The organism is Burkholderia sp. F1, from assembly GCF_050813845.1.
Lineage (GTDB): Bacteria > Pseudomonadota > Gammaproteobacteria > Burkholderiales > Burkholderiaceae > Burkholderia > Burkholderia ubonensis.
Map to the genome: position 1 here is coordinate 3,344,297 of NZ_CP172422.1, position 56,773 is coordinate 3,401,069.

Consider the following 56,773-nt stretch of genomic DNA (forward strand, 5'->3'; position numbering starts at 1 on the left):
TCGCCAAGTACCTCGCGAAGATCGGCTCGCTGACGCTCGAAACGCACTATTCGTTCGGCGGGACGCCCGGCGCGTTCCAGTCGAACGCCGCGTACGGCGCCGGCTTCGACTATGCCGGCGGCGCACTCTCGTTCGCCGCCGCGTTCGACAACGTCAACACGCCGCAGCCGGGCGGCTTCGCGCATTTCCGCCGCTACGCCGCCGCCGCGATCGTGTCCATCGACCGCGCGCAGCTGCTGGCCGGCGTCACGCACGGCCAGAGCGGCGTCGCCGCGCCGTCGGTCGTGACGCGCTACACGTTCTGGTGGGCCGGCGTGCGCTACGCGATCACCCCTTACCTGCAGGCAGTCGGCGCGTTCTATTACGAGGACATCCGCGCGCAGAATCCGCCGAACGCGCAGACGCCCACGCCGCACCCGGCCAACCCGCAGCAGGTCACGCTGCAGCTGAACTACTTCCTGTCGAAAACCGTCACGCTGTACCTGGCGGGCGGCTACGCGCGCCGCGCCGCGCTCGATTTCGACAACTACAACTACAACTTTCTCCACTACACGCTGGCCGCCGACCGCGCCAGCAGCGCGGGCGCAGCACTCGGCCTGCGCAAGCTGTTCTGAGCTCGCCTATCCCCCAGTTTCAGGAACCTTCGGAGTCTTCGCACCATGAACCGCCGCCACTTCCTTGCCACCCTGACCGGCGCCGCGCTCGCGCTGCCGCTCGCCCGCGCCCGTGCGGGCTCGCTGCCGGCCGCCGACGCAACCGCCGGCCATCCCGATCTCGCGCAACAGCTCGCCGACTACGCGGCCGGGCTGCAGTATCGCGACCTCGACGCCGCGACGATCGAGACGATCAAGGCGCACCTGATCGACGCGCTCGGCTGCGCGATCGCCGCGCACGACGAACGGCCCGTGCGGATCGCGCGCGACGCGGCGCTCGCGTCGCCGGGCGGCGTGTCGACGATCGTCGGCACGAGCCAGCGCACGAGCCCCGATCTCGCCGCGTTCGCGACCGGCACCGCGCTGCGCTACTACGATTTCAACGACGCGTACGCCGGCAAGGAGACCGGCCATCCGAGCGACAACATGTCCGCGTGCCTCGCCGTCGCCGAAGCGCAGCATGCGAGCGGCCGCGACCTGATCCTGTCGATCGCGATCGCGTACGAGATCGCGTGCCGGCTGATGGACGCCGCCGCGATCAGCCCGCGCGGCTGGGACCACACGTGCTACAGCCTGCCCGCCGTCGCGCTCGCCGCCGGCAAGCTGATGCGCATGCCCGCGCCGCAACTGGTGCAGGCGGTGAACCTGTCGATCAACAGCCATCTCGCGCTGAACCAGACCCGTGTCCAGCAGCTGTCGAACTGGAAGGCGCTCGCCGATGCGGACGCGGCGCGCAACGCGGTGTTCTCGACGCAGCTCGCGCGCGCCGGGCTGACCGGCCCCGCGCCGATCTTCGAGGGGATGGCGGGATTCTTTCCGCAGGTGTCCGGGCCGTTCGCCGTCGACACGCGCGAATTCGGCGGGCGCGGCGGCGCGTTCCGGATCGGCAAGTGCTTCGTGAAGTTCTATCCCGCGCAAGGGCTCACGCAGACCGCGATTCCGGCCGCGCTCGACGTCGCCGCGCAGGTCGGCGACCTGCGCCGCATCCGGCGCATCGAAATCCACACGACCGAGGTCGGCTACGTGACGGCCGGCCGCGACCGTGAAAAATGGGCGCCGTCGACCCACGAGACCGCCGATCACAGCCTGCCGTACATCGTCGCGCGCGCGATGCTCGACGGCGACATCACGACCGAGAGCTACCGGCACGACGCGCTGCGCGATCCGGCGCTGCGCGCGCTGATCGAGCGGATCACGGTGCGCGAGGACCCGGCGCTGACCGCCCGCTATCCGGCGCAGGCGCCGAACCGGGTGACGGCCGTGTGCGAAGACGGCACGACCTGCGCGAAGCAGGTGGACGACCTGCCCGGCTCGCCGACGCGGCCGATGCGGCGCGACGACTACGAGGCGAAGTTCACGAAGAACTGCCGGCGGCACTGGACCCCGACACAGATCCGCGCGGCGCTCGATTACCTGTGGCGGCTCGACGAGCAGCCCGACGTCGCGACGCTGCCGCCGCTGCTCGTCGTCGGCTGACCCGCGAGCTCAGTCGACGCCCTAAGCCTCCGCCGCGACGCCGTGCCGCTCGAGCGCTTCCGCGACCTCGACGATGCGGCCGCGCAGCCACGCGTGCGCGTTGCTGCCGTCGTAGCGGCGGTGCCAGTACAGCGACCACGCGACGGGCTCCATCGCGAGCGGCAGCTCGCGGATCACGAGCCGCGCATCGTCGAGGCTCAGCGCATGCCGCTCCGACATGATCACCGCGTACGGCAGCGCATCCAGCATGTTCGGCACGACGAGCCAGTGCGGCACGTTGAGCACGATGCGCCGCGTGCAGTTCATGTTCGCGAGCAGGTTGTCGATCAGGCTGTGGTCGACCGGGTTGATCGTCACGTTGAGGAAGTCGAGCGCGAGGAACCGATCGAGCGTCAGCGGCTTGCCCGCGTCCGGATGGCTGCGGCTCATCACGCAGACCATCCGGTCATGAAACACCGTTTGCGACGACAGCGTGCCCGAATGTTCGAGGCCCGCGCTGATCGCCACGTCGAGCAGCCCCGATTCGAGCGCGTCGGCGGTCTTGGCGGCGCTCATGTGCACGACGTCCATGCCGATATTCGGGCTGGTCAGGCGCATGCAGCGCAGCAGGGCCGGCAGTAAAAGCAGCTCGGTGAGATCCGACATGCGCACCGTAAAATGGCGCTCGGACGTAAAAGGATTGAATTGATAATCCGATTCAAATAATTCCTCGATTTGTTGCATGATCTGTCGAACCGGCATGGCCAGCGCCTGCGCGCGCGGCGTCAATTCCATGCCGACCGCGGTGCGCGCCAGGATCTCGTCCTTGAACACGAACCGCAGCCGCGCCAGCGCGTTGCTGACGGCCGGCTGCGTGAGGCCGACCTTCTGGCCGGCCCGCGTGACCTGCTTCTCCGTCAGCAGCGCATCGAGTATGACCAGCAGGTTCAGATCGATCGAACGTAGATTCATGTTTGCGACCATCCACTAAACAGGTTAATCACAGCCTCCGATTACGACATTCCGCAATCGGAGAAATCCCCTGATATTTAGTGCAATGCACAAGAATAGTCCAATCTTGACGTGTCGATGTTTTTTAGATAACGAGCGATATTAGTTATGTTTTTAAATTAAATCGTCCGTTTCGTCCCGATTCTTCTGAATACCCTGCCAATCGGCAATTGAATGCCCGCGTTGCGCAAGCCGATCGCGCTGCAAAAAAGTGCGGGCGGCCGCCGCCACAGCCGCCGCCCGCAGGCTCAAACGGTCGCGACCGGATTCGCCGGCGCGCCGACCAGGCCGCGGATATGCAACGGCGGCGCGGTCAGCAGAAACCGGTTCCGGCGGTGCGCATGCAGCCAGTTCGCGAGCGGCGTCAGGTGCCACAGCTCGCCGAGGTGAATGCCGAGCTTGAACAGGCACAGTTCGTGCAGCGGCATCAGTGCGCCCGGTTGCGCGAGCGGCTGCGCATGCTGCGGACGCTCCTCGATCGCATGGTTGTCGGCCACGAGCGCGGCCAGTCCCGATTCGTCGATCCATTGCAGCAGCCGCGCATCGCTGCTGTCCAGCACGCACGCGCTCGCGACCGTCGCCGGCGATCCGCCGTCGTCGTTCAGCAGCAGATCCGCGAAGCCGGTGTGAATGCAGACGATGTCGCCGCGCTCGACCTGCACGCGGTCCGCCTCCATCACCTGCATCAGCTGCGCGAAGCCGACCTTCGTGCGCGCGTCGCCGACATGACGCCGCAGGTCGATCAGCACGCCGCGCCCCTGCACGCCCGTCTGCGCCATCACCTCGATGCCGAGCGCGCGCGCGCCGCCCGTCGCGTCGCCTTCCTGCGGCACCCGCAGATGCTCGCCCATCCGGAAACCGTTGTAGAACACGATTTCAGGCACGCCGTCGTCGTCCGCGTCGAACAGGCCGCCCACGTGCGACAGGCCGTCCCATTGCGTCGAGAACTGCGAGTGCATGCAGAACGCATCGTCGCAGACCACATCGGTTGCGTTCGCCACCTGTTCATCAGCGCGATAGCCGAAGTACGGCTTGCCGCCCAGGAGCGCGGGCATGACCGCCGGCGGCCGGCGCCGCGCGTTCAGCCCGCCGCCGCGCGGCACGTCGAGCGGCAGGCTCAGCGAGAACGACAGCCCTTCCCGGACCTCGGCTGCGCCCTGCCGCACCTTGTCCGGCGTCAGCCAGTTCAGCCGCCCCTTCTGATCGTCGGGACCGAAATCGCCCCAGTTCGAGCCGGGCGGCCGCTTTTTCCAGCGGGGTGCATTCAAGATCGGTGTCCTCCTTCAGTGCCCGACGTCAGCGCCGCGAGCGCGTCGAGCGGCGCGTCGTCGGCGAGCGCCTGCACCGCGTCGCGCAGCGCGAGCGCGCGCGCCATGCCGAGCGCCGAACTCGCCGCCAGCACGAATTTCGCGGTGAGCTCCTGTTCGGTCAGCGGCCGCGAATTCGTGCCCTTGCTCGACTCGATCCGCGCCTCGCGCACCTGCCCGTCGCGCAGCTCGACGCGCAGCACGGCCGGCAGGAAATTCGGAAAGCGCGCGTCGCACCACGGATCGGCCACGCAGCGCACCTTCGCGGCCAGCGCGCGCCGTGCGGGGTCCTGCGCAAGCGCATCGTCGAAATCGTCGAACCAGACGCCGAGCCCGCCGCCGCCGAGCAGCGCCGCCGCGACCGTGTACGGCCCCGAGAACGCAGCCGCATAGCCGTTCGGCGGATTCGCCTTCAGCTCCGCCGGCTCGCCGATCGTGCGCAGCGTCGACGTCGCGACCCGCAGCTCGGCCGACACCACGTCGTCCGCCGTCACGCCTTGCGCCTTCAGCTGCAGCGCCGCGTCGATGCCCGGATGCGTGAAGTGGTTGCACGGATACGGCTTGAAGATGATCCGGCTCGTCTCCCATTCGTCGCCCAGGTCGCGCAGCACCGCGTCGACGTCGGCGAGGTCGCCGCACCACGCGTGGAAGAAGCCGAAGCGGCCTTCGAGCGCGGTCGGCGGCGCGGTCACGCCCGCGCCCGCCAGTTCCGCCGCGCTCACGCCCGCGTGCGCCGCCCAGCCGCAGTGGATCCGCTTCACCGAGCCGCCGGTGCGGTTCGCTTCGAGCAGGCCCGCGCCCATGCTCGCGGCAATGCCGAGCGCCGCCGCGATCTGCGCGGCATCGAGCCCGAGCAGCATCGCCGCGGCCGCCGCCGCGCCGACCGTGCCGCAGATCGACGTCGCGTGCTGGCCGCGCTCGAAGAACACCGAATTGCCGAGCCGCTCGTTGTAAGCGGCGACGCCGAGGCGGATGCACACCTCGGTGCCGACCGTGATCGCATCGAGCAGCGCCGCGCCCGACGCGCCGCTCGCCTGCGCGGCGGCGAGCGCGGCCGGAATCACGGACGCGCTCGGATGCAGCACCGACAGCATGTGCGAATCGTCGAAGTCCATCGCATGCGCGAGCGTGCCGTTGACGAGCGCGGCGCTCGCGGCCGGCAGCCGGTCGGGCGCGCCGATCACGCTCGCCGGGCCGGCGCCGGCCCAGCGCCGCGCGACCTGCAGCACCGACTGCGCGACCGGTTCGTCGTGCGCGATCAGGCTGTTGCCGACCACGTCGAGCACGCGCGCGGCGGCCTCGACGCGCAGCCTGCGATCCAGCCCTTCGGCGCGCACCGCCGCCGCGAAGCGGCCGAGCGCGCCGACGATGCCGTCGGGCGGCGCGGGCCGGCTTGCCGCGGCCGCGGCCGCCGGGACAGAAAGCGTCTCGGATGTGCTCATGCCAGTGCTCCACTGAGTCGAAGATTGTTCGCGAGCGCGAGCGTCACGCGTGCGTTGGCGATCAGCGGCGGCGCGACCACGCGGCCGTCCGGCAGCACGAACACCGACGACGCCGAGGCCTTGCCCGCCGCCGCGTCGACCGCCTCGAGCACGCGCTCGGCCGCGCGAATTTCGTCCTCCGACGGCGTGAACACCTCGTTGATCACCGGGAGCTGCGACGGATGGATCGCGAAGCGGCCGAGGAACCCCATCGATTTCGCGCGCAGCGTCGATTCCTTCAGCCCGTCGAGATCGGGCAGCGTGTGATAGACGGTCTGGATCGGCCCGTTCAGCCCCGCCGCGCGCGACGCGACCACGCAGCGCGCACGGCACACCTCGAGCGTGAAATTGTCGACGCCGATCTGCAGGTCCGCGCGCAGGTCGCTCTCGCCGAGCCCGATCCGCTCGAGCCGCGGCGACGCGGTCGCGAGCTGGTACGCCGTCTCGACGCCGTACGCCGATTCGATCAGGATCTGGATGCCCGCGTCGCAGCCGAGCGCGTCGAGCCAGCCCGCGACCTCCTGGATCTGCTGCGGCAGGTCGCATTTCGGCAGGCGCAGCGCCTGCAGGGCCGGCTGCGCGATCGCCTCGACGTCGTCGCGGCACCACGGGCTGCCGATCGGGTTGATCCGCACGTACGTCGGCTTCGGCGGACCTTCCGCGAGCATCGCGGCGGCCGCCTGGCGTGCCTCGGCCTTGTGGCTGGCCGGCACGGCATCCTCGAGGTCGAGCACGATGGCATCGGCTTCGCTCGCATACGCCTTCTCCACCACCTGCGCCTTGTGCGCGGGCACGTAAAGGTAACTGCGGTAAGTTGCGCTGGTTTTCATAGCACCCCTCGTTCGGTCAAATCGGCGATCTCGCGCCGCTCCAGTCCCAATGCGCCGAATACTTCGTCGTTGTGCGTGCCGCGCGCAGGTCCCCCCCAGCGGATCGCGCCGGGCGTGTCGGACAGCCGGAACGGCACGTTGTGCGTGCGGAACGCGCCGAGCTCCGCGTCGGGCACCGACACGACCGAGCCGAGCGCCGCGTACTGCGGATCGCGCAGCACGTCGGCGACGTCGTAGATCGGCGCGACCGCCGCCTGCGCACGCTCGAACTCGGCGATCACCTCGTCGCGCGTGCGCTGCCCGATCCAGCCGCCGACCGCCGCATCCAGCTCGTCCGCATGCTTCGCGCGCTCGGCGCCGTTCGCGAACCACGGCTCGTCGATCAGGTCCGCGCGGCCGACGAGGCGCATCACGCGCTCGGCGATGCTGTGCGCCGACGTCGACAGCGCGACCCACTTGCCGTCCGACGTGCGGTAGACGCCGCGCGGCGAATTGTTCGGCGAACGGTTGCCGGTGCGCTCGGGCACCCGGCCCGTCTGGTCGTAGCTCGCGACCTGCGCGCCCATCGCGGCGAGCATCGTCTCGATGATCGCGAGATCGACGACCTGGCCGCGCCCGGTGCGCTCGCGCGCCTTCAGCGCGGTCATGATCGCGAACGCGGCAGTCAGCCCCGCGACCGTGTCGGCGAGCGGGAACGACGGCAACAGCGGCGGCCCGCCCGCCTCGCCGGTGATCGATGCGAGCCCGCTCATCGCCTCGGCCAGCGTGCCGAAGCCCGGGCGGCTCGCATACGGGCCGAACTGGCCGAAGCCCGTCACCCGCACGAGCACGAGCCGCGGGTTGATCGCGGACAGCGCGTCGTAGCCGAGCCCCCAGCGTTCGAGCGTGCCGGGCCGGAAATTCTCGACGACCACGTCCGCCTGCGCCGCCAGCTCGCGGAAGATCCGCTGGCCGTCGGCCGTGCCGAGATTCAGCGTGACCGCCCGCTTGTTGCGCGCAAGCACCTTCCACCACAACGGCACGTCGTCGCGGCGCGCGCCGTACTTGCGCGCCGGATCGCCGTCCGGATGCTCGACCTTGATCACGTCGGCGCCGTAGTCCGCGAGCATCGTCGCCGCGAGCGGGCCCGCGAACAGCGTCGCGGCGTCGATCACGCGAATGCCGTCGAGCGGCGCCGGTCTGGAGGCGTCCGACGCCGCACCGGCGTCGACGCCCTCGATTTCCAAAGAGGTCATGCCGTTCTCCAATCAGATGGATTGCACGGCGCGCCGCGCGCCGACATCATCTGCATGACTAATCATCGTGCAGCGATGCGGGCGCGGCGCGCGACCTGCCGCTCAGACGGCGTTGATCCGGTAGATCGGGAAATACGTCTGGATCTTCCCGTTCAGGTAGTCGGACGCGAGCTTCGGCACCTCGTCGAAATCGAAGATCTCGGTCGGCTCCTGGCCGATCCAGCCGCTCGTTTCCTGGAAGTCGCGGATCGTGATGCTGTCGTCGTAGCGCCACGCATGCGTGTGGATGTGCAGGCGACGGTTGATGCATTCCGTCGCGCGCAGGTTCCACAGGCGCATCCCGGTCTTCCAGCCGACCGTCGTGACGATGCCGGTGCGGCCGACCACACGCATCGTCGCGCGATACAGCGCGCCGCCGAGGTTGTCGAGGAAGATCGCGACGCCGCGGCCGCCGCTCAGTTCCGCGATCGTCTCCGCGAACACGCGCTCCGACTCGCGATAGCTCGCCTGGTACTCGGGATCGGTCTTGTAGCGCTCGTCGTCATACGCGAGATTCGGGAACTTGCGGCGATCGACCGGCGTGATGCCGAGCTTCGCGAGCTCCTCGAGGCGCCGGTCGTTGCTCGCCGTCATCGCGACGCGAAAGCCCTCGCGCTTCGCGAGCTGCAGCTCGGCGAGCGTCGTGCCGCCGCCCCAGCCGAATACCAGGTAGTCGGCCGGATCGACGTCCGGCAGCTGCGAGCGCCAGCACGCCGACGCCACCTTCCAGTTGTCCCACGCGGTGAAGTAGCGGCCGTACGTCGCCCATTGCAGCAACGAATGCCGGCTGTCCGTCGGCACCGCCACCAGGTTGTCGGCGCGCATCTTGGTCCGCTGCGCCATCACGCCGATCGTGCCCGGCGCGTCGTACGCATAGACGAGCTCGGCGAACCCGTATTCGTCGCGCTTGCCGAACGGCATCACCATGCAGATCTCGCCCTCCTTCAGCGTCTTCACGCCGCTGCCGCGCTCGACGATGCGCACCAGCGCACCGTTGCCGAGCACGATCTTGTCCTCGCGGCGCTGCCGGCAGATGTCGACCGGATTGCGCGACAGCGCGTGGTCGAGGTTCGCTTCCCACGATCCGTACAGCGGCTCGACCAGCACCTCGTCGGCTTCCAGATCGGAGAATTCGAAGGTTTCGCGACGCAGCTCGCCCGCGACGGGCGCCTGCTTCCTGCTCGGTTCCGGTCCTGCGTAGAGAACCCATGCATCGGTCTTGATCATCGTCATGCCTCGGTAAATGACTCTGAATGAATGGTGCACGCCGAACACGCCGCTTCGTTCAGCGCGAATACGCCTGCTCCAGTGCCGCCTCCACGTCGGCCGTCGCGGCGACCTGCCCGAGCTTCGGGAAGATCTGCGTCAGCGCGAAGGTCTGCGCGTCGGCGGACGACGTGCTGACCGCGTCGCTGACGACGACGACGTTGTAGTTGTTCTCGTATGCCTGGCGCGCCGTCGATTCGACGCCGATGTTGGTTGCGATCCCGGTCAGCACGATGTCGGTGATGCCGCGCCGGCGCAGCTGCACGTCAAGGTCGGTGCCGGTGAACGCGCCCCACTGGTGCTTCGTCACGACGATGTCGGACGGCCCCACGCCGAGCGCCGGCGCGAACGCGCTCCATTCGGGATCGAGATTCGGCGGCGCCGACGGCACATCCGTCTTGACCTTCAGCGCAACGCCGCCGTCCGGCTGGTAGCTCGTGTGCACGTAGATGACGGGGAGCTGCAGCGCGCGAAACGCGGTCGCGAGCTCGACCGTCTTCGCAACGACCTGCGCGCCGGTGCAGGGCACGACCGGCAGCGACACGATGCCGTTCTGCAGATCGATCGCGACCAGGGCGACCGTGCGATTGAGCGTCGGAATGGACATGTAAAAAACCTCACTTTTGTTGTGGAAGGGAAGAAGTTGCGGCATCCAGGTGCCGGCTCGACGCTGCGTTGAGCAGCAGCAGCACGCTGATGACCGCCAGGACGATGGCCAGCTCGCGCAGGCCGCGATCGCTCGCCGGATGGCCGAGCGCCAGCCCGACGAGCGCAAACGACAGGCTGCCGCCGACATACTGCGCGGTGCGGTACAGCCCCGAGGCCGTGCCGATCCGGTCGTGCGGCGCGCTCTGGTAGAGCGCCGCCTGGTTGCCGAGATTGTTGAAGCCGTTCGGCACGCCGAACACGATCGACAGCAGCACGATCGACCAGACCGGCATCGCGCTGGTGAGGAGGCTCATCACGACGCTGCCGACGCACAGCATCGCGGAGCCGATGATCAGCACCGGCCGCGAGCCGTGGCGGTGCGCGAGGCGGGTCGCGAGCATCGTCGCCACCGTGCCGACCCCGGCGACCGGCAGCATCACGAGGCCGGCGTCGGCGGCGGACAGGCGCTTGGCCTCCTGCAGCCACATCGGCAGCGCATAGAAGATCGCGTAGAACACCGCGTAGGTGCCGACGCAGCGCAGGTACGTGCTCGTGAGCGCACGGTTGTCGCTCAGCATGCGGATGTCGATCAGCGGCGTCGCGGCCAGCCGCTCGCGCCGGACCAGCACCGGGCACAGGACCAGCGTCGCGACGAGCAGCAGCCAGTCGGGCTCGCGCGACACCGATTGCAGGAACAGCAGCAGGCTCGTGAGCGTCAGGATGAACAGCGCGACGCCCGGCAGGTCCAGCTCCTTCAGCGTGCCGCGCAGCGTGCGGCGTTCCTGCGCGCCGCGCCGCACGACGTCGGCCGGAATCCACCGCCACGCCAGCACGAAGGCCAGCAGCACGATCGGCACGTTGATCCAGAAGATCGCGCGCCAGCCGGCGAACTGCACGAGCGCGCCGCCGAGCGGCGGCCCGAACGCGACGGCCACCTGCGCCGCGACCGAGATCGCGCCGAGGCCGCCCGTCGGCGTCGCGCCGTTCGCGTGCCGCTGCGACCACGTGCGGATCATCGCCATGCCGGCCGGATACGCGGCGGACGTGCCGATGCCGAGCGCGACGCGCGATGCGATCAGCCACCCGAGCGACGGCGCGAACGGCGCGAGCGCGGATGCGATCAATACGATCGCGAGGCCGATGCAGAAGATCCGCTTCGCGCCGAAGCGATCGGCGAGCCGCCCCATCGTCGGCTGGCCGACGGCTGTCGCGAGATAGAGGCCCGACACGAGCCACATCGTGTCGATGCGTTCATGCGCCGCGCCCCGCGCAGCGAACGCCTGCTGGATGCTGACGAGCGCGACCGCGATCATCGACGAGTTCAGTGCGTTGAGCAGCGTGCCAAGCACGATCGGGCCCACCAGCCTGGCCGGCAGACGCAGCCCCCCTGCGCGCGCATTGCCGCCGCCTGCCGGCGCGCCGCCGGGGGTCGAGGGTGTCGCTTGCGCAGGTCGATCGGAAGTCGTTTTCATGGCGTCGTCGAGTGGAGGATTCGCATCGCTCGATCAAATTCGAACGTGCGTTCACCTTACCGTTACGATCGCCGTGAATGAAATGGATTGTTGCGATGCACACATTCGTCGCTTGAATGCAGATCGCGAGCGACGCGGCGGGCCGGAAACGCTTTGGCGCACCGGGCAATATCGGGAAATGCCGCGCCGGCCTTGCCTGAAGGACGGAAGCGGCGAAACGCGGAGGGGCTCTCGCGCAACATTCGGCACGCCGCGCGCGCGCTCGCCGCAGGCGCCGGATGGCGGTTTTATGCGGCGGTGCGACGTGAAATCAGAGGGCGGGCTCTAGCCGGTCATGCGCCGGTCGCGTGACGGCCTGCCGGCGCGCCAGAAACGCCGCGCACTCGCGGCGAAAGCGCGCCCAGATCATGCCGTTCAGCGGGTTCTCCGGAACGTGCCATTCCGGATGCCACTGAACGCCGAAGACGGGCGCATCGACGTGCGAGATCGCCTCGATGGTTCCGTCGTCCGCATACGCATCCGCAGCCAGTCCGTCGGCCAGCGTCGCGATGCCCTGTCCGTGCAGCGAGTTCACCCGGAAGGGCTCGCGGCGCGGCGGAAGGTGCCGGGCCGCCTCGTCAAGCCAGCCGCCCCGAACCAGTTCCACCGCATGGGCGTCCCGATAACGGTCTTCGAAGGGCGCCATCCGGTTCGCACGATGGTCGAATCGGCCTGTCTCGGCGTGCAGTGCCGCATACAGCGTTCCGCCCAGCGCGACGTTGATCTCCTGCATCCCCCGGCAGATGCCCAGCACCGGGCGACCCGACGTCACCGCTTCCCTGACGATGCGCATCGCGATCCCGTCGCGGGTCCGGTCGAGGCTCCCTGCCTGCGGCTGCGTGCCGCCGTACAGCGCGACGTCGACGTTGCTGGCCGCACCCGGAAGAATGATGCCGTCGAGCCGCTCGAACAGGCGTTCGAGATGCGCATCCCGGATCAGGTCGTCCGTCGCGCCGATCAGCAACGGCAATGCGTCGCAGCACGTCGACGCGGCCAGCAGGTAGCGCTCGAAGACGGCCTGGTGAGACAGGCTCCCCCATCCGGGAATGTCGATGCGTTCCGTCGAGCACAGTACGCCGATGACCGGCTTCATTGCGGAAATGCCCCGATGTTGTCCTCCCAGTTCCTCCCGTCGAAAGGAACAATGGCGAAGGACTCGATGCCGGCGAGATCCAGGCAGCGAAGGTTGACGCTGTAGTCGTCGGGATGCGAACGCGGACGATAGAACGGCTTCACGCCGCAGACGCGGCAGAACGTGTGCTGCGCAATCCCTTTGTTGAAGCGATAGCTCGTGAGCTGCGCGGCGCCGTCGAGCAGCTCGAAATCGTCCCGCGCGACCGGGACGTGCAGGAAACCCGACGCGAAGCAGATCGAGCAGTTGCATTCGATCGCCTGCCTCGATGCCATCCGCCGGATCCTGAAGCGGACCGCACCGCAATGACATTGCCCGTGGACGTAGTTGGTCGATTCCGTCATGGATAGCCCTCTTGTATTCGAATGGTTGCAGGCGGCCGGGAACGTCAGCCGCATCCCTTCAACGCGGCGTCGAGGTCGCGCCGCAGCGATTCCGTGTCCTCCAGCCCGATGCTCAGCCGGATGCCGACGCGCTTCACGCCATCCTGCGACAGCGTCGCGGGACAGGCCACGGTCTCGTATCCGCCCCAGCCCCAGCCGCGCCCGATCAACCCGAGACCGTCGATCGCCGTTCGCACCGCGGCCTCGTCGCCCCCCTTGAGCAGGCAGGTGAACACGCCTCCGGCGCCGGAAAACTGCGCTTGCCACGCCGCGTGGCCGCGGTCGCCGGGCAGCGGCGGATAATGCACGCGCTCGATCGCCGGGTGCGCGTTCAACCACGACGCGATGTCGCAAGCCGACCGGAAATGCCGGTCCATGCGCACCGCGAGGGTTCTCAACCCTCGCAGCGCAAGGTTCGCGTCGTCCGCTCCGACCGCCTGCCCGACCAGGCGGCTGACGTCCCTGACACGTTCGTAGTCCGCCGCGCGCGCAAACACCGCGGCGCCGAGGATCGAGTCGGCATGGCCGCCGATGTACTTGGAGATGCTGTGCAGGACGACGCGGGCGCCGTGATCGATCGGATTGAAGAAGTACGGCGTCGCCCAGGTGTTGTCCACGATCACCGGAACGTCCCCCGCAACCGTGACGAGATCGCGCAGCATGCAGATATCGAAGTTCGTCGCCCCCGGCAGGTCCAGATAGACCGCACTGGTCCGGTCGGTCAGCCTGGCGGCGAATTCGTCCGGACGGTCGAGCGAAAATTCGTCGATCGCCACGCCCTGGCGGCGCAACATGCCGTCGCAGAACTTGCGCGCCGCCGCATACGAGGAACGGGAAATCAGCACGCGGTCGCCCGCGCCCGCAAACGCCTGCAGCACGGTCGTGATGGCGGCCAGCCCCGAGCACATCGCAAGCGCGGCCGCGCCGCGCTCGATTTCCGCCAATGCGTCGCACAGCGCGTCCGTCGTGGGCGTTCCCCAGCGTCCGTAGTGGTAGCGCGCGGCCCCCGGCGCCATCTCGTCGTAGGAACCGAACAGCACGGTCGATCCCCGGTAGACCGGCGGATTGACGAAGCCGGAACGGGAATCGTGCGCGCGACCGGCCGTCGTCAGAACCGTTCCGACCGCGCGTTTCGCGGCCGGCCGATGCTCACTTGTCATCTGCGAACCTCCGGAAGCCGGCGAGGCCCACGGCCCCGATCCCCATGAAAGTCAGCCAGCCCAGGCTGACCGGCGTCCATCCCGCCGCGAGACTGCCGATGAAATTGCCGAGCATCCCGCCGATCGCCCATGAAATCGCCGATGCGCCGAAGTAGCTGCCCGCATTGCCTTCCGTCGTCAGATCGGCAAGCGCGATGTTCGAAGCGGGGAGGATCAGGCTCTCGCCGAACGTGAATACGATCGAAATGACGATCAGGATCACGATCGATGCGCGCGGCCCCCATGGATGCACGAGCAGCAATGCGGCAATGGCGAAGCAGCAGCACATGGCGGCATGACCGGTCACCATCAGCGAGCGCCAGGCCGTGCGCTGGAACCATCCCATGCCGAGCGACGCCGTCGCGACGCCGACCAGCGCATTCGCGACATAGAACGGCCTGACGCCGTTGTAGCCGTTCGCGCCGTGCGTAAACGTCAGCGGGATGAAGACGTAAATCTGCGTGTACACCGTCCAGAACGGAACCAACGCCCAGCATAGCCGGCGAAACCGCCTGTCCCTGAAGGCGATCAGCAGGTCATGGACAGGACGCGCTTCGACCGCCGCGCCCCTTCTTCTGCCCGCCACGCACGGCGCAACGAGCGCGAGCACGGCGAAAATCGCGCTGCTGATCATGAACGGCAGCGCCCCGCCCGCATTCGGCATCACCATCAGCAGCGCCGGGCCGATCAGCGCCCCGAGGTTGAGCGCGAAATTGTTCAGCGCGAAAACCTTGGGACGCACTGCGGCATCGAGCGCGCCGAAAATCGCGTACGCGGTCGTTTCATACAGTGCCGCCCCAAGCCCCGACACGCATGCCCAGGCCAGCAGTCCGGGCAGCGACGACGCATGGGCCAGCCCCGCGAATCCGGCGGCCCGGCACATCAGGCCGAATGCGGTCAGCATCCGGCTGTTGAAGCGATCAGTCGACGCGCCGAGCACGAGCGGCAGCAATCGGCTCGACAGCAGATTCACCGTCAGCACGCTCGCCACCGCGCCCGCGTCCAGATGGCGCTCGCTGTCGAGAAACGCCGCCAGCAACGGCAGCGATCCGAACACCGACAGATTCACCAGAAACTGGAGGATCAGCAACACGAACGTGGCGAGCGACACCCCTTCGGCGACGCGAGCGAGCCAGGCTGCGGGCCGTGCGAACATGACTGTCTGCATCGTCTTACCCCGGTAGCGCCACCGCATCGTCGGCCGCGATCAGCTCGCGCTGGAACTCGCGTTCGAGCGCGAGCGCGTCGTCCGGATGCCTTGCGAACACCATGTACTCGATCGTCCCGGTCCCCGACAGATCCTCGGTCAGCACGACGACACCGGCGCCGTCGCGCAGGTTCGTCAACTGCCGCGACGACGCCATCGCCCGGTCGAGATCGCGAACGGGCACCCGGTTGCGCGTCACGACGGCGTGCGTGGCCAGGTAGTCGGGGCCGACGAGCGTGCGCAGGATGCCGTCGAGATGGCTGCAGCCGCCGATGCGTCCGTTGATTTCCGTGAAGACGACCTTTGCGTCGCGGGTCACGATCGCGTCGAAATTCGCGCGGCCGACGAAACCGAGACGCTGCGAGATCTCGGCGAGGACGCCGCTCTGCGTCACGAATTCGTCGACGACGTCCGGGCGCAGCCGGCTCGGAATCTGAAAGCCGGTCCACATGATCATGCCGTTGCCGCGCTTGTCCCCCGACGCGTCCATCCGCAGATCGCCGTAGCTCGTCAGGCGAACCGCGTCGGCGCCGATCTCGTATTCGGAATACAGCACGTCCGAGCTCTCGTGGAAGCACTCGACGATCACCTGGCAATTGCCGGCCGTGTCGGTCTGCAACGCCCACAGATCCCGGGAGAAAACCGCGTCGACGTCGGAGATGTTCGCCAGCGCATAGACCTTCCTGACGCCCGGATAGCTGGCCCGTCGCTCGAGCGTGACTGCGATGTTGCCGTCGCCACCCGCGTTGACGTCCTGCTTGACGATCACGCTCGCGTGCCTGGCCAGCAGGTCGCGCAGCGTCAGATGGAATTCCCCGAGCGAACGGCAGACCCTGCCGTCCGCGCATCCGACCCGGCCCGACGCCAGCGCGCGAAACACAGCCTTGCGGTTCAGCAGTTCGGCGCCCGCCTGCGCCATGAAATTCGAACCGTTCGACACGGGCTGGGCGATGCCGATCCGCTCGCACAGCAAGCCGACCGATGACGTGTAGTAGTACGGATAGACCATCCAGCTCCCCTGGCCGACGTGACGCGCTCGCAACGCCGCCAGCATCGACTCGTCCAGCAGCCGGTCGGAAGTCAGCACGAGCGGATCGGCGGCATCCAGAGACGGCGAAATCACCTGCCCGACGGACAGGCGGCGACCGGTCACCTCCGATACATACGCCATCATGTCGGGCGATACCGGCGACGGAAGAATCGCGACGTCGTCGGCTTCCATTTGCCAGACCAGCCGTCGCGCGGCGATGGCCGACACTTGTCGCAACGGCAGCGACGCACGGCGGGTATCGCCGATCATCGCTTCATTGTCCACGTTTCCCACAATGAGTTTAGCCATACCCTGTTCCTCGCTGTCAACGTCGCAGAAGTGCACGGCACACGTGCCAGTGCCATTTGAGATAGGACGATTCCCGGTGAATGCCCGCGGGCCAGCGTGACGCGATCCGCGCCAGCATCGCTGCCGGGGCGCCCGGATATCGGTGATGCTCGGTGTGGAAATTCGCATTCCACATGAAAAACCGGACGACGCGGTTGCTAGTCACCGATCTCGACACCTGATACCGCGGCTGCGCCGGCTCGCATCCGTAGTGTTCCGGCAACCCGAAGAACATCAGCCAGAAATACGCGCAGAGCAGCGGCCCGACATAGATCAGCAGCATGTCGACAGGCCACGCGCAGACCGCCGCCGCGACCGCGGCAAACCAGGCAGCGACGAACCCCGCCTCCTTGCGAGCCGCGACGCGGCGCTCGCCGGACACCAGATAGGAGGGCATGCGCCCGGCGATCAGATGCGCGTTCAGGCGAAGGTTCGCGACCAGAAACCCGATGCCGCTCATCGCCGCCAGGTAGGCGCGCAGGGAATCGAACCGCCCGGTGGATTCGGTGTCTTCGCTCGTCGCCAGACAGCGGTGATGCTTCAGGTGCTTGTCCGTATACGCCACGTAGTTGACGAACAGGAAATTGGCGGCGATGCGCCCGACGACCGCGTTGACGAATCGCGCCCGCACGAGGCTCCGGTGCAGGCATTCATGGGCAAGATTCAGGAAGCCGCTCATGACGAACCCGGCCGCGATCACCCACGCCCCCTTCGCCATCACGTTGCCGGACCTGCAGGCCAGCCATGCGGCCGCGCCGAAGACGCCTGCCGCGACGAGCACCTTCGCGATCGCGACGGCATCCCGAAGCGGCCGCCATGCGATGCGGTACGCGGCGATCGCCTGCAGCGCCGGATCGGCTCCACGTTCGATGGCGTCCATCATCAGGCCGCAAGCGCGACGAGCGCGGCGCACCACGCGAGGTTCTCGGACAAGGCGGCCGACACCTGGTCCATGAAGCGCGGCAGCTCGTCTTCCGCGACGAGCAACTGGATCATCCTTCTCGTCATGTCGACGTGATACGCCTCGGCAGGATCATCGCCGCCGACGTGGCACTGGAAGTAGACGAGCCCGCGACGGTCGACGCCGTAGCATCGGCTCGTCGAGTCCCACAGCGCCGCAATCATCGCGTTCGCATGCATTTCGAACGCCACCATGTGTGCGCAGCGCGTCATCGGCGATCGCGCGCCGAGTCCGTCGAACAGCTTCAGCAGATAGGATCGGGTCGGGTCGCCGAATTCGGGCATCGGCGCCGTGCCCGTCAGCGTCTCGATGTCGTTCTTCAGGAGATTCGCGTGGAACCATTTTTCGGTATCGAGAATCCCGCTCAGTCCCGGCTTGCCGTAGCGATCGATCACGTACGCGCCGCCGGTCTCGTCCCAGCACAGGAAATTCCCGACCACGCTCGTGATCTCGACGTCGCGCGCGACCTCGCGATTCGTCCTGATGGCGTTCAGCACCGCGTCCGCTTGCGCCCCGGCCTGCAGATACGGAAACGCCTGCGACATGGCCAGATAGTGCGGAAAGATCCCCTCCAGCGCCGTGCGGGACGCAACGCGCCGAAACGGATGATCATCAAGTTGAGCCTGCAGGGCGGCCAGCCCCGCGTCGATCGTGTCACCGACCATCTCGCCCGGTGTTGCTTCACAAACGTCTGTCATTCCCTCACCCCGTCTACAGTTTCACGATAGCGATCGGCCGGAAGCATGCGAATGCGCCAGCCACCGAACGCGACGAGCAGCGAGCCGATCCGTCGCCTTGGTGAATGTCACTTTGCCGATTCTTTTTTTTGCCCTCCACTACAAAGGCTTGTAGCGAACCGATAGGCCGCATGCAAAATGCTTACAGCATCCCCAACCGGGACGCCATCAAGACGGCCTGCCGCCGCGTCGGCACGTCGAACTTCTTCATGACGCTCCTGATGTGATGCAGAACGCCATGCTCCGACAGGGAGACGATGCGCGAGATGTCCCAACTGGACTTGCCTTCCGCCACCCAGGCCAGGATCTCGAGCTCTCTGGCGGTAAGACAGGGCGCTTCCTGCTGTGCGCCCTTCGGCCTGGACTTTCGCATCGCTTCGAGCGTCAGATTCGCGACCAGCGCACCCCGCGACAGCATGTCGTTGAGGATGCCGCCGTCGTCGCGCTCCGGCGAGCCGAACACGAAGCTGACACATGCGACATCCCCATGCCGGTTGTGCGCGGGGAACGACACCCCTGACCACAGGCCGTGAGCGAGATGGTCGGCGCGCAGTGCGCGCTGTTCACGCGTGACGAAAATCCTGTCGCACCATGTCAGCGGCGCCAGCGACGACAGCGCATGCCTGACGACCGGGTCGACGTCCAGGTAGCCGGCCTCGTGATAACAGGGCCACCATGACGCCGGGAAATTCGACAGGGTGCGGCCGGCCATGACCTTCCCGCCTTTCAGGCGGAAGTCCTGGTAGCACGCGTAGTCGAAGCCGACCATCCGCCCGACCGACATCAGCACGCGTTGCAGCTCGTCGACGCAGTCGCATCGCTCGATCTCGAGGATCGTTTCGAGGACCCGTTCATCACATCGACAACGGCTCGTGACGTACCGGAATGTACCGCTCCCCGTCGAGCGCTTGCTCTCTTCTCTCATGATTTGAATAGAAATGCTTATTGATTTTATTGTTCGACGGAACCGGTCCGCCTCGGAAATTTCTATTGCTTGCCGGTATCGAGATGCCGACCGGCCGGCGGCATCAGGCGTGCATGCGAAGCGCGTTCGAACGCGACGGCGCGCATACCTGCTTTTCCAGATACGCGAGCGCGTCACCGATCGACAACGCATGCTGTTCGCCGTTTCTCAACCTCAGCGACACCGCGCCGGATTGCGCTTCCTTCGGCCCGGCCACCGCGAAGATCGGCGTAGCCAGTTCGCGCGCGTCGAAGATCTTGCGCGGCAGGCGTTCCGGGCGAAAATCGCGCGATACGCGGCACCCGATCGTTTCGAACGCGAGCGCCGCGCTGTCCGCAAACGGACGTTCTTCGTCGCCGATGTTGGCCACGACGATCTGGTCGGGCGCAAGCCACGTCGGCAGCCATCCCTCATAGTGCTCGAGCAGGATGCCGATGAATCGCTCGAGGCTCCCGAGAACCGCATGATGCAGCATGACCGGCGTCGCCTTCGCGCCGCTCTCCGACACATACGTTGCGCCGAGCCGCTCCGGCAGCACGAAATCGAGCTGGATCGTGCCGCACTGCCACTTCCGTCCCTGGCGGTCGAGCAGATGAAATTCGAGTTTGGGCCCGTAAAACGCGCCTTCTCCGTGCTGAATCTCGAAGTGCAGTCCGGCCGATCGCGCGGCAAGCGCCAGCATCGATTCGGAGCGGTCCCAGAGCGCGTCGTCGCCGGCGCGAACCGACGGCCTCGTCGACAACGCGACATCGAAACGGTCGAACCCGAAATCCGCGTAGATCGTCTTCAGCAGATGGCAGAACCGTGCGACCTCGGCTTCGACCTGATCCTCCATGCAGAGCACGTGAGCATCATCCTGCGTGAACGCCCGGGCGCGCATCAGGCCGTGCAGCGAACCGGACGGCTCTGCCCGGTGCACCGCGCCGAATTCCGAATATCGGACGGGCAGGTCGCGATACGAGCGCGACCCTCGCTTGAATACCTGCACATGGCAGGGACAACTCATCGGCTTGAGGCAGAACGGCTGTCCGTCGCTGTCGAGCGAGAACATGTTCCCGCCGAACTTCTCCCAGTGGCCGCTTTGCTCCCAGAGCGCGCGCGACGCGATCTGCGGCGTGCGCACTTCCGCGAACCCGGCCTGCCTCATCCGTTCGCGAATATATTCCTCGACGACGCGATAAAGCACCATTCCGCGCGGATGCCAGAAAACGGCGCCAGGACTTTCGTCCTGCTGGTGAAACAAATCGAGCTTATTGCCGAGCACGCGGTGATCGAAAGCATCCATCATGTTCTCCATTCACGTTGATGCCGACGAAAACGGAGCATGAAAAAAGCCCCGTCGTCTCCGGCGGGGCTTTGGGGTGATCCGACGCATCGATCTACGACACGAGACCTCCTCCACGCCCGCCATATGCGGTCGCGGTGGTAGTGGTCGTAGTCGTGACGAAGAATGCGTTCATGCGAATAATCTAGCCACGCGATTATCCGTTGTCAACCGGAAACCTCTTCGAATTAGAAATGAATAATATTGAAAGGTTTTGCGAATGCGCTGCGCGTTGCGGCGATTGCGGATAATCCGATGCGTGGCGAAAACACCCGCCCGGCATTCGTCAGCGGTGAAACGAATGCGAGAAACCGATTCCACCGTCAAGGCTCGCGCCCGATCTCGTCGATGTCCGGCTTGAACCGAAGCACCGTGTATTCCAGCACCGATACGCTCGACCACCCGGCCGAGCCTTGGACGGCGATCGCACGGACCGCGCCTTTCCGGTCGAATTTCAACGTCGTGCCAGTTGCATCGTTGCGCAGCGCCTCGAGCTCTTCGATGCGCGCCACCGCGAGTTTGCGCACCGCGCCGCAGACATAGACCGGAAGAAACGCCAATGCGATGAACATCGAGAACGCGTCCTTGATCATCGTGTCGAGCAGGATGTGGCCATACAGCGCGAGCGACACCGACGTCGCATGGACGAAGATCGCCATCACGGTCGCGCCGGCGCCGAGCGACGAGAAGCGTTCGGCGGCCTGCTTCGTGCGCGCTCTCATCACGGCTCGCGTCGTGGGGGACGACACGAGAATTTCGCGCTTCGCGCCGTAATACCCCGCGATGCCAAGGAACAGCGTCACGGCGGCGCTCAGCAGGATCGCCCAGCCGATCTGCTCGAACATGATGAGCACGAAGAGCAGCACGAAAATGCCGGCCAGCGGATACAGCAGGAGCTTGAAATCGTAGCCGTCCTCGCCGTGCCCCCGGACCCACCGTTTCACCAGCGTGTTTTCCCAGAACCGGCTCTCTTCGTGCAGCGGGATCTCCTGACAATTCGACAATTCTTCACCTGTGGGGTCTGGCGCCGCCGAGTTCATTTTCCGGACGCGGGTCACGGCTCGATGCGCACCGGCACGATACGCGCGGCATCGTCAATTCGGATTGCAAACCAATATCCTTTATCGCCGCCGCCGTTCCGGCACCATCGACCCATCGCGCCCCGTTGGCGCGCCGGCCGGCGCCGATCATCACCCGCGGCGGTGTAGCGATCGTGCAGCCATTGTGAACATTCGATGGAGACGTTTGCATTTCCGCAGATTTTCGCATCGAATCCGCCGGCAGTATTGAGAGAAAATGGAGATTCTATGGCTGGCATTGTTTCGAGCCCGACGCCACGCCAACATTGCATCACACTCCTGTTACGCGAAACGCCAGCTGAACCGATGAATGCGCTGATACTGATTGCTGAAGACGAGCCGGAAATTGCGGAAATCCTCGACGCATACCTGACTCGCGAGGGATTTCGCACCTACCGGGTCGGCAACGGGCAAGCCGCACTCGACGTGCAGCCTCTGCTGAAGCCCGACCTGATCCTGCTCGACATCAAGATGCCGGAGAAGGACGGCTGGGAGGTGCTCATCGAGCTGCGCCGCCGCGGCAATACGCCGGTCGTCATCATTACGGCGCTCGATCAGGACATCGACCGGCTGCAGGGCTTGCGCATCGGCGCGGACGACTACATCGCGAAGCCGTTCAATCCCGTCGAGGTGGTCGCCCGCATCCGGGCGGTGTTGCGGCGCTCCGGCACGTCCCTGTCAGGGGGCGTGATGCGGGTCGGCAACCTCGAGATCGACACCGAAAGCTATCTGGCCAGGGTCCGGTCGGAGTCCGGCGAAACCCAGGTTTCGCTGACGCTGACCGAGTTCCGGCTGCTCGCCCACATGGCGAGATCGCCCAACCGCGTCTTCACGCGCAGCGAACTGGTCGATGCGTGCCTCGCCGGCAGCGGCGCGCTGGAGCGCACCGTCGACAGCCACATCAGCCGGCTGCGCAAGAAACTCGAATGCGCCGGCGCGCCCGGCATGCCAGAGGTGATGCGCGGCGTCGGCTACCGGCTGCAGAGAATCCAGTGAACACGCGCAGCAAGCTGAGCCGGCAGATCGTGCTGTCGATGGGACTGGTCTCGGTCACCACGACGCTGATCATCTTTGTCGGCCTGTTCGTCATCTACGGGTTGCTGTTCACCTTTTCGCCGCCCGCGCAGGAGCGCGTCATCGATGTGCTCATCCCGCATGCGGCCGATTACCTGATCTTCGCGATCCTGCTGCTGACGGGACTGATCGCCGCGGTCGTGATGGCGACCCGGTTGGCCCGGCGCATTCTCAAGCCGCTCAACTCGCTCGCGGAAAGCGCGCGCAGCATCGCCGCCGGCGACCTGGCCGCCCGCGCGCATCCCGGCGACCGCTCGCTCGGCGAGACGGCGCTGCTGGTCGACGACTTCAACGCGATGGCGATCCGGCTGCAGGGCATGACCTCCGAGATGACGGCGTGGAACGCGGCAATCGTCCATGAACTGCGCACCCCGCTCACGATCCTCAGGGGCCGGCTGCAGGGCCTGCGGGACAAGGTGTTCGAGCCCGACGAATCGCTGTTCCGCGGCCTGCTGAATCAGGTCGAAGGCTTGTCCCGGCTCGTCGACGACCTGCACATCGTCACGCTGCAGGACATCGGGCGCCTGGACATGAACATCCAGCCGACCGACATCGAGCTCGAAGTCCGGAGCGCCGTCGATTCCGTCAGCGACGCGCTGCATGACGCCGGTTTTGCCGTCGAAATGGCGACCACCGCGATCGTCGTGCAATGCGACGGCGCGCGCATCAGGCAAGCGCTGCTTGCGCTGCTCGACAACGCGCGCCGCTACGCGGTGCCCGGCAAGCTTCGCATCGAGATGGCGGTCCACGGTTCGAGCGTCGTCCTTAGCGTGGAAGACGAAGGCCCCGGCCTCAGCCCCGAATTCGCGCGACATGCGTTCGAGCCCTTTACGCGCGCCGATGTGTCGCGTTCCCGCAAATTCGGCGGCTCCGGTCTCGGCCTGTCCGTCGTCCGCGCGATTGCCCAGGCGCACCAAGGCCATGCGCGGTATGTCACGTCGCGCGCCGGCGGGTCCATCTTCGAGCTGGACATTCCGCGTCGCAAATCGTGACCTCGATGTTCGTATAAAGTGCTCCCCTCGACGAACCGCTCTTCAGAGGAAAGCGCTTGAAACTCCCGTATGAATGGCAGATCGGGTTGCGGTACACCCGCGCCGGCAAGCGCGCGATCGGCGCGACAGGCAACGGCTTCATTTCGTTCATCGCCGTCGCGTCGATGTCGGGCATCGCACTCGGCGTGGCCGCGCTGATCATCGTGCTGTCCGTGATGAACGGGTTCAGGAGCGAGGTGCGGGACCGGATGCTCGCCGTGCTCGCGCACATCGAGATCTTCTCGCCGACCGGCACGATGCCGGACTGGAAGCGCACCGCCGGCGAGTCGCTGCGCAATTCGTCGGTCAAAAGCGCGGCGCCGTATGTCGAGGCCCAGGCGCTGCTCACGCACGGCGGCAAGGTCACCGGCGTCGCGTTGCGCGGCATCGACCCGCGGCTCGAGCCGCGGGTGTCCGACATCGCGAAAGACATGAAGAGCGGACGCCTCGACGCGCTCGCGCCGGGCGAGCTCGGGATCGTGCTCGGCACCGCGCTCGCGTCCACCCTGCAGGTGCAGGCCGGCGACCGGCTGACGTTCTTCGCGCCCGGCGGCGCCGCGCGGACGCGCAATCTCCTTCCGCAATTCAGGCAATTCAAGGTGGTCGGCACGTTCGAGTCCGGCCATTACCAGTACGACAGCGCGCTCGCGTTCATCCACATCGTCGATGCGCAGACGCTGTTCCATGTCGCCGCGCCGACCGGCGTGCGGCTGCGCATCGACGACATGGAGCGCGCGCCGGAGATCGCGCTACAGCTTGCGCGATCGCTGTCCGGCGATCTCTACATTCGCGACTGGACCCGGCAGAACCGGACGTGGTTCGTCGCCGAGCAATTGCAGAAGCGCATGCTGTTCGTGATCCTGCTGCTGATCGTCGCGGTCGCGGCGTTCAATCTCGTCTCGTCGCTCGTGATGACGGTCACGCAGAAACAGGCCGACATCGCGATCCTGCGCACGCTCGGCGCCCAGCCCGGCTCGATCATGAAGATCTTCGCGATCCAGGGGATGACGATCGGCCTGGTCGGGACGATGGCGGGCGTGGTGATCGGTTGTGCAATCGCAGCGAGCATTCCCTGGTTGCTGCCCGCGATCGAGCACATGCTCGGCATCCACTTTCTGACGCCGTCCGTCTATTTCCTCGACAAGCTGCCGTCGAAGCTCGTCGTGACCGACGTGATCGAAGTCGGCGCCATTGCGTTCCTGTTGTCGGCGCTCGCGACGCTCTATCCGAGCTGGCGCAGCGCGCGGGTCCGGCCTGCCGAGGCGTTGCGCTACGAGTGAGCGCGGCCTCTACGCCGCCCGCGCCCTTTTCCGCTACAGTAAGCGCACGGGCCGCGAATGCGGCCGCACTTTCTTCAAGCACATGGAGTCGCGATGCATTCTCCACAAGCCTATAGCGCCGACGCGCCGACTCGCGAGGAAGTCGACGCGCTCGCCGGCGCGACCGTCATCGAGTTCGGCGCCAACTGGTGCGGGATCTGCCAGGGCGCGCAGCCTGCGATTCGCGACTCGTTTTCGGCGCACCCCGCGATCCGGCACCTGAAAATCGAAGACGGTCCCGGCCGTCCGCTCGGGCGCTCCTTCGGCATCAAGCTCTGGCCGACGCTGGTTTTCCTGCGCAACGGCGTCGAGGTCGCGCGCGTCGTTCGCCCCGTCGACGCGCGGCAGATCGAAGCCGACGGCTTTGCCGCGCTGGCCTGAGCACATCGGCATGCCACGATCATGAAACAGGCGATTCAACACATTATCGTCGACGCGCGCGGACGCGGTCTCATCGAGTTCACGTCGCAGGTGCGCGCGTTCGTCGACCAGCAGTCGATCCGCACCGGCGTGCTCACCGTGTTCTGCCGGCACACGTCCGCGTCGCTGCTGATCCAGGAGAACGCGGATCCGTCGGTGCAGCGCGATCTGGAACGCTACTTCGCGGCGCTCGCGCCCGAGGACAGTTCGCGCTACGAGCACGACACGGAAGGCCCCGACGACATGCCCGCGCATTTGCGCACGGCACTCACGCAGGTGCAGTTGTCGATTCCCGTCGAGCATGGGCGGATGGTGCTCGGGACATGGCAAGGGATTTACCTGTTCGAGCATCGGCGTGCCGCGCATCAGCGGGATATCGTGCTGCATTTGATCGGGGAGTGAAGGCGCATCGCTTGCGGTAGCCGAAGCGAAATGCCGTGAACGCGGGTACCGCAGGATCAGGACCATGTTGATGGTGCGATGTCTGCTTGCGCCCCGAAGCGGCCGGTCTCGCCTGGCGAAAACGGACACTCGACAATCGTTCGGACAGGCGTGAAATTCCTCCCGGTGCGTATGCACGAGGAGGGAGATTACCCATCGGGACCGTCCGGTGCGCATGCCATAATCTCGGCAACGCGCCGGCTGGCGTGTGATTCCGCCAAGGTCATGTCAGCTCTGCTTCGCAGGAAGATAGGCAGCATCCTGGGATTGCTTGCAATCCTGATGGCGACGCTCGCGCCGACAGTGTCGCAAAGCCTTTCGTCCGAGCGGGAGTTCGAGGCTGTATCCGGCGCATTCTGCACCGCGCAGACCGATTCGGACATGGCGGGCGCCGATCATGCGTCGTTGCCCGGGAAGGCCGCCCACCGGGAAGCGTGCGCGTATTGCGGGCTGCTTGCCGACATGCCTGCGCTACTGGGCGGGACCTCGGGATTTGTGCCGACGGACTGGGCCCCGCATCCCACGTCGACGCTCCTGTTTCAGGCACCCCACAGCGTTTTTCAATTCACTGCCGCACAGCCGCGCGCCCCTCCGTTTTCATCCTGAATGAGTCAGCCAGCGGCGATGCAGGCGTCATTGCATCGCCGTATCCTCGCTCGTCTTTTGACAGACCCGCGAGCATATCAACGCGACCTTCAAAAGGGGGGAATCATGTCCACCCAACCTGCACGCAACACTATGCCGACGCTTGCAGCAAGCGTCATTACAGCCGCATTGGCCGTTCCGCTTCTTTTCCCGTCACTTGCAATGGCACACGCGATCGCCGGTAACCGCGTGTTTCCGGCGACCATGGCGGTCGACGATCCCGGCGTCGGCGACGAACTGAACCTCGAATTCGGCCACCTCCAGTCCAGCACGGATGACGGCGACAAGCAGAACACCAATACGACGACGCTCGAATGGGACAAGCGGATCACGCCCGGTTTCCAGCTTTCCGTGACGGGCACCTACGTCAACCTGAATGCGCCGAACGGCGGCTCGGCGCGTGGTTTCGACAACTGGCAGGTCGGCGCCAAGTACCGCTTCTACGTCAATGAGAAGCACGAGTTCATGGCATCGGTCGGCGCGATCGCAGAGCTGGGCGGGACCGGGGCACGGTCGATCGCCAATCCGCACTCGGCGATCACGCCGACGCTCTACCTGGGCAAGGGCTTCGGCGACCTGCCCGACAGCCTGAAATACCTGAAGCCGCTGGCGATCACGGGCACCATCGGCCCGCGCCTGACATTGAACAGTGCCGATCCGAATTCGTTGAGCTGGGGCGTCACCATGCAATACAGCCTGCCTTATCTGCAGAACTTCGTACAGGACATGGGGCTCAAGGCGCCGTTCAACAACCTGATCCCGCTCGTCGAGTTCCCGATGAGCACCTGCACCGCCAACCCGTGTTCGGGCCATACGACCGGGACGATCAACCCCGGCGTGATGTGGCTGAATCGCTGGGGTCAGTTCGGCGTCGAAGCGCAGATTCCGGTCAATCACGCGAGTGGAACAGGTGTGGGCATCCTGCTGCAGGCGCATCTCTATCTCGATGACGTCCTGCCCAACTCCATCGGCAAGCCGCTTTTCGGCAAGGGTGAATAATGATGCGTACATTCAACCGGCTTCATCACTGCGCACGCGCAGCCGCCATTACAGCTGGCATCCTGATCGCATCGGCGACATTCGCCCATGTGTTCCCGCAGAAGCAATCGCCGTCTGCTGGCGCGGAAGTGGCAGCGCCGGCAGGCGTGACGATCATCTTCGATGGGCCGCTCGAACCCGCGTTCAGTTCGCTGAACGTCAGCAATTCGGCGGGCAAGCAGGTGAACACCGCAAAGGCGGAGGTCGACCCGAATGATACGAAGTCGATCCATGTGGCATTACCGCCGTCGCCGCCCGGCACGTATACGGTGCACTGGGTGGCAGTCGCGCCGGACGGACATCGCACGCACGGCGACTATTCGTTCAAGATCAAGTAGCGGATCTGGCGACGGCCGGCCAATTTCGGGCGCTTCAGGCGCCCGACCGTTCATGGCCGAACCCAGCCGGCCGCCATCTCAACGCCCCGTGACGGCCTCAAGATGCCCCGCTCCCCCTCACCCGCCACTCCCCCATCGCCGCGCTATACTCGCCTCCATGGATACGAAACCGACCACGCCGAACCTGCATCGTTGGTGGCACGCCTGAACCCGGCGGCCCGTTTCCCCACGCATATCGCAAACGTGATGCCGCCAGTCTTGGCGGCATTTTCGTTTCAGCGCGCTGATGGCTGGTGGCATCAAAACCATGAGGCTCCAGTCCATGACACACGCAAACCACCCCACTATCCTGACCGGCGACCGGACCACCGGCCCGCTTCACCTCGGCCACTACATCGGCTCCCTGCGCACCCGCGTCCAGCTTCAGCATGAAGCACGGCAGTTCCTGCTCCTCGCGGACACCCAGGCGTTGACCGACAACGTCGGCCGGCATCAGAAAGTGACCGGGAACGTCGTCGAAGTCGCGCTCGACTATCTTGCGGTGGGCATCGACCCGACGAAGTCGACCATCGTCATCCAGTCGCAGGTGCCGGAACTGGCGGAGCTGTCGCAGTACCTGCTCAACCTCGTGACGGTCGCTCGCCTCGAGCGCAACCCCACGATCAAGGAGGAAATCCGCCTGCGCGGGTTCGAGCGCGACATCCCGGCGGGCTTCCTGACCTATCCGGTCAGTCAGGCGGCCGATATCACGGCGTTCAAGGCAACGCACGTGCCGGTGGGCGACGACCAGCTGCCGATGATCGAGCAAACCAACGAGCTGGTGCGCCGCTTCAACAACACCGTCGACCAGCCGGTGCTGGTCGAATGCGAGGCGTTGCTGTCACCGGTCGCGCGCTTGCCCGGCATCGACGGCAAGGCCAAGATGAGCAAGTCCCTCGGGAACGCGATCGCGTTGGGCGCCACGCCGGACGAAATCACGAAGGCGGTCAACGGCATGTACACGGACCCGAACCACTTGCGCGTCAGCGACCCGGGCCAGGTGGAAGGCAACGTCGTGTTCGCGTTTCTCGACGCGTTCGAGCCGGACACGCAGAAAGTGGACGAGCTCAAATCCCGCTATCGCCGAGGCGGCCTGGGCGACAGCGCGGTCAAGCGCGTGCTGAACGAGCGGCTCCAGTCGCTGATCGAACCGATTCGCACACGCCGTCGCGAATTGGAGAAAGACCGGGCCGAGGTGCTGGCGATCCTGCGTCACGGCACGATGCGTGCGCGGGAAGTGGCCGGCGCGACGCTGTCCGAGGTCAAGGGCGCGCTGGGCTTGACCTACTTCCAGAGCTGATCCGATCGAGGGGAATGCGCGCGGCGCCGCCAGCATCGCCATGCTCAATTCCCCTGCATACGCGCCGGCAAGACCCATCGCGCGGCGGTCAGTGCGAAGCGATTCAATGCGTCGCGCCCGTGCAGCGCTACCCGCAACCACGCGATCATCGCCGGGACCACACGGGTTGAAGCTTCCGCGGCGCAATGCCCCAAACCTTGAAGCAGCCACGCCTGGGCGGACGGGTAAGCATCGAAGCATTGCACGTCTTCACGCGGAATGTACGGGTCATGGCTCCCGTTCACGGCCAGCAAAGGCGCGCATTCCGCACGGTCGAGCAGACCTTGGTGCTTTAGCGAGAACATCCTCAGAAGCTGCACTGCGCCAGCAATATCCGGAAGCGCAGACAGGCGCGCCGCATTCGCGACGATTCCGGTCATGCCGTTCGGCAAGCGCGATACGACGCTCGCATCCCGTTCGACTGCGCCAATCGGCCCACCCCAGTTGACGGCGGCGTCCACCTCGCCAAGGAGCGCCAGCTTGGCCGCCCAATGCCCTCCGAAGCTCACGCCGAGCATCGCCTTCCTTCGTTGTCCTCCGAACCCGGAAAGTACCGAGCGATATACCTGATGACTGTCCGGTTGCAAGGGAACGTTCGTCTCGCCGGTGCCGGGCATGTCCATCGCGACCACGGTGAATCGGCCGAACACGGCGAGCGCCAGCGCCAGGCGATGCAGCTCCATTTTTCCGGTATCGACACCGCCCGTGACGCAGACGACCGGACCATCGTCACGCCGTTTCGGACGATAGACATGCACCGGAAATCGCACCTGGCCATGGTCTCCATGGCTGACTTCGACGCGCTCGAACCCGACGGGAAAGCCGGCCGACGCACGCGTGAAGCATTCCACCTGATCGCGAAGCGCCGCTTGCCTGAGCGGTGTACACACCACCGGAAATCGCGCGGCGCCGTACAACATCGACGCCAGCAACCAACGCTTGCCGGCACGCGCCACCGCCGCTTCGCGAGACCATTCATAGGCCCAGCCGCCCGGGCCTTCCTGCCAGTTGTCGGTTACGCGCCGCTCGACGCGCCGGATCACGGAAGACGGAATACCCCACCCGGCGAACTGCAACCGCCGTTCATCGAACAAATCGCGGGGATCAAGCGGGAACACGAACATGGCGTGGCTCAAGGGTCCGGAGCAGCGATTGTCGGCGATCTCGCCGGCGTCGTCACCCTTCGATCTTGATCCCGACCGCCCCCTCGCGCGGCCCATGCCCGGTCCACCGCTTGAACGCGCGCCGGAAGTTGTGCGAGTCGCTGTAACCGACTTCGTGCGCGACGTCCTCGATCGACAGCCGCGGATTGTTGAGCAGCTTGAACGCGCGCTTCTTGCGAATCGTGTCGATCACGATCTGGTAGGAGACGCCCTGATCGGCCAGACGCCGCCGTAACGTGCGCTCGCTCATGCACAGCTGCGCGGCGATCGCGGGAAGCGCGGGCGCGCACCGCAAGTCGCGGCGCACGATCCGCTCGATCGATTCGAGGAAGTCGGTGCCTTCAGGCTCGGCCGGCAGCGCCGTCTGCAGGAATTCGAGCGCCTGGCGATGGGCCAGCGGATCGTGGGTTGCGATCGCCCGATCGCCCCAGGCGGCATCGAACGCGAACAGGTTGTGCTCCTGCTCGAACCGGACCGGGCACTGGAACACGCGCATATAGTGCATTGCGTAGTCGGGCCGCGGGTAGCTGAGATCGACGGCCTTGGGCTGGAACGCGCTGCCGGCAAGCGAGCGCCCGATCTTCAGGAAACTGCCGAACGCTTCCTCGACGAGGAACGCCTCGATGTCGGATTCGAGGAAGACATTGGTTGCGCAGATCGACAACGTCCGGGCGTCCACCGCCATGTCGAAATGCATCAGCGGGCCGGTGTGTCGCTGCAGCCGCATGCCCACTGCGATCGCATCCTTGACGGTAGGGCTCGTCAGCATCGCGTAGCCGACCAGCCCGATCGACGCGATCGTCTCGCTCATGCCGAGTTCGAGGCCGAGCGCGCGCGCCGGCGCCATCTCGAGCGCGCGCCGGATCATCGCGCCCGCCTGGCGCAACGAGATCCGGCATGACGGGTTCGAGAGGTCCGCGACATCGAAGCCGAGCCCGAGGCACAGCCGTGTGGGATCGATGCCCAGTTCCCTGCTCGTCTCCGCCAGGCACCGCAGCAAATGAACCGGCAGGTTCGCCGTCGTATAGCGGGCTGTCTCGTCCATGGATGCTCCATGTCTTTTTTCCACGGATTGTACATGTCCCGCCCGGCCGGGGCGCCTCCGCCGCCCTCGGCCACCACCCGTCGGTTCCGTTCAGAAGTAATGGCGCAGGCCGACCGTCGCGCCGAGCTGCGTGGTGCTGGTGCTCGGCGCCTGCCCGTTGACACCCACGAGCTGCGCGCCGATCAGGCCGCCGCGGTAGATCGCGTAATCGACTTCCGCGTAGAGCATGTCGCGCTTCGACAGGCTGTAGCCGGCGATCACCTGGAACTGCCGCGCGCGGCCGTCGAAGTCCGCCGTGTAGCCGGATTGCGTGGTCCACCACGCGTTGACGGCCGCCGTCAGCGCCGGCGTGATCCGGTAGGAGAACCCGGCGAGCACCATCTTGCGCCGGCGGAATCCGCCGGGCACGTTCGGATCGGCCACCTGCGCAGGCGAGATGATGCCGAGCCCCGCGAGATCGGTCGGGCTGAACGGGCCGTTCGCGAACGACGTGAAGTCGTTGTCGCGCGCATTCTCGATGTAGCCGGCGTTGAGCGTCGCGTCGCCGATCGTCAGCGACCCGCCGCCCGAGTAGATGTCGAATTTCCCGTGGGTAACGTCGTCCCAGCTGCGCATGAACGACGCGCCGAGCGTAAACGGCCCCTTGTCCGGCGCATACGCGACCGCCGCGCCGAGCTGGCTGCCGAGCACGCCGCTGCCCGCGCGCCCGCCCGGCGCGTATTGCGCGAGCACGTAGAAGCCGCCGAGCTGCGCACCGTACTGGATCATGTTGCTGGTGCGGGCAGCCGCCAGCATCGTCTGTTCCGGCTTGAACAGGTTGAAGTACGGGTCCTGCTGGCCCGCCCACAGGTTCGATCCGTAGGACAGCGATACGCTCTCGAACGCAACGTCGTACTGGCGGCCGAGCGTCAGCTGGCCGAGCGTCGACGACGTCAGCCCCACATACGCAACCTGGAAGAAATTGACCGAGCCCGCCGGCACGATGCTGCCGCTGTTCGGCCCGAAGTGGCTTTCCACGTTGAACTGCGCCGACAGACCGGCGCCGAGGTCTTCATTGCCCTTGATCCCCCAGTAGCTTTCGGTCAGGCCGCCGCCGTCCGCCATCGAGACCTTGCGGCCCGTCGACGCCGGCGCGCCGTCGGGCCCGTAGGACACGCCGTGCGTCTCGTAGCGGATGCCCGCGTCGAGCGCGCCGTAGAGCGTGATGCTGCTTTGCGCGTGCGCTGCGGCGCACGCCAGGACCATCATCGCGCTGCACGCTGCGCGAAGGCTTTCGTGACGATTCATGCTGCGCTCCGAACGGAAGACGAGGCCGGCGACATCGGGCCGTCGCGGACGAATGTAGGAAGCCAAATTTGCGCGGAACAAGGCCGCGGCGGCCATTTTCGTGGTGCGTCGCGGCCAGCGTGACGCGCGGTTCAGCGTGACGGATGACCGACGCCGCCATGCGCGCCCGCAGGCGACGCGCGGCGCAGCGCGAGCCGGACGAACGGCGCGGCGGCCAGCACGGCCGCGCCCAGCACGTGCGCGACGCGCGCGCCGCCGTAGCGGTCGAGCAGCGCGCCGGACAGCGCGGTGCCGATGCCCGCCGCGAAGAACGTGACCACCAGGGTGCGCGCGACGAGCGAGCCGTCCGGATCGACGTCGGACAGCATGCCGGTCAGGAACGGCACGATGACGAAGAACGCGCTGTTCAGCAGCAGCTGGCTCAGGAAGTACGCGCCGCCGCCCGTCGAGCCGAAGAACCATTCGATCGACGCGATCACCGCAAGCTGCGCGGCCCAGATGATCGCGACGCGATGCCGGCGGCTGGCCGGATGCGCGGGGATCGCCGCGCCGACGAAGCCGAGCAGCGACGACACCGACAGCAGCACGCCGATCGTCGGCGGCGACAGCCCGGCGCGCGCGCCGACGAACCCGGCGATCGCCCACTGCGACGCCTGCACGCCATAGACCAGCGCCGTCACGACCCAGATCGCGACGATCGGGCGCCAGGGCAGGCTGCCGTCGCGCGCCTGCGCCTGGGCCGGCGGCGCCGCAAACGCATCGATCCCGCGGATCGCGGGCGCGAGCACGGCCAGCACGCCCGCCAGCAGCGCGAAGATCCAGCGCCCGAGCCACGCGGCCGGCAGCGCCGACACGAGCACGAGGATGCCGCCGTTGATGCCGCCCGCGAGCAGGTTGATTTGCCCCCAGAGGCGCTCCGTCGACGCGCGCTGCGATACGCCGGACGCGACGACGACGAACAGCATGCCTTCGAACAGGCCCGTCAGCCCGCGCGCCGCGCCGGCCGACACGATGCCGGGCGCGACGACACTGAGCGCCTGGCCTGCGATCGCACCGAGCGCGCCCGCCAGCGTGAACGGGCGGGCCGCACGCGCGATCCAGCGCGGCAGCAGCGCGCAGCTGATCGCGATGCCGAGGATCTCGACGCTGACGAGCGCGGTCGCGGCGCCGTCGTCGAGCCGGAACCGCGTCATCACGGCCGCGACGAGAAACGGCGACAGGATCAGGCCGTTGGTCGCCGCCGCGAACGCGAGCGCGAGGCGGACGACGGCGCCGCCCGACGGATCGGGCCGCGACGGGCCGGCGGAATCGAAAGCGGCTGAGGTCATCTGCCCTCCTGATAAAAAAGGTTGATCCATCGCGAGCGGCGCAAACGTGCCGCCCGCTATACGCCGAACAGCCCGCGCAAGTACGGTGTCAGGAATCGCCCGTGCGGATCCATGCGCTCGCGCAGCGCGAGGAAGTCGTCCCAGCGCGGATAGCGCGCCGCGAGATCGGCCGCGCCCAGCGAATGCACCTTGCCCCAGTGCGGCCGCCCGCCGTGGTTCAGGCAGATCGCCTGCACGCCCGCGAAGTACGCGTCGAACGGCATGCCGCGATACTGATGCACCGAGATGCGCACGCTGTCGCGTCCGTAGTCGGGGCTCAGCCAGATGTCGTCGCCGCGCACCCAGCGGTATTCGAGCGGAAACATCAGCGGGAAGGTCTTGCGCGCGATGAACGCGCGGATTTCCCGCAGTGCGTCGGCGCCGCGCTCGGCGGGCACCGCCCATTCCATTTCGTTGAAACGGACCCGGCGCACCGTCGACAGCATCGCGTGACTCGCGTTCACCTGCCGGCCGGCCGAGACCGTCGACGCGCACAGCCGGCTCAGCGTCGGACACAGCGCCGGCACGCGCCGGCCGAGCCCGCACAGCGCGCCGAATACCGTGTTCTCGAGGAACGCTTCGGCGGCGCGGCCGGCCCAGTGCGCGGCGTCGATCGCCTCGTTGGTCGCGTCCCACGCCTTCGTCAGCACGGCGTCGGTATGCGGAAACCAGTAGAACTCGAACGAGCGGTGCCGGTCGATCAGCGCATCCGCCTGCGCCAGGCAATCGTCGAGGCTCATCGCGCCGCGTTCGAGGCGCAGCCGGAACGACGGCACGAGGCGCAGGCCGATCTCGGTCAGCACGCCGAGCACGCCGAGACCGATCCGGCCGCCTGCGAACAGGTCCGGATGCGTGTCGGCCGACGCGCGGATTTCCGAGCCGTCCGCGCACATGAACGTGAGGCTCTCGATCTGCGTCGACAGGTTGCCGAGCGTGATGCCGGTGCCGTGCGTGCCGGTGCTGGTCGCGCCGGCGATCGACTGCACGTTGATGTCGCCGAGATTCTCCATCGCGAGGCCGTGTGCGGCGAGCGCGGGGCCGAGCGTCCACAGCCGCGTGCCCGCGTGAACCCGCGCAACGCGCCGCGCCTGGTCGACGTCGATCACGCCCTGCATCCGGTCGAGCGACAGGATCACGTCGTCGGTCTGCACGAGCGGCGCGAACGAATGGCCGGCGCCCGCCGCCCGCACGGTCGCGCCGGAAGCCGCCGCGTCGCGCAACACGGCAGCCAGCGCGTCGTGCGACGCGGGTGTCGAGACGGCTGCCTTAGGACTGCGTACGTATCCGGACCAGTTGCGCCACATGAAGGTTTCCTTGCTGATTGCGTGTTGACGACATGCCGCACGCGCGTCATGCTGCGCGGCGGCAACTTGGCGTGCGCTAGAAAAAGCTCTTGCCTTCTCCCCGGTAGGTGAGCGCCTCGCCGGCCACGCGGCCGTCGCGGATCAGCAGCAGCGTGTTGAAGCGCTCGCACAGTTCGCCAGCCTTCGCATGCCGGAACAGGATCGGCTCGCCGATCGCAGGGGCGACGCCGGCTGGAACGCGCACGGGGGTCTGCACCTCGCCCGCGCCTTCGTTGCCGATCAGCGTGCAGCCGGCCGGCAGCCACGGTTGCGGCAAGCGGCTGCGGCCGGCCGGGCCGGACGCGACGTAGCCGCCCCCCGAACACGTGACGATGCCGGGCTGCGGAATGCGGGCGACCGGCAGTGCGAAGCCGGCGGCGGGCTGCGCGCGGAACGCGGCGTAGTGATCGAACAGCGCGGGCGCGTAGAGACCGGAGCCGGCCGCCAGCTCGGTGACCGACGGATCGCCGCGCGTGCTTTCGAAGCTGCCGGTGCCGCCGCCGTTGACGAAGCGCAGCGCATGGCCGGCCGCCGCGAGCGCCTCGACGACCGCCTGGCGCCGCGCGTTGACCTCCCGCGTCGAGCGCCGCTTCAGGTAGCGCAGCAGCGCGTTGCGCGCGGCGCTGCCCGGCACCGCGTCCGACACGCCGGCAATCTGCCCCTCGTAGCCCATCAGGCCGGCCAGCCGCACGCCCTGCCGCCGGGCGATGTCGTGCGCGAGCGCAACGGCGCCGGCGACGTCGCGCACCGGTGACCGATACATGCCGAAGTACAGCCCCGGAAAGGTCGACGACATGTCGAGATCGATCGCAAGCGGAAACACGACGCCCGCGTCGCGCGCAAACCGGTCGATGCGGTCGACCTGCGCGGCATCGTCGACCATCAGTGTGATCGCACGATGCTGCCGCAGTTGTGCGGCAACCGCGTGCAGATCCGCGGGCTCGACCGTCGGATACGCGACGACGATGTCATCGAATCCGTCGTCCGCGAGCCATGCCGCTTCGGCGGCCGAGTAGCACAGCAAGCCGCGCATGAACGGGCCGGCGGCCAGCACCGTGCGAATCAGCTCGCGCGAACGCACCGACTTGGTCGCGAGGCGGATCGGCAGGCCGCCGGCCCGGCGCTTCAGGTCCGCGAGATTGGCCTCGACGTGGTCGAGGTCGACGAACGCCGCCGGCAGTGCGCGGCCCGCGAGCGCATCGCGGTAGTACGGGTAATCGTGCGCGGCGGGTAACGTCCGGCGCGGCGTGTCTGCACGGCTCATCGACCTGGCTCGGGTAAGGGGAAGGCACTCTGCGCATCGACCGTCGATGCGCCCGGGAATTCAGCATAGGGCCAACCGCGACGTGGCCCAAGCGCGCAGCGGGTCGTTCGATGGGTCCGATCCGGCCAATCGCGTCGCGCGCACGCCCGCATGACCGGCCGTCCGAACGCGGCTGGACCGCCGCTTGCTTGGCACGGCGACGCGCGCGAACCGCCGCGCCGCGTCGCGCGCCGCACGGGCGTGGCGCACGTTGTCGCGCCGCAGCGCGAGCGGCGCGCGGCCCGTTCGCGCGGATCGAATCGGCGCGCCTGGCCGGCGTCCGTCTAGTGGATGGGTTCTAGCGCCGCTTTTGACGGCAGGCGGGTTTCGACCTAGAACCCAGTCGCGATGCCCCGACGGAGAGCGGCATGAAACCTCAGCGAAACGGCGTGAACACGAACCGGACATTCTGGCGACGCGCCGGCGTGGTTGCAGCAATCGCCGCCACCGTTGCAATCTGGCGATACGAGTCGCCGACTCGGGCGGCGGCCGCGTCGCCCCCAACCTCGGGCACGGCCACGAACGCAGCGCAGCCCGCATCGACCGACACGCCCGCCCCGACCACGGTCGCGCCCGGACCAGCGGAACGCCGGCTCGATCTCGACGCGCTGCGCCGCAGCCTCGCGGGCCGTCCGGATGCGGACGCGGAGCTGCAGCGCATCGTCGCGTTCGCCCGCTTTCGCGACGAAATCGCGGCGTACGGCAACGGCCGCGACCACTTGCCGCCGGCCGAACTCGCCGCCCTGGCCCGCCGGATTCTCGACGAACTGCCCGAGCACGTCGCACGCAACGAGATCGTGCCGGTGCAGGCGGAGGCGCTCAGCGTCGCGCTGCTGACCGACGCGAATGCCGACCCGGCGACGCGCGGCGCGGCCATCCAGTCGATGCGCCAGCAGTGGGATGCGTATGCGCGACAGACCGTCGGTCCGTCGCCGGCGCAGGATCCGCGTTACCAGGACTACGCGCGACAGAGCCGCGACATCGTCCTGCAAGTGCAGGCGAGCGTGCCCGATCCCGTCCAGCAGCAGGCCGTCATCGCACAGCGCCTGCAGGCGCTGCGCATTCAGCTGTTTGACGGCGCTTCATCGTCCGGCGCGCACTGAACGCCGGACGCACGACGCCGCGCCGGGACGCGGCGACCACGTCGCATTCATCGAAATGGAGGGGGCATGTACACAGCGATTCATCTGCGCAGGCTCGTGCTCGCGGGCCTGCTGGGCTGCGCGACGCTCGACGGCCAGGCGGCCGACACGACGATGCCGGACCCGTCGATTCCCTATTATTCGTGGTACGAAGTGACGTTGCCGGAAAGCAGCGGCGCATCGTGCGGCAACGGCACGCCGCTGCGCTTCTACATCAACCGCGCGCAGTCGGACAACCTGCTGTACATGATGCAGCCGGGCGGCGCGTGCTGGAACTACGGCACCTGCACGCAGACGGCGACCGGCCCGGAGGCCGGCCTCGGCAGCTTCAATCCGGACGGCATCCCGCACAACTACATGAACGGCACCGCGAACCAGACGCTGGTGTCGTCGTTCCTGTCGCCGCTGATGACGCGGATGGACCTCGCGCATATTCTCGTCGGCGAGCCGAAGGTGGAGACGCAAGAGTGGACGCAGGTGTTCGTGCCGTACTGCACCGGCGACATCCACATGGGCAGCGCGGTGCGCAACTACACGTCGCCGACGGGCGACTGGCGGCTCCAGCATTTCAGCGGCTTGAAGAACGTCCAGGCCGTCGCGCAATGGCTCGTCGCCCACGGCTTCGGCAAGCCTGGCCGGCTGCTGGTGTACGGCACGAGCGCGGGCGGCTACGGCACGCTGGGCAACTACGCGGCGCTTCGCAGCACGCTGCAGCCGCAGCGGAACAGCTCGCTGCTCAACGACGCAGGCACGGTGTTCAATACGCCGTTCAATGCCGACCCGGCGGCCTATCCGTCGGTGGGCCTGTACAGCAGGGTGCGTGACGAATGGGGGATGACGGGCCCGGACGGGCTGATCACGGTGAACAGCCAGCTGACCCGCAACTTCGATCCCGGCAATCTCGGCAGCGCGTACGCGGCATTGTCGGCGACCTTCCCGCACGACCGCTTCGGCTATTCGACGTATCAGCGCGACAAGATCGAAGCGGCCTACCATTACCGCGCGTTCGTGCCGGCGGTGATCGCGGCGCCCGACGATGCGACCAAGGACGCGCTGTCGCTCACGATGTTCGACCAGGAGCTCGCGCGGCTGAAGGGCACGCTGGATCCGTTGCCGAACTTCGGCTACTTCATGCCGTGGGCGCGCAACGACTTCATCCAGAATCACCAGGTCACGGTGGTCAGCTTTACGGGATCGGTGATTCACGAGAACGGCATCGACGCGGACGTCGGGACCTTCGTCGCCGACCTGCTCAACCAGAAGGATCCGGCCGACGCCCCGGTGATGAAGGCATTCCGCACCCAGCAATGGTCGGATTTCACGCTCTCGACGTTTCTTTCGTGGATCGACAGCCTGTTCAACCTGACCGGCGAGGCCGGGTCGATTTCGGGGCACCGGGCCTGACCGTGCGGAGCTGTCTGCATTGGCGCGCGTGCGGCAGCGTCCGGGCTGCCGCACGCGCAACCGCATGCCGATCCGGGCGCGACGCTCCCTATCCCTCGCCGGCCGGAACGCTGAAGCACGCGACGCCCGGCGTTACGCGTCGAACGCTCGTTGCTTCCGAAGGAAAGCATCGAGATGGTGCGTCACTTCGGCATGGCGCCCGTCCAGCGCAAGTCGCATCATTTCGACTTGCACCGCTTCCTGATCGACCACGTAATCGAGGAAGGCATGAGCCTCTGCCGGACCGATGCGCCGCAGATTGCGCAGCTCCTCCAGATACGGAACGGTCTGCGAGTACACGAATTTCAGCAAGGACGTGAGAAGAAGCTTGGGTACCGAGCCGACCGCCCATGCCTTGCCCCGGGTCCACCATCCCGGAGCAGCATCCAGCCCCCAGGTCCGGGCCGCTGCTCGGTAACGGGGAGCATTGAACTGCTCCAGCTTCAGGTAGGCCTCCCAGAACGGCAGACGCGCATCGCCGTCGAGGCGTCTCGCCACACGTGCTATCGCCCGCAGCGCGAAGGCCCGGTTGGCCAGCTCGTATCGAAAGCCCTTGATGAATGCGTCGGTCGGCATCCCGGTCGTTACTTCGCGGTTCAATGCGCTTCCCCTTTCGGATAAAGCCGCGCGTCGAAATCATCGAGCGACGGGAACGACAGGGTCCGGCGCGTGCGCCAGTTCGCCACCTCATGCCGGAACCGCGTCAGGATTGCTTTGCGCTCGTCGTCGGTGATGTACGGGATGTGATAGCCGAAGAACGGCTCCAGCACGTCGAAACCCACATAAGCAAGGCTGCCGCGCAGCAGGTGGGACAACATGGCCTCGATCTCCCCGTGCACCGCGTCCTTGCCGAACATATGCGGACGCCCGCCGAGCGTTGCCGTGACCCATACGCGCTTGCCCTTGAGCCCGCCACGATCGTAGAAGCGCATGCCGCCGTAGAACGTTCCCGACAGGAATACCCGGTCGATCCAGCCCTTCAGGATCGCCGGCACCGAGAACCAGAAGATCGGGAAGTTGAGGATGACGAGATCCGCCCACAGCACGTTGTCGACCTCTTCCTCGATGTCGGCCGACAACGTCCCGTTGCTGCGACCGGCTCGTTGCTCCTTCGCATAGACGAGATAGTCGGGGTCGTCGCGCGTCCCGAAATCGGACGGGCCGGCAACGGGATTGAATGATTTCGCATAAAGGTCAGAGGTGCGAACCTCATCGCCCGCGTGCGTCAGAACTTCCTGCGCCGCGCAGAACATCGACGACGTAAACGATCGAGGCTCCGGGTGAGCGTGAACCACAAGCACACGACGTCGTTCGCCATTTTCCGGTACTGACATGCTGCTCCCTCACGAATGTTATAGTGACGTTAACATTTGAAGGTAGCGTAGTGACTCGCGCTCCGCGAGTCAAGCCACTTTTCTCGACGGCTGCGGATCGCGATGTAGACTTCGTATCGCACACTCCGCCCCAGCCACAGGAACTCGCGTTGAAATCGACCAAATTCGTCACGGCGTGCTACATCATGTCGTTCGTCGGCGCGCATCACCCACGCCAGCTCGCTACCGCAACCATCGCAAAATGGGTCGACACCCACGCGGCGCGTGTGCGCCAGATCGTCTCGTTGCTGGTCAAGGCAGGCTTGCTTGAATCGTCGCGGGGCGGCGGCGGCGGCGTACGGCTCGCCCGGCGTGCCGACGCGATCACGCTGCTGGATATCTACGACGCGGTCGGGGAAAGCGAGATGTTCCAGTTTTCGATCGAGAACCCGTTCTCGGAATGGGCCGACCATTGCAACGTTCACGGTGTGCTGGAGGGCATGCGCGAATCGGTCGAGCGGCTTTCGCGGCTCGAGTTCGGCAAAGTGATGCTGAGCGACGTATTCGTGCCGTGGAGCGAAGAAGGCTCGACGGATATCAAGACCGGCCCCGCAAAGAAGCGCACCGCCGCGCGGACCTGATCCCGCACGCAGCATCCGGTCTCTTCACCCTCCGCACGTTCACACTGCGTCGTCGGCAAACCGGCTTCGACACCAGCCGCCATCGCCGTGATGGCGGACGCTGCTTCGTCCGCCCCGCAAGATTTCTATGTCATCCGACCTATAAAAATTTATACAGCGGGAAGGAAGCGTCTCGCAACTTGGGTTAACCCTCGTTTTTCAGCCGATTTCCTGCCACCGCAAAATCCTGGTGGAAGCAGCATCTTGCAAAATAAGGTCACTCGACCTATAACGTCATCTTTCATGAGTTGAACGCGGCATTCCGGTCGCAGGCGAAGCAGCGCTCGCACCTGCCGACGCATGGAGGGGATCTTGAATCTGGAAGGTGGTGACAACGGACGCGCCGTGACGGAGCGCGGACGCAATACGGTGAGCCGCATCATGGCGAGCGCGTTCGAGATTTTTCTCGCGGAGGGCTACGGCGGACTGAGCATGCGGAAGGTGGCATCGAAGGCCGGATTGGCGCTGTCGAACCTGCAGCACTACTTCCCGACGCGCGAAGCGCTCTTTGGCGCGATCATCACGACCACCATCGAAGCGTATTCGGAAACCTACGACGGTATCAGGACCGACGAGACCCTGTCGCCTGAAGCGCGACTGGGAAAAGTGGTCCGCTTGTTGATCGAGGACGGCAAGCAACCCAGGACCCAAGGTCTCTTCGTCAATTTCTGGGCGCTTGCCCAGACGCAGGAATTCGCGCGAAAGAGCCTGGAGGAGGGTTATCGATTTCAACGCGACGTGATCGCACGGTTTGTGGCCGACGTGAATCCCGGCCTGTCGCCGAGCGCGCTGGCGCGCCGAGCCGCGCTGATCACCGCGCAGATCGAGGGACTGCTGGTGCTGATCCCGCAGCGCAATCGATTTCCGTCGGATATCAGGGGAATCGAAGACGATGCGGTGAAAGCCATTCTGGCGGTTGCGGCCTTGCCCTGAATCACGCGCAGTCACGGCCCCTCTGTTGGCAGCGGGGCAACACTGCCGGACACGAGGAGACGGAAGACATGCAGAGCAACACGAGCCCGCGGGATCCGACAGCGGACGTGATCGTGGTCGGCGCGGGACTGGCGGGCCTGAAGGCGGCGCTTGAATTGAAGGACGCCGGAAAGCGCGTGCTGGTGCTCGAGGCGCGCGACCGGGTCGGCGGCCGCGCCATGCCCGGCGAGGTCGGCGGCCACACCGTCGATTTCGGCGGGCAGTGGGTGGGAGCGCAGCAGACGCTGTTGCGGGCTCAGGCGCAAGCGCTTGGAGTCGGCGTGCATGCGCAATACACCGAAGGCGCCAGCCTCGTGAGTTTCAAGGGCAAGGTCCATCCGTATACGTCCAGTATTCCGAAGCTTCCTTTACTGTCGACGCTGGCGCTCGGTCTCGTCGTCCATCGCTGGAAGCGCGACATGCAGATGCTGCCGGCGGGGTCGCCCTGGTCGGCCACGCGCGCCCGCGAGTGGGACGCGCTGTCGCTCGAAACATGGATCGACAAGCATGTGCGGACCGAGACCGCGCGTGACTTCACCCGCATCCTGGCCGGCGCGATCCTTTGCACCGACACCTTGCACGTCTCGTACCTGTTCTTCCTGGAGTGCCTTCGGCAAGGTCAAGGGCTGGAGGTCATGATCGGCACGCAGGGCGGTGCGCAGCAGGACAAGTTCCTCGGCGGCGCATGGCAGATACCGCAGCGCATGGCTGACAGGCTGGCTGGATGCATCCTGCTCGACTCGCCCGCACGAGCGATCGAACAGGATGCCGATGGTGTTCGCGTGATCTGCCCGCAGGGCGCCTATGCCGCCAGGCGCGTGATCGTGACCGCGCCGCCAGCGCTTGCGTCCCGCATTCACTACAGCCCTCCGCTGCCGGTCACGCGTGCCGCGTTGCTGCAGCGTATGCCGATGGGCTCCGTCATCAAGGTGCATGTGGCCTATCGGGCGCCGTTCTGGCGCCGCCGAGGGCTGAACGGCGCCGTCGTGAGTACCGACCGTCATTTTGGTCTCGTCTTCGATCAGTCGCCTGACGACGAAAGCCTCGGCGTGCTCGTCGGCCTGATAGAAGGAAACCACGCGATGGCGTTGAGCGCCGCCGGCAAGGAAGCGCGTCGCGAGCAGGTCATATCGGACCTGGTGCATTACTTCGGCGACGACGCCCGTCAGCCGCTGGACTATGTCGACCATGACTGGACGGCGGATGAATGGGCCCAGGGCGGCTACGCGGCGCATATGCCGCCGGGCGTGCTGACGTCGTTCGGCGACAGCATCCGCGAGCCGGTCGGACATATTCACTGGGCCGGCACCGAAACGGCAACCGAGTGGATGGGCTACTTCGAAGGCGCGCTGCAATCGGGCATTCGGGCGGCCGAAGAGGTGGTGCGAACCTTGCGATAAGGTGCGTCCCATCGAACCGCTGCCTTGCCGCGTCGCAAACATCGTCCTTGATGGCGGCGCAAAGACGCACGCGTCATGGAAAAAACGCAGTGACTTGAAGGACGACCTCCGCTAGGGAAACACTGATTTATCCGGCACGGCGGTCATCGCTGACGCAGCCGGGGACGTTGTAGAAGATAGTTCACGGAACGAACCCAAGACGATGAAACGGCAAGTGAGCTTTGCGGAAGCGGAAAGCATGGGCAAGAAGCGCGTGACCCGGCGTCAGCGTTTTCTGGACGAGATGGAGAAGCTCGTGCCATGGTCGCGGTTGCTGGCGGCAATCGAGCCGTACTACCCGAAGGGAGCTCGCGGCCGCCCGCCGATTGGTCTGGAGCGGATGCTGCGAATCTACTTCCTGCAGCAGTGGTACAGCCTGTCGGACGAAGGGCTGGAGGATGCGCTGTACGACAGCATCGCGATGCGAGCGTTTGCCGGGATTGATCTGGCCGTCGAGAACGTGCCGGATGCGACCACGCTGCTGAAGTTCCGGCGCCTGCTTTTCGAACATGACCTGACGCGCAAGCTGTTCGACGAGATTGGCATCTCGCTGTGCGAACGCGGGCTGATGATGAAGGAAGGCACGCTGGTCGATGCGACGATCATCGAAGCGCCGCCGTCGACCAAGAACGCCGAGAAGCGTCGCGATCCGGACATGCATCAAACGAAGAAGGGCAACGAGTGGCATTTCGGCATGAAGGCGCACATCGGCGTCGATGCCGATTCGGGGCTGGTTCACAGTGTGGTCAGCACGTCGGCCAACGTGTCGGACGTTTCGCAAGCGCACGCGCTGTTGCACGGTCACGAGCGAGAAGCGTTCGGCGACGCGGGCTATATCGGCGTGGATAAGCGCGACGAAATGAAGGGCAAGTCGGTGAAATGGCGGGTGGCGGCCAAGCGCGGAAGGATCAAGGCGATGCAGGACGGGGCGCTGAAGGATCTGATGATCGCATTCGAGCGAACCAAGGCGCAGATTCGTGCGCGAGTCGAGCACCCGTTTCATGTCGTCAAGAATCTGTTCCGCCATCGCAAAGTCCGCTACAAGGGACTGGCGAAGAACACCGCGCAACTGTTCAGCCTGTTCGCCTTGGCGAATCTGGTGATCGCGCGAAACCTGTTGCGATCCGTTCATGGGAGCAGTCCGTTATGTGCGTGAAGAATGCGAGAAACGAGGCGCACCCTCGGGCCAAACTCACCGGAATTGCCGACGCTTCACTTCGGCATCCGGAAATTCCGTACCAGCGCCGCCGACAACCTCGCAGGATGGCCTATTAATCAGCGATTCCCTAGCGTGTAACCACACCGATAGAGAACGGTTCGCGCGATGACGTCGTGCGACTGCGTCGCCTGGAGGGGACGATCTCATGAATTCCAAGCATCCCGCTGCCGCAGCGCCAGCCGCACTCGCCGGCTCCCCCTCCGCGCAAGCCCACGGCGTCGCGCCCGGCGCACCGGGCGCGACAGGCGTCTGGAAGCCGGCGAACAAGCACGGCTTCGGCACCTCGACGACGCTTGAAAGCAAGGTCTGGTTCACGCTCGGAAGCGCCGGCCTCGACGAGATCTACTACCCGCGTCTCGACACGCCGAGCGTTCGCGACCTGCAGTTCGTGGTCTCGGATGGCACGACCTTCGCGGAATGCGTCGCCGATCATGCGACGCACGAGACGACGCTGACTGAAGCGGACGGTCTCACCTACCGTCAGGTCGACGTCGACAACGCCGGCCGCTACCGGCTGACGAAGACGTACGCGACAGACCCGGCACGTCCGGTGGTGCTCGTCGACGTCACGTTCGAATCGCTCGACGGACAGCCCTATCAGGTCTACGCGCTGCTGAACCCCGCACCCGGCGATGCGCTGACGAACACGACCGGCGAGACGAACGGCACGACGCTGACCGCGCGCAACGGCAACGGCAACGTTGCGACCGCGTTCGCGTCGCATCCGCCCTTTACCCGCCTGTCGAACGGCTATGCCGGCGCCAGCGACGGCTGGCAGGACATCGGCCGGCACTTTCGGATGACCTGGACCTATGCGTCCGCACCGCAAGGCAATGTCGTGCAGACCGGCCAGACATCGCTCGACGGCGTGACGCGCACGCACGTCACGCTCGCGATCGGGTTCGGCGCCGACGCCGCGCAGGCGGCCAGCGACGCGCAGTGCGCGCTGGCCGAGGGATTCGCATCGACGGCCGGCCGGTATGCCGAAGGCTGGCATCGCTACCTGCAGTCGCTCAAGCCGGCGCCGGCGAGCGCGGCCGATCACCTCCGCCTGTACAACGCGGCCGTGATGAGCCTCGCCGCCCATGAGGACAAGACCTGGCGCGGCGCGTTCGTCGCCTCGCCGTCGATGCCCTGGGCGTTCGGCGCCGCGCTCGACCATCGGTCCGGGCCATACCATCTCGTCTGGGCGCGGGACCTCTACCAGATTGCGACCGCGCTGATCGCCGCGGGCGACCGCCGCGCCGCCGAGCGCGCGCTGGACTGGCTGTTCATCACGCAGCAGAAAGCCGACGGCGCGTTCCCGCAGAACTCGCAGGTCGACGGCACGCCGTACTGGGGCGGGCTGCAGATGGACGAAGTGTCGTTTCCGATCGTGCTGGCCTGGCAGCTGCAGCGCTTCGACGCGCCGACGTATCTGAATCACATCAGGAAGGCAGCCGATTTCATCGTCGCGACAGGGCCGTACACGCCGGCGGAGCGCTGGGAGAATCAGGGCGGCTATTCGCCCGCTGCCATCGCGGCCCAGATCGCCGGCCTCGTCGCCGCGGCGGATATCGCGCGCCGCAACGGCGATGCGGCGGCGGCCGCAACCTACGCGGCCACGGCGGACGCGTGGCAGCGCAACGTGGAATCATGGACGGCGACCCGGACGGGCCCGTACTCGCGCTCGCCGTACTACCTGCGACTGACCAGGGACCGGCATCCCGATGCCGCCACGGCGTACTCCATCGGCGACAGCGGTCCGGACGACATCGACCAGCGCACGGTGGTCGACCCGAGCTTTCTCGATCTCGTCAGGCTCGGCGTGAAGCCGGCCGACGATCCGGTGATCCTGAACAGCCTCGCGGTGATCGACGCGCAACTGGGCGTGACCACGCCGAACGGCATGTTCTGGCATCGCTATACCTTCGACGGCTATGGCGAGCAGCGCGACGGCAGCGCATGGCGCATGGGTCTTCCGGCCGGCAGTCAAATGACGATCGGGCGCGCGTGGCCGATCTTCGCGGGCGAGCGCGGCGAGTACGAGCTGGCCGCGAATCGGCTCGATCTCGCGCGGTCACGCCTCGACGCGATGGCGGCAAGCGCGAACGACGGGCTGATGCTGCCGGAGCAGGTCTGGGATCGACAGGCGCCGTCGGGGCAGCCTGGTTTCGCCGCGGGAACCGGCACGACGTCGGCGACGCCGCTCGCGTGGACCGCGGCCCAGTTCGTGCGCCTTGCGTGGTCGATCGACTGCGGCGCGCCCGTCGCGTTGCCGTCCATCGTCGCGGGCCGGTATGCCGGCCGGCGCAACGGGGACGACGAGGACTGACCGCTCGGCAACAGTCCGAATGCGCTGCGTCAACGCGCCGCTGCGCCGGTCCGGCCGACCAGGAACCACGTGCGCAACTCGCCCATTCCCTTCGCCGCGATCGTGCCGCGCGCCTCGCAGACGAACGGATCGCCCAGCCGCACGCGCGTGGCCTCCGTCAGCTGCACGCGCCCTGCCACGCCTTGCGACTCCATCCTGCTCGCGAGGTTGACGGCCATCCCCCACAAGTCGTAGATGAACTTGCGTTTCCCGATCACGCCGGCCACGACCTCTCCGCTGTTGATGCCGATGCGCAATTGCAGGTTGCAGCGCCTGAGCGCGTTGAAGCGGGCCAGCGCATCGATCATGTCGAGCGCCATATGCGCGGCCCGCGGCGCGTGGTCGGCCACCGGGACGGGCAGCCCCGCAGCCGCCATGTACGCGTCGCCGATGGTCTTGATCTTCTCGAGGCCGCGCGCGTCGGCGATGAGGTCGAACCCGGTGAAGATCTCGTTGAGCATCTCGACGAGTTGCTCGGGGCGCATGCCCGCCGAAAAGCCGGTGAAGTCGACGATATCCGCGAACAACACCGACACCTCGGGAAACCGATCCGCGATCACTTCCGGGAAACTGTCGGCGATGTCGTCGAGATGGGCCTTCAGGCGCTCGGCGATCGGAGAAGGCAGCATGTTGAGCAGCAGCCGTTCGGAGACCTTCTGCTCGGCAACGACCTTCGCATACAGGCCCTTCAGCTCGGCGCCCTGTTCGCGAATCAGCTCGCGGCTCGCCTCCACTTCGCGCACCTTCTGTTCGAGCGCCTTGCCGTAGTCGCGCAACGCCCGATGCAGCAGGCGAACTTCCAGCATGTTGTGAACCCGCATCAGCACTTCGGCCAGATCGAACGGCTTGCTGATGAAGTCCTTCGCGCCGGCCTGCAATGCGCGCAACTTGTGGGTCGGCTGGGCGGTAATCACGATGACCGGCAGATAGCTGTCCGCCTCGAGCGCCTTCAGGCGCTCCATCACCTGAAAGCCGTCGACGCCGGGCATCTGGAGATCGAGCAGGATCAGGTCGTAGCCGTTCCGGCGGTGCAGCTCGCACACCGCGGAGGCATCCATCGTCGACGCGACGTGCGTATAGCCCGCCCGATGCAGGATCTCCTCGAGCAACAGGATATTGGCCTCCAGATCGTCGACGACCAGGATCCTGGCGTCGAGGATTGCTGAGGAATCGATCATGGTTCGCACCCGGGCCTAGCGCTGCTTTGCTTCCGCAAACGCAATCGCCTCGGCAAGCGCATGCATGAACGGCTCGATCCGGATCGGCTTCGTCAGATAGCGGAAAAAGCCCGCCTTCAAGCCCTTCTCGATGTCGCGCGGCATGGCATTCGAACTGAGCGCCACGACCGGAATCTCCGCCGTTTCGGGATGGCTGCGCAACAAGCCCAGCGCGTCGATGCCGTTGATGTCGGGCAGGTTGATGTCCATCAGGATCACCTGCGGCAACGCGCTGCGCGCCAGCGCCACGCCGAGTTGCCCGGTAGCCGCGCTGAGCATGCGCATGTCCGCGTGCCGCGCGAGCAGTTGCTCGACAAGCGTTCGGTTGGCCGCGTTGTCCTCGATATAGAGCACGGTATGAGCGGGCGCCTCGGCGGCCGTCTCCGCGCTCGCGCGGTCGCCAGACGTGGCAGGCCGGGCGTCGCCCCTCGCGGCGGCTTCCGCGGCGGACGCCGCATCGAGCTCGATCCAGAACACGCTTCCCTTCCCGACGGTGCTTTCGGCGCCGATGGCGCCCCCCATCAGTTCCGTCAGCCGCTTCGCCACGACCAGGCCGATGCCCGTGCCCTCCTCGGCGCCTGCGTCCTGTCCCAGGCGATTGAACGGCTGGAAGAGCTGGCCCAGCTGCTCCTGCGACAAGCCCGGGCCCGTATCGCGCACGCTGACGCGAATCCGGCCCGGCTCGCGCATGTGGCAATCGACATCGACCGCGCCTGACGCCCGGTTGTATTTGATTGCATTCGTCAGCAGGTTGAGCAGGATCTGCCGGAAGCGCGTCCGGTCCGCGCGGACATGGCAATGCGGCTCGACATCGGGAAAACTCACACGAATGCCTCGTTGCCGCGCCTGCGGCTCGATCATCGATTCGCATTCGCGCAAGGCGTCACTCAACGCAACGGGTTCCGGCGAGATCGCGACTTGCCCGGATTCGATTTTCGCCAGGTCGAGCACGTCGTTGATCAGCTCGAGCAGATGCCATCCCGCCCGCAGGATCTGGTCGATGCTCGCCTGTTGCGACGGCGTCGGCGGGGGCAAATCGGACGCCATGAGTTGAGCGAAGCCCAGGATCGCGTTGAGCGGGCTGCGCAGCTCGTGGCTCATGCTGGACAGGAAATCGGACTTCGCGCGGTTCGCGCGCTCCGCGGCGGCCCTCGCCTGCTTCAGGTCTTCGATATCGGTCTCGGTGCCGAACCACTTGACGATCTTTCCGTCGCGGTCCCGGAACGGCAACGCGCGACAGAGAAACCATCGATAGGCCCCGTCGGAAGCCCGTCTCAGCCGATATTCGATCTCGAACTCGAAGCCATCCCGGATCGCGCGCGTCCAGATATCGATCGCGGGCTGCAGGTCGTCCGGGTGAAGGAAGGATTCCCAGCCCTGATCCCGGGCTTGCTCGAGCGTAACGCCGCCATAGCTGAGCCCCCGGCGGTTCATATAGTCGACCCAGCCGTCCGGATCGGCCGTCCACATGATGTGGGGGATCGCATCCGCGAGTGACCTGAAGCTCCGTTCCCCCTCGATGGCTTCGACCTCTCGCGAGGGAATTTGAGCAGATGAATGAGCACGGCGCATTCGCATGATCTTTTCCCGGACGAGCATGGACGCCCTTTCAGTTTAGGCATCAACGAACCGAAAGGGGGACGCCGGCACCGAAACCGGCGCCCGGCGCCGACGACGAGCCAGTCGTTTAAGATCACGAATCAATTTCGCGCTTTGATCAATTTCGGCGTGATGCGGGCATTACCGCAATTTCATGCTTAAAAAAATCGCCTACCCAATAGAACTGTCAGGAGACGGCGAGCCGCCTAATTCCTAGAATTTGATTCGGGCGAGCCAGCCATTGAATCGCCAGCACCACAAAAGCAACGCTCGGCCACGGCATCCTTTTCCATTCATCTCTTGATCAAGGGAATATCGCCATGTCTACCGATAAATTCGACGAAATCCGTGCCCGCGCGAAAGCCGCGGGGAGGCTGGTGCAAGTCAAGTCCATTCAGGTCGCGTATACAGCGTCCGGGGACGGGTCGCTGTTCTACGAATTCATGCTCAATAGCGACGACGGCAACCACTTTTTCAGAGTCAAGCCTTCCGATACCGCGTTGCTGACTCAAATTGGCAACGCGATTGCCGTGCTCGCGCAGAAGCAGACGGTCGAAGCACTGGTGGAGGATCAGCAGCTCACCTACCTTGTCACCTTTCCGTCGTAGCAGCTAGCCGGGCCGCTTCCCGGCAGGCAGCCTACCGACCTTCCCCGCGCCCGGCGCGGGCTCTCGTGTGTCTCAGCGGATACTGCCTCGGTATTCGCCTCTGGCGACCATCGCGTCATGCGGTGGTCGCCTTTTTTACGCGCCATCGCGCGCCGCACCGTTTCATCCTTCCAAACAATGCGGCTCTTCGCATACCGGCCTGTACGCCGGACTTCCGCCGCTCATCCGAAAGCGCAGGCAGCCCGAATCGACGCGCGTGCCTCATGGACCGGCTGAATATTCATATTGACGCCGTCAATAATCCAATTGAATAGCCAATGAAATAAAACGCGGCGACCGTCGAGCTTGCCGCGGATCTCGCTCGGGCCGAGCCACACAGGATCATTTCATATTCATCACCAATTCCTGACTCGATGCATGCGGACATAATCAAAAGTTAATTTATTTGCAATTATCTTGTAAATATTAATTTGACCTCCTAGCATGGCTTTGCAGTTCACAGTACCTCTCTTGCTTAGTGGTTGCATTCAATAAACTTTCAATAATTACGCATTCATTATCTGGAGGATTACATGAAGAAACTGTCTTGCTTGCTGTCGGTCGCCGCGATTTCCCTTGCCAGCTTCAGCGCTTTTGCGCAAGCCGGCGACCAGCAGGCCACAGTCGACCGGGCGCTGCAATTGATCCAGCAGAACCCGTCCAGCTTCAACCTGGCCGCCGGCAGTGCCGCGCGCACGCTCAAGTTCGCGAAGGCGAACGTGCCGACGGAAGGCGATCAGTTCCAGGTGCGCGACGTGATCGTCGACCCCGACGGCACCGAGCACGTGCGCTTCGACCGCTTCTACTCGGGCCTGCGCGTGATTGGCGGCGACGTCGTCGTTCACTCGAGCCAGGGGCAACTGAAGCAGGCGAGCGTGACCCAGTCCGTGCCGATCAGTCTTGCCGGCAAGATCGGCAAGGTCGGCGACCGCTTCGTGGTGCGCAACGCGCCCGACGTCGGTGCGGCCGTGGCCCGGCGCGCCGCGGCCACGCGTTTTGGCGCACAGGTGCGCCGCGTCGAAGGGCCGGAGCTCGTCGTGTTCGCGCGCGACACCGCGCCGACGCTGGCCTATGCGGTGCGGGTGTACGGCAAGGCGACCGACGCGCATACCGAAGCCGTGCTTTACTACGTCGACGCGCGCACGGGCAACGTCCTGGATGCGCAGGACCTGATCATGACCGCCGCTTCCGCCGCCACCGGCACCGGCCGTTCGCTGTACTACGGCAACCTGCCGCTGACGACCGACCAGCTCGGTACGAACTCGTACCAGATGGTCGATTCGACCCGCGGCGGCGGCTCGGTCTACGACGGCCGCGGCCTGTCCTCGGACGACGTCGCGCAGTCCACTGACCTGCCGATCTTCACCAGCAGCACGAACGTGTGGGGCAACAACACGACCACCGACCGGCAGACCGTCGCGGCCGACATCGATTATGGTCTCGCACTCACTTGGGACTACTACAGGGCCGCGCACAACCGCAACGGCATCTTCAACGACGGCCAGGGCGTGAAGAGCTTCGCCCACGTGGTGTTCAACACCGGCAGCGGCACGACCGGCGCGAACGCGGCCTGGCTGGGAGACACGCGCATGATGGTGTACGGCGACGGCGAACCTGGCACCCGCCTGCCGAACCCTGTCGTGTCGATCGACGTGGCCGGGCACGAGATGAGCCACGGCGTGACCCAGGCCACCGCGGGCCTGAACTATTCGGGCGACGCGGGCGGCCTCAACGAATCGACGTCCGACATCTTCGGCACGCTCGTCAAGTACTACGCGAACAACCCGAACGATCCGGGCAACTACGTGATCGGCGCACGCGTGATCAACGGTGGCCTGCGCAAGATGTACAAGCAGGATCTCGACGGCCGGTCGTATAGCTGCTATCCGTCCGGCGGCTTCTCGTGGTGGAATCCGCGCCACGATCCGCACTACTCGTCGGGCGTCGGCAATCGCTTCTTCTACCTGCTGTCGGAAGGCCCGGTGGTGCCGGCGACCGACACCGCACTGTCGAGGAGCCAGCTGGTCTGCAACGGCGACACCAGCTTCAGCGGGCTCGGTCGCGACAAGGCCGGCAAGATCTGGTACCGGACGCTGACGGTGTACCTGACCGCCGGCTCCAGCTACCCGAACGCGCGGCGCGCGTCGATCCAGGCGGCGAACGACCTGTACGGCGTGAATTCGGTTGAGAGCGCAACGGTCGCGCGCGCATGGAGCGCTGCCGGCGTGAACTGACGGCAGCGCGCGCGTGCGTCAGGGGCCTGACGCACGCGCGGCCGGATTTCGAGGTGTCGCTCAGCCGCCTGCGATGCCAGGCGGCCGAGCGATGGAGATTTCATCCACGCGTGCTCACCGGCTCCGGTCGCCGGTCCCTTGAAGTTTCAACGCGATTTCCAGCTTCGCGATCCACGCCGCGTGATCGAGCTTGGCGCCCAGGATGTTTTCGATCCGCTCGAGACGGTGATCCAGCGTGTTCGGATGAACGCCGAGCGCCGCGGCGGTCACTTTCCGGCGCTGCATATTGGCAAAGAAGGTCTCGAGCGTCAGTATCAGGTCCTGTTCGCCGGACAATTCCTGCGTCAGCGACAGCAGGTAATTGAGCGCACTGTCATGGCTGCGAACGCACTCGCCGACGACGATGTCCGAGAACCGGTGCAACGGGCCGTCGCCGCCACGGTGCTTGCCGGCATCCAGCGCCCGGATCGCCTCGTCGGCCGACGTCGCCCATCCTTTCGCACCGGAGCCCGACAGCCCCATGCCGATCGCGCCGATTCCGCCCGCGCCGCCGAGCAGTGCCGTCATGCATGCGTCGACGCGCCGGTCGCTCGCGCTCGCCGATTCGCCCGGGTTGCACGGCGCCCATATGACGAGGCAATCGCGATGCCATACGTCGACCAGGTCATCCTTCCGGCACGCCAGGTGTCTCGCCACCGACAGCACGATGCGGTCGAGTTCGCGGTCCGATCGCATCGCACCGCGCTCGAGTCGCTCGCATTCGATCGCCAGCGCGATTCTCGGCGACGCATGGTCCAGGCCCAGCGCCTGGATCGTCTTGCGGAACCCCTCTTCATCCGTGGCGTGACTGAAGACGATCTCGTGTAGCTGATAACGCAGCGACTCGCGCCATCGCGCCTGCTGATATTGCTCATCGAGGTAAGCCTGCGATATCAGCTGCACCATGTAATCGAAATATTCCATCAGATAGGGCGACAGCACGAACAGCAGTTCATCGCGCAACGCGTCGTGCTGACTGCCGAGCTCCGCGCAGACGCGCCATAGCTCGCGCGGACCGACCCAAAAGCCCCGCAACAGCGAAGACAACGGGATGCCCTGGTGAACGCGGCGGCGCCCGAATTCCTGAAGGCCCTCCAGGTCGCTGGACGACGGAAACATCCCCGTGGACACGGATTCGAACCACAAGCGCTGCGAGACCTCGATCGAGTCCATGATGTCTTTCCGCATGGCGGGCGTCAGCCCGTCGTAGCCGCCGATGCGGGTCAGTGCCGCATACGTGCGCGCAACGACGTCCGACGGATCCGCCGCCAGCGCCCTCACCTTGTCGCGCATCAGCGCCGACGTAACGGGAACATCGACGGGCGTCATGGTTGATTCAGCCCTTCTGTTTTTCGCAGCCATCAGCCATTCTCATCAATTTGATCCCGCGCTTCGACGGGAGCGATCGCCTGGGGATTGTGAAAAGCCACATCGCCGGCCACACCAATTCCCATTTCGCGCGTCCCGACGCTCGGATAACGTTGTCGACATCGGCACGCTGGCGGCCCGCGTCCTTGCCCGCTGCAGCGGCGGTCGCGCGCACCGGTGCGGACGCCCGCTCGTTCGCGCCGGCAAACATCAGTTTTGCCCGATACGGCGCGCTTGCGCGGCGCCGGTCATTTTTTCAGATTTTGGTGCCGTGGTCACGGCCGGGAACGGCGTCACGGGCGGCATGCAACGAATCGGAGCAGCGGCGTCATGGACAACGCAGCCTCATTGAACCAGCACAACGCAGGAACACGGCAAGCCGGCGACGGGCTGGGTTACCTGCTGAAACGAACCCAGACCGTGATGTGCCGCGCAATCTCGCGGCGCACGGAAGCCGAACTGGGCGTGACGGAAACCCAGGCGCGCATTCTGTTCCTGCTCGCGAACCATTCCGCCCGCACGGCGGCCGATCTTGCCCGGCAATGCGAGGTGGACGCCAGTTCCATCACACGATTGATCGACCGCATGGAGCGACGCGACCTGCTGCAGCGCATGCGTTGCGACGAAGACCGACGCATCGTCAGGCTCCACATCACGCCTTTGGGGCAGGCGGTCGCCGCCCGGATTCCGGCGATCGTCTCGGACGTTTCCGACGCGCTGCTGTCGACATTCGACATGGACGAAATCCATTCGCTCAAGTGTCTGCTCGATCGCATCGTCGAAAACGGAACGCATCACGCTTAGCCCGCCGATGGCAAACCCGTTCACGCGACCGCAAACTCCGGCTGTCGAACGATTTGCTCATCGGCAAGCAGCAATGCGGGAAACGCGTCCTCGATGAAGTCGATCCAGGTTCGAATCTTGTCGTCGCGATGGCGTTGCGGCGGATAGAGCACGTAGACGTTCGTGACCGATGCGCGGTAATCCGGCATGACCCGGACAAACTCGCCATTGCGAAGCCCCGTGGCCGCCAAGCCGATCGGCAGAACCCCGATACCCATGCCTTCGCGAATGCCGATTGCCAGGGTTTCGGCGACGTTGACCTGAAATTCCGGGCGCACCGGCACCGCCGTCTCCGTACCGTCGGGTCCGGCGAGCACCCACTCGTCCGGCCGTAGCCCCGGCCCCGTGACGCCCAGGCAAACGTGGCGGCCCAGGTCGCGAGGCAGCTGGGGCGCGCCATGCCTTTCGATGTATCCGCGCGACGCGCAAACCACGCCGAAGATCTGCCCGAGACGTCGCGACGCCAATCCCGGTTCGGGCCCGTTCCGGCGAAGCGCCAGCGCGGTGCCGGCGCCTTCGCTGGACAGATCCGGCATCCCGTGCGTCAAGGTGAGCTCGACCCGCACGTCGGGATAGCGCTGCCGATAGCGGGCGATCAGGGACATGACGTAACGCGGCCCCAGCACCGGCGACGCATGCACCCTCAGTTTTCCGGCGGGATGAACGCCACCGCCCGCGGCTTCGGCTTCCGCCTCGTCCACGCAATCGAGAATCTGTTTGCAGCGCGTCAAATAGCGCTCACCGACAGGCGTGAGCAGCACGCGGCGCGTCGAGCGCTCCAGCAGACGTGCACGCAACGACGTCTCCAGCGCGGAAACGGCGCGAGAGGCCGACGTGACCGAGAATTTCCAGCGTCGAGCCGCCTCGGTAAATCCGCCCGCCTCGGCAACCCGAACGAAAATCCGCATGACCCGCAGCGTGTCGATGCTTTTTTTCCGGGTCCTGCTACGGCCGGCTTCCTCGATGAACGCGTCGCCATCGATATCGCAGAGGGCGGACTCGGGTTCGACGACGAACCCGCGATACAAGTCGGACGGATGCATCGTCATTGATTTCGGCAAGGCCAGACCGGCGCCGGCGATTTGCCGGACGATATGCCGGTTCCCGCCGCCCGGCTCCGCGAAGCCGTTGCCGCACTGAGCGCATGCATTTCTTCCATCGCCCGCACGCCGGCTGCGATCCGCCCGGCCACCGCACCGATTGCCTGTCGGTGGCCCATCACGAGCGCATCGTAGCCGTCGCCGACCGGCTCGGCGACGCTCGTGCGGCAGGT

Annotated in this window: 54 protein-coding genes (2 of these 54 cut by a window edge); 21 read left to right on the top strand and 33 right to left on the bottom strand. The window is 66.2% G+C overall.

Annotated elements, in window-relative coordinates:
* A protein-coding gene (locus ACFIMZ_RS33605) for a porin (protein ID WP_431823725.1) crosses the window boundary here: on the top strand, positions 1-614 show its 3' portion. Its footprint begins 469 nt before the window's first position; 614 of the gene's 1,083 nt are visible here — the last part of the coding sequence; the start codon falls outside the window, past its left edge; it ends in the stop codon at positions 612-614.
* Between the two features lie 45 nt (positions 615-659).
* Positions 660-2,129, top strand: coding sequence for an MmgE/PrpD family protein (locus ACFIMZ_RS33610; protein WP_431823726.1), 1,470 nt, complete (start codon positions 660-662; stop codon positions 2,127-2,129).
* Between the two features lie 21 nt (positions 2,130-2,150).
* On the opposite strand, the gene ACFIMZ_RS33615 is transcribed toward ACFIMZ_RS33610, so the two are convergent.
* The 19 genes from ACFIMZ_RS33615 to ACFIMZ_RS33705 form a co-directional block, all read right to left on the bottom strand.
* A complete protein-coding gene (locus ACFIMZ_RS33615; RefSeq protein ID WP_431823727.1) occupies positions 2,151-3,080 on the bottom strand; it encodes a LysR family transcriptional regulator in 930 nt (309 codons plus the stop codon).
* A 287-nt stretch (positions 3,081-3,367) separates the two neighbouring features.
* Positions 3,368-4,387 (bottom strand): cyclase family protein, encoded by a 1,020-nt coding sequence (locus ACFIMZ_RS33620; RefSeq protein WP_431823728.1) that lies wholly within the window; start codon positions 4,385-4,387, stop codon positions 3,368-3,370.
* On the bottom strand, positions 4,384-5,868 hold the full coding sequence (locus ACFIMZ_RS33625) for an MmgE/PrpD family protein (RefSeq protein WP_431823729.1): 1,485 nt from the start codon (positions 5,866-5,868) through the stop codon (positions 4,384-4,386). The genes ACFIMZ_RS33620 and ACFIMZ_RS33625 overlap by 4 nt, the downstream gene beginning before the upstream one ends.
* On the bottom strand, positions 5,865-6,737 hold the full coding sequence (locus ACFIMZ_RS33630) for an HpcH/HpaI aldolase/citrate lyase family protein (protein WP_431823730.1): 873 nt from the start codon (positions 6,735-6,737) through the stop codon (positions 5,865-5,867). Before ACFIMZ_RS33630 ends, ACFIMZ_RS33625 begins: the two co-directional genes overlap by 4 nt.
* The gene (locus ACFIMZ_RS33635) at positions 6,734-7,972 is read right to left on the bottom strand and encodes a CaiB/BaiF CoA transferase family protein (protein WP_431823731.1); all 1,239 of its coding nucleotides are present in this window, start codon (positions 7,970-7,972) and stop codon (positions 6,734-6,736) included. Before ACFIMZ_RS33635 ends, ACFIMZ_RS33630 begins: the two co-directional genes overlap by 4 nt.
* A gap of 102 nt (positions 7,973-8,074) precedes the next feature.
* Positions 8,075-9,238, bottom strand: a complete 1,164-nt coding sequence (locus ACFIMZ_RS33640) for a quinone oxidoreductase family protein (RefSeq protein ID WP_072445218.1) — start codon at positions 9,236-9,238, stop codon at positions 8,075-8,077.
* 58 nt (positions 9,239-9,296) lie between these two features.
* Positions 9,297-9,884, bottom strand: coding sequence for an isochorismatase family protein (locus ACFIMZ_RS33645; RefSeq protein ID WP_431823732.1), 588 nt, complete (start codon positions 9,882-9,884; stop codon positions 9,297-9,299).
* Positions 9,885-9,894: 10 nt separating this feature from the next.
* Entirely contained in the window at positions 9,895-11,397 is a 1,503-nt protein-coding gene (locus ACFIMZ_RS33650; protein WP_431823733.1) for an MFS transporter, read from the bottom strand.
* A gap of 310 nt (positions 11,398-11,707) precedes the next feature.
* Complete coding sequence (locus ACFIMZ_RS33655) at positions 11,708-12,529, bottom strand: gamma-glutamyl-gamma-aminobutyrate hydrolase family protein (protein ID WP_431823734.1); 822 nt, start codon at positions 12,527-12,529, stop codon at positions 11,708-11,710.
* Complete coding sequence (locus ACFIMZ_RS33660) at positions 12,526-12,843, bottom strand: GFA family protein (protein WP_431823735.1); 318 nt, start codon at positions 12,841-12,843, stop codon at positions 12,526-12,528. Before ACFIMZ_RS33660 ends, ACFIMZ_RS33655 begins: the two co-directional genes overlap by 4 nt.
* 113 nt (positions 12,844-12,956) lie before the next feature.
* A complete protein-coding gene (locus ACFIMZ_RS33665) occupies positions 12,957-14,111 on the bottom strand; it encodes a trans-sulfuration enzyme family protein (protein ID WP_431823736.1) in 1,155 nt (384 codons plus the stop codon).
* A complete protein-coding gene (locus tag ACFIMZ_RS33670; protein ID WP_431823737.1) occupies positions 14,101-15,306 on the bottom strand; it encodes an MFS transporter in 1,206 nt (401 codons plus the stop codon). The genes ACFIMZ_RS33665 and ACFIMZ_RS33670 overlap by 11 nt, the downstream gene beginning before the upstream one ends.
* Positions 15,307-15,322: 16 nt before the next feature.
* Positions 15,323-16,696: a hypothetical protein gene (locus ACFIMZ_RS33675; protein WP_431823738.1), complete on the bottom strand. Its 1,374-nt coding sequence runs from the start codon at positions 16,694-16,696 to the stop codon at positions 15,323-15,325.
* A 16-nt stretch (positions 16,697-16,712) separates the two neighbouring features.
* Positions 16,713-17,618: a fatty acid desaturase gene (locus ACFIMZ_RS33680; protein WP_431823739.1), complete on the bottom strand. Its 906-nt coding sequence runs from the start codon at positions 17,616-17,618 to the stop codon at positions 16,713-16,715.
* A complete protein-coding gene (locus ACFIMZ_RS33685) occupies positions 17,618-18,394 on the bottom strand; it encodes a hypothetical protein (protein ID WP_431823740.1) in 777 nt (258 codons plus the stop codon). Before ACFIMZ_RS33685 ends, ACFIMZ_RS33680 begins: the two co-directional genes overlap by 1 nt.
* A 181-nt stretch (positions 18,395-18,575) precedes the next feature.
* Positions 18,576-19,217: a helix-turn-helix transcriptional regulator gene (locus ACFIMZ_RS33690; RefSeq protein WP_431825433.1), complete on the bottom strand. Its 642-nt coding sequence runs from the start codon at positions 19,215-19,217 to the stop codon at positions 18,576-18,578.
* A 244-nt stretch (positions 19,218-19,461) separates the two neighbouring features.
* Positions 19,462-20,682 (bottom strand): threonine--tRNA ligase, encoded by a 1,221-nt coding sequence (thrS, locus tag ACFIMZ_RS33695; protein WP_431823741.1) that lies wholly within the window; start codon positions 20,680-20,682, stop codon positions 19,462-19,464.
* A gap of 362 nt (positions 20,683-21,044) precedes the next feature.
* A complete protein-coding gene (locus tag ACFIMZ_RS33700) occupies positions 21,045-21,725 on the bottom strand; it encodes a hypothetical protein (RefSeq protein ID WP_431823742.1) in 681 nt (226 codons plus the stop codon).
* A 50-nt stretch (positions 21,726-21,775) separates the two neighbouring features.
* The gene (locus ACFIMZ_RS33705; protein WP_431823743.1) at positions 21,776-22,039 is read right to left on the bottom strand and encodes a hypothetical protein; all 264 of its coding nucleotides are present in this window, start codon (positions 22,037-22,039) and stop codon (positions 21,776-21,778) included.
* Positions 22,040-22,106: 67 nt separating this feature from the next.
* Here ACFIMZ_RS33705 and ACFIMZ_RS33710 point away from each other — a divergent pair, with 67 nt between their 5' ends.
* The 9 genes from ACFIMZ_RS33710 (at position 22,107) to trpS (ending at position 29,445) form a co-directional block, all read left to right on the top strand.
* The gene (locus ACFIMZ_RS33710) at positions 22,107-22,796 is read left to right on the top strand and encodes a response regulator (RefSeq protein WP_431823744.1); all 690 of its coding nucleotides are present in this window, start codon (positions 22,107-22,109) and stop codon (positions 22,794-22,796) included.
* Complete coding sequence (locus tag ACFIMZ_RS33715; protein ID WP_431825434.1) at positions 22,793-23,866, top strand: ATP-binding protein; 1,074 nt, start codon at positions 22,793-22,795, stop codon at positions 23,864-23,866. The genes ACFIMZ_RS33710 and ACFIMZ_RS33715 overlap by 4 nt, the downstream gene beginning before the upstream one ends.
* A gap of 56 nt (positions 23,867-23,922) precedes the next feature.
* Positions 23,923-25,185, top strand: coding sequence for a lipoprotein-releasing ABC transporter permease subunit (locus tag ACFIMZ_RS33720; protein WP_431823745.1), 1,263 nt, complete (start codon positions 23,923-23,925; stop codon positions 25,183-25,185).
* Between the two features lie 93 nt (positions 25,186-25,278).
* Positions 25,279-25,605, top strand: a complete 327-nt coding sequence (locus ACFIMZ_RS33725; RefSeq protein WP_431823746.1) for a thioredoxin family protein — start codon at positions 25,279-25,281, stop codon at positions 25,603-25,605.
* Positions 25,606-25,626: 21 nt separating this feature from the next.
* The gene (locus tag ACFIMZ_RS33730; protein ID WP_431823747.1) at positions 25,627-26,046 is read left to right on the top strand and encodes a secondary thiamine-phosphate synthase enzyme YjbQ; all 420 of its coding nucleotides are present in this window, start codon (positions 25,627-25,629) and stop codon (positions 26,044-26,046) included.
* 264 nt (positions 26,047-26,310) lie between these two features.
* A complete protein-coding gene (locus ACFIMZ_RS33735; RefSeq protein ID WP_431823748.1) occupies positions 26,311-26,691 on the top strand; it encodes a DUF2946 domain-containing protein in 381 nt (126 codons plus the stop codon).
* A gap of 105 nt (positions 26,692-26,796) precedes the next feature.
* Positions 26,797-27,729 (top strand): hypothetical protein, encoded by a 933-nt coding sequence (locus ACFIMZ_RS33740; protein ID WP_431823749.1) that lies wholly within the window; start codon positions 26,797-26,799, stop codon positions 27,727-27,729.
* Complete coding sequence (locus tag ACFIMZ_RS33745; RefSeq protein ID WP_431823750.1) at positions 27,729-28,106, top strand: copper resistance CopC family protein; 378 nt, start codon at positions 27,729-27,731, stop codon at positions 28,104-28,106. The genes ACFIMZ_RS33740 and ACFIMZ_RS33745 overlap by 1 nt, the downstream gene beginning before the upstream one ends.
* Before the next feature lie 322 nt (positions 28,107-28,428).
* Positions 28,429-29,445, top strand: a complete 1,017-nt coding sequence (trpS, locus tag ACFIMZ_RS33750) for a tryptophan--tRNA ligase (RefSeq protein ID WP_431825435.1) — start codon at positions 28,429-28,431, stop codon at positions 29,443-29,445.
* Positions 29,446-29,489: 44 nt separating this feature from the next.
* On the opposite strand, the gene ACFIMZ_RS33755 is transcribed toward trpS, so the two are convergent.
* The 6 genes from ACFIMZ_RS33755 to ACFIMZ_RS33780 all read right to left on the bottom strand — a co-directional run bounded on the left by ACFIMZ_RS33755 (position 29,490) and on the right by ACFIMZ_RS33780 (position 36,953).
* Positions 29,490-30,608, bottom strand: coding sequence for an alpha/beta hydrolase (locus ACFIMZ_RS33755; RefSeq protein ID WP_431823751.1), 1,119 nt, complete (start codon positions 30,606-30,608; stop codon positions 29,490-29,492).
* Positions 30,609-30,660: 52 nt separating this feature from the next.
* Positions 30,661-31,692: an AraC family transcriptional regulator gene (locus ACFIMZ_RS33760; protein WP_431823752.1), complete on the bottom strand. Its 1,032-nt coding sequence runs from the start codon at positions 31,690-31,692 to the stop codon at positions 30,661-30,663.
* Positions 31,693-31,782: 90 nt separating this feature from the next.
* Positions 31,783-32,979 carry a porin gene (locus ACFIMZ_RS33765; RefSeq protein ID WP_431823753.1) on the bottom strand — a complete coding sequence of 399 codons (1,197 nt, stop codon included), beginning with the start codon at positions 32,977-32,979 and terminating at the stop codon, positions 31,783-31,785.
* A 131-nt stretch (positions 32,980-33,110) separates the two neighbouring features.
* Complete coding sequence (locus tag ACFIMZ_RS33770; RefSeq protein ID WP_431823754.1) at positions 33,111-34,307, bottom strand: MFS transporter; 1,197 nt, start codon at positions 34,305-34,307, stop codon at positions 33,111-33,113.
* A gap of 56 nt (positions 34,308-34,363) precedes the next feature.
* The gene (locus ACFIMZ_RS33775; protein ID WP_431823755.1) at positions 34,364-35,650 is read right to left on the bottom strand and encodes a D-arabinono-1,4-lactone oxidase; all 1,287 of its coding nucleotides are present in this window, start codon (positions 35,648-35,650) and stop codon (positions 34,364-34,366) included.
* 76 nt (positions 35,651-35,726) lie between these two features.
* Positions 35,727-36,953: an amino acid deaminase/aldolase gene (locus tag ACFIMZ_RS33780; RefSeq protein ID WP_431823756.1), complete on the bottom strand. Its 1,227-nt coding sequence runs from the start codon at positions 36,951-36,953 to the stop codon at positions 35,727-35,729.
* Positions 36,954-37,381: 428 nt separating this feature from the next.
* Between ACFIMZ_RS33780 and plcR the strand changes: the two genes are divergently transcribed.
* A complete protein-coding gene (plcR, locus tag ACFIMZ_RS33785) occupies positions 37,382-38,095 on the top strand; it encodes a phospholipase C accessory protein PlcR (protein WP_431825436.1) in 714 nt (237 codons plus the stop codon).
* A 66-nt stretch (positions 38,096-38,161) separates the two neighbouring features.
* Complete coding sequence (locus ACFIMZ_RS33790) at positions 38,162-39,538, top strand: pectin acetylesterase-family hydrolase (protein WP_431823757.1); 1,377 nt, start codon at positions 38,162-38,164, stop codon at positions 39,536-39,538.
* Positions 39,539-39,670: 132 nt separating this feature from the next.
* On the opposite strand, the gene ACFIMZ_RS33795 is transcribed toward ACFIMZ_RS33790, so the two are convergent.
* Both ACFIMZ_RS33795 and ACFIMZ_RS33800 read right to left on the bottom strand, forming a co-directional pair.
* A complete protein-coding gene (locus ACFIMZ_RS33795; RefSeq protein WP_431823758.1) occupies positions 39,671-40,177 on the bottom strand; it encodes a hypothetical protein in 507 nt (168 codons plus the stop codon).
* Positions 40,174-40,911 carry an NAD(P)H-dependent oxidoreductase gene (locus ACFIMZ_RS33800; RefSeq protein WP_431823759.1) on the bottom strand — a complete coding sequence of 246 codons (738 nt, stop codon included), beginning with the start codon at positions 40,909-40,911 and terminating at the stop codon, positions 40,174-40,176. Before ACFIMZ_RS33800 ends, ACFIMZ_RS33795 begins: the two co-directional genes overlap by 4 nt.
* A 149-nt stretch (positions 40,912-41,060) precedes the next feature.
* Between ACFIMZ_RS33800 and ACFIMZ_RS33805 the strand changes: the two genes are divergently transcribed.
* The 5 genes from ACFIMZ_RS33805 (at position 41,061) to ACFIMZ_RS33825 (ending at position 47,514) form a co-directional block, all read left to right on the top strand.
* Complete coding sequence (locus ACFIMZ_RS33805; RefSeq protein WP_431825437.1) at positions 41,061-41,531, top strand: RrF2 family transcriptional regulator; 471 nt, start codon at positions 41,061-41,063, stop codon at positions 41,529-41,531.
* 351 nt (positions 41,532-41,882) lie between these two features.
* Complete coding sequence (locus tag ACFIMZ_RS33810; protein ID WP_431823760.1) at positions 41,883-42,503, top strand: TetR/AcrR family transcriptional regulator; 621 nt, start codon at positions 41,883-41,885, stop codon at positions 42,501-42,503.
* Positions 42,504-42,571: 68 nt separating this feature from the next.
* On the top strand, positions 42,572-43,942 hold the full coding sequence (locus ACFIMZ_RS33815; RefSeq protein ID WP_431823761.1) for a flavin monoamine oxidase family protein: 1,371 nt from the start codon (positions 42,572-42,574) through the stop codon (positions 43,940-43,942).
* Positions 43,943-44,144: 202 nt separating this feature from the next.
* Positions 44,145-45,137: an IS5 family transposase gene (locus ACFIMZ_RS33820; protein WP_431819405.1), complete on the top strand. Its 993-nt coding sequence runs from the start codon at positions 44,145-44,147 to the stop codon at positions 45,135-45,137.
* A gap of 208 nt (positions 45,138-45,345) precedes the next feature.
* Complete coding sequence (locus ACFIMZ_RS33825; RefSeq protein ID WP_431823762.1) at positions 45,346-47,514, top strand: glycoside hydrolase family 15 protein; 2,169 nt, start codon at positions 45,346-45,348, stop codon at positions 47,512-47,514.
* Positions 47,515-47,543: 29 nt separating this feature from the next.
* Here the strand turns inward: ACFIMZ_RS33825 and ACFIMZ_RS33830 are convergent, their stop codons facing one another.
* Positions 47,544-48,731: an adenylate/guanylate cyclase domain-containing protein gene (locus tag ACFIMZ_RS33830; RefSeq protein WP_431823763.1), complete on the bottom strand. Its 1,188-nt coding sequence runs from the start codon at positions 48,729-48,731 to the stop codon at positions 47,544-47,546.
* 15 nt (positions 48,732-48,746) lie between these two features.
* Entirely contained in the window at positions 48,747-50,369 is a 1,623-nt protein-coding gene (locus ACFIMZ_RS33835) for a hybrid sensor histidine kinase/response regulator (protein ID WP_431823764.1), read from the bottom strand.
* Positions 50,370-50,689: 320 nt separating this feature from the next.
* On the opposite strand from ACFIMZ_RS33835, the gene ACFIMZ_RS33840 reads away from it, so the two are divergent.
* On the top strand, positions 50,690-50,977 hold the full coding sequence (locus ACFIMZ_RS33840; protein WP_431823765.1) for a hypothetical protein: 288 nt from the start codon (positions 50,690-50,692) through the stop codon (positions 50,975-50,977).
* A 572-nt stretch (positions 50,978-51,549) separates the two neighbouring features.
* Positions 51,550-53,250 (top strand): M4 family metallopeptidase, encoded by a 1,701-nt coding sequence (locus tag ACFIMZ_RS33845; RefSeq protein ID WP_431823766.1) that lies wholly within the window; start codon positions 51,550-51,552, stop codon positions 53,248-53,250.
* Positions 53,251-53,364: 114 nt separating this feature from the next.
* On the opposite strand, the gene ACFIMZ_RS33850 is transcribed toward ACFIMZ_RS33845, so the two are convergent.
* The gene (locus ACFIMZ_RS33850) at positions 53,365-54,618 is read right to left on the bottom strand and encodes a PucR family transcriptional regulator (RefSeq protein ID WP_431823767.1); all 1,254 of its coding nucleotides are present in this window, start codon (positions 54,616-54,618) and stop codon (positions 53,365-53,367) included.
* A gap of 7 nt (positions 54,619-54,625) precedes the next feature.
* The gene (locus ACFIMZ_RS33855; protein ID WP_431823768.1) at positions 54,626-54,868 is read right to left on the bottom strand and encodes a hypothetical protein; all 243 of its coding nucleotides are present in this window, start codon (positions 54,866-54,868) and stop codon (positions 54,626-54,628) included.
* A gap of 119 nt (positions 54,869-54,987) precedes the next feature.
* Between ACFIMZ_RS33855 and ACFIMZ_RS33860 the strand changes: the two genes are divergently transcribed.
* Entirely contained in the window at positions 54,988-55,461 is a 474-nt protein-coding gene (locus ACFIMZ_RS33860; protein ID WP_431823769.1) for a MarR family winged helix-turn-helix transcriptional regulator, read from the top strand.
* 20 nt (positions 55,462-55,481) lie between these two features.
* Here the strand turns inward: ACFIMZ_RS33860 and ACFIMZ_RS33865 are convergent, their stop codons facing one another.
* Together ACFIMZ_RS33865 and ACFIMZ_RS33870 are read right to left on the bottom strand one after the other, a co-directional pair.
* Complete coding sequence (locus ACFIMZ_RS33865) at positions 55,482-56,426, bottom strand: LysR family transcriptional regulator (RefSeq protein WP_431825438.1); 945 nt, start codon at positions 56,424-56,426, stop codon at positions 55,482-55,484.
* 119 nt (positions 56,427-56,545) lie between these two features.
* Positions 56,546-56,773, bottom strand: partial view of a PqiC family protein gene (locus ACFIMZ_RS33870; RefSeq protein ID WP_431825439.1) — the 3' end only. Its footprint extends 474 nt past the window's final position; only the last 228 of its 702 coding nucleotides appear in the window; the start codon falls outside the window, past its right edge; it ends in the stop codon at positions 56,546-56,548.

What these genes read in the sequence shown, in the direction of transcription:
- ACFIMZ_RS33830 (WP_431823763.1), bottom strand. Translation starts at nt 48,731, where the DNA reads ATGATCGATTCCTCAGCAATCCTCGACGCCAGGATCCTGGTCGTCGAC.
- ACFIMZ_RS33835 (WP_431823764.1), bottom strand. Translation starts at nt 50,369, where the DNA reads ATGCTCGTCCGGGAAAAGATCATGCGAATGCGCCGTGCTCATTCATCT.
- ACFIMZ_RS33770 (WP_431823754.1), bottom strand. Translation starts at nt 34,307, where the DNA reads ATGACCTCAGCCGCTTTCGATTCCGCCGGCCCGTCGCGGCCCGATCCG.
- ACFIMZ_RS33735 (WP_431823748.1), top strand. Translation starts at nt 26,311, where the DNA reads ATGTCAGCTCTGCTTCGCAGGAAGATAGGCAGCATCCTGGGATTGCTT.
- trpS (WP_431825435.1), top strand. Translation starts at nt 28,429, where the DNA reads ATGACACACGCAAACCACCCCACTATCCTGACCGGCGACCGGACCACC.
- ACFIMZ_RS33630 (WP_431823730.1), bottom strand. Translation starts at nt 6,737, where the DNA reads ATGAAAACCAGCGCAACTTACCGCAGTTACCTTTACGTGCCCGCGCAC.
- ACFIMZ_RS33640 (WP_072445218.1), bottom strand. Translation starts at nt 9,238, where the DNA reads ATGATCAAGACCGATGCATGGGTTCTCTACGCAGGACCGGAACCGAGC.
- ACFIMZ_RS33665 (WP_431823736.1), bottom strand. Translation starts at nt 14,111, where the DNA reads ATGACAAGTGAGCATCGGCCGGCCGCGAAACGCGCGGTCGGAACGGTT.
- ACFIMZ_RS33680 (WP_431823739.1), bottom strand. Translation starts at nt 17,618, where the DNA reads ATGATGGACGCCATCGAACGTGGAGCCGATCCGGCGCTGCAGGCGATC.
- ACFIMZ_RS33825 (WP_431823762.1), top strand. Translation starts at nt 45,346, where the DNA reads ATGAATTCCAAGCATCCCGCTGCCGCAGCGCCAGCCGCACTCGCCGGC.
- ACFIMZ_RS33615 (WP_431823727.1), bottom strand. Translation starts at nt 3,080, where the DNA reads ATGAATCTACGTTCGATCGATCTGAACCTGCTGGTCATACTCGATGCG.
- ACFIMZ_RS33625 (WP_431823729.1), bottom strand. Translation starts at nt 5,868, where the DNA reads ATGAGCACATCCGAGACGCTTTCTGTCCCGGCGGCCGCGGCCGCGGCA.
- ACFIMZ_RS33635 (WP_431823731.1), bottom strand. Translation starts at nt 7,972, where the DNA reads ATGACCTCTTTGGAAATCGAGGGCGTCGACGCCGGTGCGGCGTCGGAC.
- ACFIMZ_RS33685 (WP_431823740.1), bottom strand. Translation starts at nt 18,394, where the DNA reads ATGACAGACGTTTGTGAAGCAACACCGGGCGAGATGGTCGGTGACACG.
- ACFIMZ_RS33860 (WP_431823769.1), top strand. Translation starts at nt 54,988, where the DNA reads ATGGACAACGCAGCCTCATTGAACCAGCACAACGCAGGAACACGGCAA.
- ACFIMZ_RS33855 (WP_431823768.1), bottom strand. Translation starts at nt 54,868, where the DNA reads ATGTTTGCCGGCGCGAACGAGCGGGCGTCCGCACCGGTGCGCGCGACC.
- ACFIMZ_RS33690 (WP_431825433.1), bottom strand. Translation starts at nt 19,217, where the DNA reads ATGTCGGTCGGGCGGATGGTCGGCTTCGACTACGCGTGCTACCAGGAC.
- ACFIMZ_RS33725 (WP_431823746.1), top strand. Translation starts at nt 25,279, where the DNA reads ATGCATTCTCCACAAGCCTATAGCGCCGACGCGCCGACTCGCGAGGAA.
- thrS (WP_431823741.1), bottom strand. Translation starts at nt 20,682, where the DNA reads ATGGATGCTTTCGATCACCGCGTGCTCGGCAATAAGCTCGATTTGTTT.
- ACFIMZ_RS33800 (WP_431823759.1), bottom strand. Translation starts at nt 40,911, where the DNA reads ATGTCAGTACCGGAAAATGGCGAACGACGTCGTGTGCTTGTGGTTCAC.
- ACFIMZ_RS33840 (WP_431823765.1), top strand. Translation starts at nt 50,690, where the DNA reads ATGTCTACCGATAAATTCGACGAAATCCGTGCCCGCGCGAAAGCCGCG.
- ACFIMZ_RS33740 (WP_431823749.1), top strand. Translation starts at nt 26,797, where the DNA reads ATGTCCACCCAACCTGCACGCAACACTATGCCGACGCTTGCAGCAAGC.
- ACFIMZ_RS33845 (WP_431823766.1), top strand. Translation starts at nt 51,550, where the DNA reads ATGAAGAAACTGTCTTGCTTGCTGTCGGTCGCCGCGATTTCCCTTGCC.
- ACFIMZ_RS33710 (WP_431823744.1), top strand. Translation starts at nt 22,107, where the DNA reads ATGAATGCGCTGATACTGATTGCTGAAGACGAGCCGGAAATTGCGGAA.
- ACFIMZ_RS33655 (WP_431823734.1), bottom strand. Translation starts at nt 12,529, where the DNA reads ATGAAGCCGGTCATCGGCGTACTGTGCTCGACGGAACGCATCGACATT.
- ACFIMZ_RS33820 (WP_431819405.1), top strand. Translation starts at nt 44,145, where the DNA reads ATGAAACGGCAAGTGAGCTTTGCGGAAGCGGAAAGCATGGGCAAGAAG.
- ACFIMZ_RS33850 (WP_431823767.1), bottom strand. Translation starts at nt 54,618, where the DNA reads ATGACGCCCGTCGATGTTCCCGTTACGTCGGCGCTGATGCGCGACAAG.
- ACFIMZ_RS33660 (WP_431823735.1), bottom strand. Translation starts at nt 12,843, where the DNA reads ATGGCATCGAGGCAGGCGATCGAATGCAACTGCTCGATCTGCTTCGCG.
- ACFIMZ_RS33755 (WP_431823751.1), bottom strand. Translation starts at nt 30,608, where the DNA reads ATGTTCGTGTTCCCGCTTGATCCCCGCGATTTGTTCGATGAACGGCGG.
- ACFIMZ_RS33730 (WP_431823747.1), top strand. Translation starts at nt 25,627, where the DNA reads ATGAAACAGGCGATTCAACACATTATCGTCGACGCGCGCGGACGCGGT.
- ACFIMZ_RS33610 (WP_431823726.1), top strand. Translation starts at nt 660, where the DNA reads ATGAACCGCCGCCACTTCCTTGCCACCCTGACCGGCGCCGCGCTCGCG.
- ACFIMZ_RS33760 (WP_431823752.1), bottom strand. Translation starts at nt 31,692, where the DNA reads ATGGACGAGACAGCCCGCTATACGACGGCGAACCTGCCGGTTCATTTG.
- ACFIMZ_RS33705 (WP_431823743.1), bottom strand. Translation starts at nt 22,039, where the DNA reads ATGCCAGCCATAGAATCTCCATTTTCTCTCAATACTGCCGGCGGATTC.
- ACFIMZ_RS33675 (WP_431823738.1), bottom strand. Translation starts at nt 16,696, where the DNA reads ATGGCTAAACTCATTGTGGGAAACGTGGACAATGAAGCGATGATCGGC.
- ACFIMZ_RS33745 (WP_431823750.1), top strand. Translation starts at nt 27,729, where the DNA reads ATGATGCGTACATTCAACCGGCTTCATCACTGCGCACGCGCAGCCGCC.
- ACFIMZ_RS33645 (WP_431823732.1), bottom strand. Translation starts at nt 9,884, where the DNA reads ATGTCCATTCCGACGCTCAATCGCACGGTCGCCCTGGTCGCGATCGAT.
- ACFIMZ_RS33650 (WP_431823733.1), bottom strand. Translation starts at nt 11,397, where the DNA reads ATGAAAACGACTTCCGATCGACCTGCGCAAGCGACACCCTCGACCCCC.
- ACFIMZ_RS33815 (WP_431823761.1), top strand. Translation starts at nt 42,572, where the DNA reads ATGCAGAGCAACACGAGCCCGCGGGATCCGACAGCGGACGTGATCGTG.
- ACFIMZ_RS33765 (WP_431823753.1), bottom strand. Translation starts at nt 32,979, where the DNA reads ATGAATCGTCACGAAAGCCTTCGCGCAGCGTGCAGCGCGATGATGGTC.
- ACFIMZ_RS33790 (WP_431823757.1), top strand. Translation starts at nt 38,162, where the DNA reads ATGTACACAGCGATTCATCTGCGCAGGCTCGTGCTCGCGGGCCTGCTG.
- ACFIMZ_RS33670 (WP_431823737.1), bottom strand. Translation starts at nt 15,306, where the DNA reads ATGTTCGCACGGCCCGCAGCCTGGCTCGCTCGCGTCGCCGAAGGGGTG.
- ACFIMZ_RS33780 (WP_431823756.1), bottom strand. Translation starts at nt 36,953, where the DNA reads ATGAGCCGTGCAGACACGCCGCGCCGGACGTTACCCGCCGCGCACGAT.
- ACFIMZ_RS33775 (WP_431823755.1), bottom strand. Translation starts at nt 35,650, where the DNA reads ATGTGGCGCAACTGGTCCGGATACGTACGCAGTCCTAAGGCAGCCGTC.